Raw genomic sequence first — 57671 nt, forward strand, 5'->3', positions numbered from 1 at the left:
CAAGCGAATTGGCAAAAGTGTTATGATGCATCGAGACCTTCCTCCGGTTCTGTGTGGTTTTGCAACTAACAGAGTAACCGAGGGAGGTCCTTTTTTTAATTGTCAACCGACTTTGTTACAGCCCTGATGAACTGGCTTGGTCGGAATTCATTCTACGGTTTAATCCGACAATCAAAAAAACCATCGTCAAAACCCTGCAAAACAAAGCGCATGAAAATCCGCTGCATAAAATTACGGTCGAAGAGAGCCGTATAGATGATCTGGTGCAAGCGGTTTATCTCAAACTGGTGCAAGATAACCGGCAGGCTTTAAGAAATTTTAAGAACGACTTCGACCCATCGATTTATAGTTACCTGAGCGTTATTGCGGTGAATGTGGTGAAAGATTTTTTCCGCGAAGTCAACGCGGTCAAACGCCCTAACCTCGCGGTGTCGCTTGATGCTCTGCTGGGAGAAAACGGCGATAATGTGTTACTCGGTGAAGGCTCGCGGGTTGAAGAAAATCAATTTGCGGAAATGCTCAATGAAGAAGAGCAGGAAGCGATATTGCAATTAATCGATGAAGCGTTTCGCTTGTTGCGCAAGTGGAAAAACCGCGACCGTGATGTGTTGATGTTCAAATTGAGAATCATTCACGGTCTCAAGTTAAAAGAGATTGCCAATCTGATGAACCTTGATTTGTCGCCTGTCACCATCAGTTCAATCGTCAACCGCACTTTGAAAAAGGTGAAACCGGTTTTGCTGGCAATGTTGAAAAAGACATCAGGTGATGGCAAGTAGCCGGTTGGCAATTTCCCATTTAATGCAATATCGATTGCACAATCTGCAAAGCCGTTTCACCATCTTCGCGACTCACATCCTTGTGCGTGACCATACGCATATCTTTTGGGCTGATACCATTAGCCAACACCCCTTGGGCTTTCAGACGCGCTGAAAAATCCGCCGTATTCATACCGGTTCCGGCAATGTTAAAAACCAGTATGTTGGTTTGAACCTTTTCCGGGTCAATCAGGATGCCGGGGATTTGAGCAAGCCCGCGCGCCAGGCGTTGAGCATTTGCATGGTCTTCGGCTAACCGCCTGGTCATTTTTTCAAGGGCAATGATTCCGGCAGCGGCAATGACGCCGACTTGTCGCATTGAACCGCCGAACATTCGTCGAACTGCAAGCGCGCGGTTAATAAATTCTTTCGTCCCCGCAATCATCGAACCTACAGGCGCGCCAAGCCCTTTCGATAAACAAAACATCACCGAATCCACCGGGCGCGCGAGGTCTTTGACATCGCAACCCAGCGCCGTTGCCGCATTAAAAATTCGCGCCCCGTCGAGATGCACCGCCAAGCCTGCGGCGTGCGCTTGTTGGCAAATTTCTTCGATGCGCGCCACCGGCATCACCGCGCCGCCTGCCATGTTATGGGTGTTTTCAAGCGTGACAAGACGAGTTTGCGCGACATAATAATTTTTTGGGCGAATGGCTGCGGCAATCGATTCCCAATCGAGAATGCCGTCTTCGCCGCGCACCGCGCGCGCCAGCACCCCGCTCATCGCTGCCATCGTCGCCATTTCATAATCGAGAATGTGAGAGCGGGCTTCAACAATGACTTCTTCGCCGGGTTGAGTATGAAGTTTGATGCAGATTTGATTGCCCATCGTCCCCGACGGCACAAACAAGGCAGCATCTTTGCCAAGCATTTCGGCGGCGAGTTCCTGCAGGTGATTGACGGTTGGGTCTTCGAGATAAACATCGTCGCCGACCTCTGCGCGAAACATCGCCTCGCGCATCTCTTCGGTTGGTTTGGTTACGGTATCACTGCGTAGGTCAATGGTATTCATAAGTGTTAGGCGTTAGGGTTTAGATGTTAGCTCTCAAGTTTTTTAGCGCAATCATTTTATAGTTATACTCGACCATCGGCTTGGATTTTTATCGGTTTAACTGACACCTGAAACCGGCTTACTGTTTTCTGACGACCGGTTCGTCTTCGAGGTTGGGATAGATGCCGCGACGGGTGCGGATTTTTACATCGGGACTGGTGCCGAAAACTTTTACCGAATGAAAAGATTTGTCATCGGATTTGCGCTCAGAGGTATAAGCAATGACAAATTCCGTGCTGAGTTCCTCGATAACATGAAGCGCGACCGATACGCAGGTTTCCGCTTTCTTTTTGACATCGGCTTTTTCATAAAATTGTGGTTTGCGGTCTTCGCAGGTCAAACGCTCTTCGATATTCCACATTGCGCCGCCGGTCTCTTCGGCTAACGTTTGCATAGTAAAAGCTGCGGCTTCGAGTTGTTTCGCATAAGCATTCATCGCGTCATAACGCTTTCGCACACTCGGATCAAGCTTTTCATAAAAGGCGAACACGCCGCCGGTTTTGTCTTTGATTTCGCGAATCAATCCGCCATTCTGGCTGACCACATAAATGGTCGCTCGCGCCTGATGCAAAGCGGTGAGGGCTTCTTCAAACAACAGGTTGTCGAAGGAATCGACGCCATCGGTAATTAACACAACGCTGCGTCGCTCTTCGACCTTCGGCAAAACTTCGGTTGCCGCATAAAAAATCGCATTGTAAAAATCGGATTTGATGCCTTGTTTGAATCGGGCGTTCAACTGGTTGCCCACCGCCGTTTTGTCCTTTGTCCAATCGGAGAGCAAATCGACTTTATCCGCATAAGTGATGACCGCCGCCTGGTCATCATCGGCAAGCCCTTTGATGACATTGAGCGCAATGTTGCGGTTGATGTTGACATCTTTATGAATGTCTTTGGTGACGCTGAGGTCGCTGCTCGCATCAATGATAAACAGGACGTTGGCGGGTGAACGATGAACCGAAGTGATTTCCTGGCGTTTGCCATCTTCGGCGATAATGAAATCTTTTTTGTCGAGGCGTGCGGGCAATTTGCCGTTGCTGCCGCGCACATTAACCGGAAGCAGAATTTCTTCGATGCGCAATTTGACAACGTCCAAGTCGTCCGTATCGGTTACGGGTTTGCGTTTCGGCGCTTGATCGCGCAACCGTCCGCTTTGCCCCAGTACCAGACCGCTCAACGCAAATGCGCAACACAGCGCCATTGCAACGTTGATTTTCAATGCGCTCCTTAGCTTTCTCATAAAGACCTCATACGAAAGTCATAAAGACTTCATTTGATAAGAGCCGCCCACGCGCAGTCAACATTAAACACCGGTTTTCAATTCGTAGCAACTCTGCGTCCAGGAGTCTCGGCAACTCATCGGCGTAGCGTTCAAGAATATCTACGCCGTAATCCTTTTGAAAAGATTCAAGGTTGATGCCTTCCGCAAGCCGCAGTCCCATAAAAATCGCATCCGCCGCGCGTTCTTCGTGGCTCAGTTCGCGTCGGTCATTGATGGCGTGACCGCGCGCGACAATCGCTTCAATATAGCTCTCAGTCTTTAACCGGTTCACCCAGCGCGCTCGCCCATCATATGAGTGAGCGCCACAGCCTATGCCGTAAAACGGCGCGCCCGTCCAATATTTGACATTATGTTTAGCGCGGTAGGATTTCGGCAAGTCGGAAATCAAAGCGAAGTTGGAAATTTCATAATGCTCGTAACCGGCTTGTTGAGTTGCTTCACTAATCATTTCGTACATTTCACCCGCGAGGTCTTCATCGGGTTGTGGCACGAGTCCGCGTTTGATTTGCGCGTAAAGCTGGGTGCTCTCTTTGACTTCAAGAAGGTAAAGCGAAAGATGTTCGGGGCGCAGTTTCAATGCCTCGAGCAAATTAAAAGCCCAGTCTTGTTTGGATTGCGCGGGGAGTCCTGCAATCAAATCGAGGCTGAGGTTATTAAAACCGGCTTGGCGCAGTGCTTCGACGGTTTGCCGCACTTGCGCGGTGTTATGCGTGCGACTAAGCCCCGCGAGTTCCGTGTCGATAAATGATTGTACGCCGACGCTGGCGCGATTGATGCCGCCCCTAAGCCACCCCGCGATTTTTTGTCGCGTGAAGGTCGCGGGATTGATTTCAATGGTAATCTCTGCGTCGCTTGCGACTGCAAAAGCCTGGCGCGCCGAGTCAATGATAGATGCGAGTTGTTCGGCTTCGACTATTGAAGGCGTGCCGCCGCCGAAAAAGATGGTATCGACGGCGAGTTTATCGCCGGTGAATTCATGCGTCGCTTCGAGCCGGGATTTTTCGGCGCTCAGTTTCGCGCCCCAATAGTTGATTTCCTGATTAACGGCTTCGATGTAGCGGGCGGCAAGGTCTGCAAAAAAATCGGTCGTATTAAAATTGCAATAAGTGCATTTGCGTTCGCAAAACGGAATATGAATGTAGATGCCCGCCGTTTGATTCACGCAAAAAGTATAGCATTTGAAAGAGAGGTTTTAGGGCGCAAATATTTCTCCCAGAACTTTCAAAACTTCAGCTTGAGCGGGCTTGTCTATTCTGCCGATTTTTTTTACCAGTCTGGTTTTATCAACCGTGCGAATCTGGTCAAGCACAATTTGCCCTTGTTTACCTTGAAATTTGCAGGTTACCCGTGTTGGATAGCCTCTTCCTTTGGTAGTCATCGGAGCGACGATAACTGTGCTGATATAACGATTCATTTCATCAGGAGAAATAATCAGGCAAGGACGAGTCTTTTTGATTTCACTGCCAATGGTTGGATCGAGATTGATTAGGTGAACCTCAAAACGTTTGACTACCATTGCCATTCATCCTCATCCCAGGAAGATTGATTGATTGATTTTTCATCGAGCAATTTATCATCACCATGCTTTGCCATCGCCTGAAACGCTTCTGCCCAGCCTTGTCGCGGCTCATCTGCCGAGCGAATGATAATCTTCTTGTCCTGTACCTCTAGCTCCACTTCATCCGTTAAACCGGTTTGATGTAGATAAACTTTCGGTATGCGAATTCCCTGTGAATTGCCGATTCTAATGATATGCGTCTTCATAACTACAATGTAATTACTTTATGCTTTCAGGTCAAAATATTTAAAGAGTGCCCTATCATCTTGAAATTGCAATAAGTGCATTTGCGTTCACAAAGAGGGATATGAACGTGAAAGATGGTGATTTGATTCACCGAGAAAGGATAGGATTGGCAGATAGGTGTAAAGTTTTATTTTAAGGAATCGGCTACTGTTTTTCGCGTCCTTCACGAATCAATTCGACGATTTCTTCGGTTGAAATGTTGAGTTTTATACCAGGCACATCCAATGTTGATGGCTTCGCGGCTGCTGGCTTGAGAATAAAAATTTGTCCGTCAGCTCGTTGGATTCGCACTTCGCCTTCCTGCTCAGCTTGCTTTAACAGAAAAGTTAAATCCTGTTGTTGATCTTCATGATAGATGTGCATCGATATCAATTTACCTCCATAATATCAATTCCTGCTGCCTTCGCCGCATAACTTAACCCACCATCTAAAGTTAATAAAGGACAATTTTGCTGCATTGCACAAGCGATAACATAAGCATCATAGGCATAAATTTTTAAACGTGCCGCTACCTCCAACGCTTGTCCCAAATCAACCTCAATTAAGTTAAGCTGGATTTGTCGGTAGATGTCAATTGCTGTTTTTGCCTGTTCCAAGGTTATCCGGTCGCGTTTGAGCATTGCTGAGAACGCATTGCCGATTTCCCAGTGCAACGAGGTAGGAGCAAAAAGTTCACAGCCTTGCGTTTTCACTATCAAAGCTGGCTTTTCCGGTTCATCGGCAATGACTGCAATAATGATTGATGTATCTACAACAAGATTCATGAATGCACCGAAAGCGAGAACGTAGAAAGGCGTATGGTCAATTCGATTACAACGGAAACCCGCAAAACACAAAGAACATTGTCATATCACGCAATTATAATTGATAGACCGAAACCTGCTCTTTAATTACCCAATCACTATTTAACCCAAACCAGACCTTCTGCTGATGGAGTTTATTGTACACTGATGCGTTTAATTTGCCAGTTGACTTTGCCGCGCAAGGGGTCGTTCTTGATTGCGGTGGCGTTGGCGTCGAGCGCGATGGTTTGCAGATTCTCTTTCGGAAGCGCGAAGAGTCCCGCAACGCCCGCGTTATCGCTGCTGTAAACCCGCAACTCGATTTCATTCCATTTCATCTCGCCGGTGTTTTGCGCAACCGCCATGTGCGGAATGATGGAATGGTCTTTCACCAACACGATAATCGGAATTTGTCCCGCAGCGATGGTCTGCCAACTGCCGCCGCTATATTTCTTGCCGGTTTGATAATCAATCCAGTTGCCCGGCGGCAGATAAACTTTGCGCGAACGCGCTTCTTCAATAAGCGGGGCAACCAACAAATTACTGCCGAACATATATTCATCTTCAATGAGCCAAGCGGTCGGGTCTTCGGGGAATTCAAAAAACAATGTCCTCAACATCGGAAAGCCGCGCTCCGATGAATCCTTCGCCTGCGCATAAATATAAGGCATCAACGCATATTTCATTTCCGCGATGCGACGAAATTCATCAACGAATGCCGCGTCATATCCCCAGGGTTCACGCGGCGGCGCGCCGTGACAGCGCGTGTGCGAAGTGAGCGCCCCGAAAGCAAACCAGCGGTGATAGAGGTCACGCGGGGCGCGGTCAACGAATCCGCCCGCATCGTGGCTCCAATAAGTGAAACCCGAAAGCCCGAATGACAACCCGCTTCTTAACGTCGCAGCCATCGCCGAATTGGTATTTTCGGCGTCGCCTCCCCAATGCAGTGGGTAACGCTGGCTGCCAGCCCAGGCGCTGCGCGCCCAGATAATCGTATCGCCGGTCACTTCTTTGGTGATTTCTGCGACCGCTTGGTTATAGCGCAACGGATAGAGATTGTGCTCGTAAAAACCTGTCCGACCTGAAGCATAAAGACCTGTGAGCGGCGCGCCTTCGCCGAAATCAACTTTGATTGCGCCAACCCCCATTTTCAAAAGCCCGGCGAGCAAACCTTTGTACCACTCGACGGCTTGCGGATTGCTGAAATCCAGCACCGCGTCTTCGGCGGGCAATTGTCCGTTTTCATTTTTCACGATGTAACCTTTGGCGACCGCTTCTTTGTAGATTTCATTTTTACTGGTGAAATAAGGTAATTGCCACAGGCTGATGTGAAAGCCTTGCCCGCGTAAATCGCTAATCATTTTCGCGGGGTCGCGAAAACGCGAAGTCGAAAATTTGTAATTGCTGCGCCAGTCGGTTTCAAACCATCCGGTATCGAGATGGATGACATCGCTTGGAATGCGATACTCGCGGAGTTTGGTTGCTACGTCGCGCACTTCGTCTTCGGCTTTGTAAGTGATGCGGCTCATCCATAGACCGAATGACCAGAGCGGCGGCACCGGGCTGCGACCCGTAAGCGTCGTGTATTCGGAAAGAATGTCTTTGGGATTTCCAAGAAAAACGAACAAATCAAGCGATTCGTCGCCCGAATAAATCACATTGTGGGCGTCGAATGAATTGCCGAAATCGAAAGTAAGCGGCGCGCTCGTATGCACAAACATTCCATAGCCGTTACTGCTCAGGAAAAAGGGAACCGGCTTGTACATCAACGCAGACTGCACGCCCATCGCGTCTCTGGTGAAGAGCACAACTTTTTGCCCGCGTTTATTCAAATGTGTGAATGATTCGCCGCATCCATAAATTTTTTCATCGGATGAGAGTTCAAAAGTAGCGGCAATCGAACGACTCAAATCGCTGGCGCGGCGAATGAACGAAAACGGCGTGGTGACGGTAAAACTTTTCGGGTCGCCGAGGTTTTGTGTGCGCGTCAACATCCGTCCATTGCCGTCGTAAAATTCAATATGCCAGGGGTCTTTGATGATGCGCACGCGACCATTGGCGCTCGTATAAGTGATGCTCTTATCGTCTTCTGCAACCTTCCACGAAGTGTCTTTGGCAGGCGTTCCCGCAAACATGAGTGAAGGCGCATCAGCAATCGGGGTTTCGCGGGTGTTGATGCGAATACGCACAGCGCGTGGACTGATGAACGAAATAGAGAAGGGAAGCGCGGGGTTTTCGTCATACTCGGTGCCGGGAAATTCCGTACTGCGCGCGCGGGTGAGCGGCAAATCAATTTTTTGAAATGACAAACTGGTTTGCCGCATATACCTTGCCCATTCGATTGCGCCTTGCCCGGACGCGGCGTTGAAATTGACCAGTTTATTGCCGATGAAATAAGTCTGCTCGAATTTCTGAAAATCGCGGCTGACATCCACCGGGTCGCCAAGCACTTGCGCTTGAGTTTTTGTAGAAATGCAAATAAATAACAGAAATAAAAACGGCAGTGATTTGACTATTCGATGATGAGTGACAAAACAGTTCGACATGAGGTTCCTTAATCAATGCGGATTCTATATTCAGGCAAAAAACTTAAAGTGATGGTTGCAGAATAAAAGTTGAGCCGTTGATTTTGTGGCTCTGCCTGAGCAATGAATCCTTTACTTTCTGATAAGTGAAGATTTGTCGGAACCGTTTAAAAATTGATGACCGGATTATATTAGATTTTGTTGCGCTTGTCGCATTCAAGCGCGACGTTCGTAAATGGAAATGTGCTTCGCGCTTGTTGACGTGAATGGGTTTTGTTGCCAGTCGCTCCAGCGATGTTTAAGTTGCAAGCCCGCAAGCCTTGCCATTAAATCCATCTCCGCAGGGTATGCGTAACGAATCTCGACCGGAAAAAGCTTTACTTGATTGTTGATTAAAACAAGGTGCTGACTTTTAATGCGCTGATTGACCGCGTCGTGTTGCGAAATTTTCAGTCCCACACGGTCACTGGTTACTGCCGTCACTTTGAGTTCCTGTTCGCGTTTGAAAAACGTAAAGTTGGGGACAAACACTTCGACAACGAACACGCCGCCGTCTGTGAGATGTTCGCTTACGTTTTGAAAACAGCGCACCTGTTCTTTCTGAGTCTGTAAAGCAAAGAGCGTGTTATAGACGATAAAGATGAGTGAAAATTTTCCTTCGACTCCAACGTCTGCAAAGTTTCCCATCGTGACTGAAATCGCATCGCCGCCGGGCTTTTCTCTGAGCCGCGCAACCATCGCGGTCGAGGCGTCAATGCCGCAAACTTCGACGCCATGCCGGGCAAGCGGCAATGCGATTAAGCCTGTGCCGATACCGAGTTCAAGCGCGCGCCCGGTTCCGGCAAACTCCGCGAGCCGGTCAATCGCAGCCGGGTCGAAAGCCGCGAACCAGTCGTCGTAAACCGCCGCGCACACTTCATTGTAAATTGTATTAACATCATTGGACATCGGTTATTCCTTCACGTCGCGAATCCCATTTTTCTTGATGTATTCAACGGTTTCTCTGGCAAGTGTATCGCGTTCGGCTTCGGTGAGTTTGCGAATAAAATTCCAGTGTGTCCAGGGGCGATAGCCCGCGATGTCATCGTGGTTGCGTGTGAGATAAATATCGAATGCCTGTTTGATGTTCGCTTCGGAAACCTGTTCAGGTGTGATGGTGAGTTTCAAATTCATGGTGAGGCGTTGCCAGATGTCGCAGATGAAGGTGTCGGTGAGCGTCGGGGGAATCTCACGCTTCGACATTTTGCGATAATCATAAGTTTCGCGGTCAAGATAGAGAGATTTCGGATACGGCGGCGCTTTATATTTTTCAATGCGCGACAACACCCCGGTCGATGATTCGGGCGCAGGCTGAGCGGGAATTCTGGATTGCCCGAAGGTTGTATGAGTAGTTAATGCATAAGCGAAGAGTAGGAGGATTTTACCAATCACCTTTATGTTCATAAGCATTTTCAGGTAATCAAATAATTTGAATATCAAAATTTAATGACCGCCATCATAACATATTTTGACTGCGGCTCTAACGCATCTGTGATGACAACTGATACGCAAATCGGGTATTCTTGGAAATCGTTTTCTGACCCCCAACACTCTTTATCACAACCCAAGTCGTTTCGTGTTGAGGCGAAATTTTTATTGAGGTGAAGATGAGTTATCTGGAAAAACTGCCCGGTCAGCGCATCGTCGTCACCGGTGGCGCAGGGTTTGTCGGCTCGAATATCGTTCGCAAACTTCTGGCTAACGGCGCAACCGTTGTCGTGCTTGATGATTTTTACACCGGCAATGATATCAATCTCCCGATTGAACACCCGAATCTCGAAATCGTGCGCGGCAGCGTCGTCGATTTCGATTTGGTCAAAGATGTCGTTAAAGGCGCGCATGCCGTGATTCACGAAGCGGCGCGCAACATCATCGTTTCAACACGCAATCCGCGCGAAGATTACGAAGTCAATATCGGCGGCACGCTCAATGTCCTGCTTGCGGTGCGTGAACATAAAGTTTCGCGCATGGTCTATTCATCATCGGCTTCGGTTTATGGCAACCCGCGCTACCTGCCCATCAACGAAGATGACCCGACCAATATGCTCAGCCCTTATGCGGTGTCGAAATTCGGCGGCGAAAATTATTGCAAAGCCTTTTATGAAAGCTACGGGCTATCGACGGCGATGGTGCGTTATTCAAATGTCTACGGCACGGCGCAACGCCCCGACAATCCTTATTGCGGGGTGATTGCCAAATTTTTTGAAGCGGCAATGGCAGGCAAATCGCCACGCATACACGGCGACGGTGAACAGACACGCGATTTCACTTACGTTGATGATGCGGTTGATGCAACTCTGCTGGCGACCTTTTCACCGAAAGCCGAGGGGCAGGTTTATAATGTCGGCACCGGGCGCGAAACCTCTGTCAATCAACTGGCGCGGATGATCATTCAAATCACCGGGGCGCAGGTTGAACCGGAATATATTGACCGCCGCGATATTGATAACATTCGTCGCCGCGTCGTCAACATCGAAAAGATTCGCCGTGAACTGAGATGGACGCCGGCGTTTACCATTGAAAAAGGCTTGCGGTTGACCCATCAGTGGTTGAAAGAGAACGAACAGTGAATTCGCAAGTACAATCACACCTCGACACCTTAACGAAAAATCAAATGCGAAAACCCCGTGTGTTATGTGTGGCACCGGCATGGAATGAAGGCGAGCGCATCAAACGGGTTGTTGAAGCCGTGCCGCAGGGCGTGGTTGAAACTACAGTTGTCGTCGACGACGGCTCAAGCGATAACACCGGCAAATTTGCCAGCGAAGCCGGGGCGATAGTTTTAGGCGATGGCAAAAATCATGGCGTTGGCGCAGCGATTCGCACCGGCATCGATTATGCCATTACTAATGATTATGACATCGTGGTGATTGTTTCGGGCGGCGGCAAAACCCCGCCGGAACAGATACCGCGCTTGCTTGAACCGCTACTCGCGGGCACCGCCGAACTCGCGCAAGGTTCGCGTTACACGGATGGCGGCGAGTATTTGCGAATGCCGCTGCGGCGCAAGATCGGCACGCGCGGTTATACCTTTCTATTTTCCCTGTTTTGCGGTCGGCGGGTGACGGATGCCTCAAGCGGCTTTCGCGCCATCAAGGTATCGCTGTTTGATGACCAGCGCATCAATCTGCATCAGGATTGGTTAGACCGTTATGAACTGGAACCCTACCTGTTATTCAAAGCTTTACGCTTGCGCCATAAGGTTGTCGAAGTGCCGGTGACTATTGAATACCCGAAAGAAAATGACGGCATCGCTTATACGAAGATGCGCGCTCTGGTTGACTGGTGGAAAATCTTTCGTCCGATTTTTTTCCTGGGGTTAGGTATTAAAAAATAAAGATAACCACAGGGAAGAAGAGGGGGAGAAAGGGAGAAGGGGAGAAAGGGAGAAAGGGAGAGCGGAGAGGCAGAGACGTTTAACCCTTTGCTCAAAAAAACAAACCTTCTGCTCAATCAATATCAGAGAGGCAGCGAAGAATTTTATCTCCCCCTCTCCCTTTCCCCCCTTCTCCCTTTCTTCTTCACCACTGTGGTAAACCTATTCTTCGATGAGAAAAAGATTCAATATCGAACTTGGTGATGGCAGCGAACTCGCGCTTGGCGAGCGCACGCTGATTGTCGGGGTGTTGAACGTCACCCCCGATTCGTTTTCCGATGGCGGAAAAAATTTTGATACGTCGCGTGCCATTGAACGCGCCTTGGAGATGCAGGAAGAGGGCGCGGATATTATCGAAATCGGCGGCGAATCGACGCGTCCGAACTCCGAAAGAATTCAGCTTGTCGAAGAGTTGCAACGCCTTTTGCCGGTGCTTGAAGGATTGCGGGGGAAACTAAGCGTGCCGGTTTCAGTTGACACTTATAAAAGCGCAGTGGCGCGTGAAGCCATCGCCAGAGGCGCAAAAATAATTAATGATGTGAGCGCCTTGAGGTTTGATGAAGTCATCGCCTGTGTGGTCGCCGAGTCGGGCGCGGCGCTCGTCTTGATGCACATGCGCGGCGAACCCGCAACCATGCAAAAAATCGCGCCAAGCCGAGATATTTTCGCGGAGATTAAAAACGATATGCGGGTCGCGATTCATAAAGCTCAAACGCATGGCGTCAAACGTGAGCAGTTGATTTTTGATCCGGGCATCGGGTTTGGAAAGACGTTAGAACAGAACCTCGAAATTCTGAATGGGCTTGAAAGCTTTGCGGATTTGGATTTGCCGTTGATGATTGGCACATCGCGCAAAAGTTTTATCGGGAAATTAACCGGAAGAGTCGAACAGGAGCGCGTATTCGGAACCGCTGCGTCGGTGGCGATTGCGATTGCGCGTGGCGCGCATTTCGTTCGCGTTCACGATGTCAAAGAAATCGCCGATGTCGTAAAAATCAGCGATGCCATCATCAACGCTTAAACTGAAACCGGCACCGGTATGACGCCGACCGCTGATTGCAAGCCTTCGAGGACGCGGGTTTTCACCGCTTCAAATTCACCTTCGATGCGGCAGCCTGCGGCATTGCGATGCCCGCCGCCGCCAAAAGTTTCGGCGACTTTGGCGACATTGTTTTTGCCTTTCGAGCGCAAACTGATGCGATAGTTGCCGGGCGCGAGTTCTTTGAAGAAGGCGACCGCTTCGACTTCATCAATCGACAGGGCGTAATTGACGATGCCATCCGAATCTTCGTCGCAGGCATCGGCTTCGTACATCATTTCGTGGTCAACATAGACCCAGGCGATTTTTCCCGACTCATCGCGTTGAATCGTCGAAAGCACCAGTCCGAGTAATTTGATTTTTGCAAACGGGTAGGAATAAAAAAGCGCCTGTGAAATTTTTGCCGGTTCAGCGCCGCGCCTGACCAGTTCGGAGGCGATTTTGAGCGACCGTTCCGTGGTATTGGAAAAATGAAAACTGCCGGTGTCGGTAAGCAATGCCGTGTAGATGCATTCGGCAATCTCTTTGCTGACTTCGATGCCGAGCGCCTTCGAGAGATTATAAATCATTTCACCGACCGCGCCCGCTGTCGGGTCAATCCAGTTGATGTCGCCGAACGCTTCGGTCGTCGAATGGTGGTCAATGTTGACGATGAATTGCGCTTTTAAACCGGGAAGCCCCGGACGCAAAGCATCGCTGCATTCCATTAAAAAGACCGCATCGTAAGCGCGGGTCAAATCGGGTTGAATTAAAACTTCATCGGAGCCGGGCAGGATGGTGTACGCGGGTGGAATGCGGTCGTGCAAGACCACTTCGACATCTTTACCGAGACTGCGTAACATCCAGTAAAGCGCGAGTCCTGAACCAATGCCATCACCGTCCGGGCGAATGTGCGAGGTAATCGCAAAGCTATTTTTCTTCTCAATCAGTTCTACAACTTCACCTAGCATACAGCAACTAATAAACAAAGGCTGAGTGCGAATTGCGATGAACAATTCAGCTGGGGCGAAAAAAACAAATTTCCCTGATGATCATTCGCATTCAAAAGCGTAGTTAATTGGAACCCTGCATGGGCGAATCGGTTAATTCGCTGTTTGCAGCCGTTTCCGCTAACTCACGCGCCTTCATCTTCTCCTCTTCTTCTTGAAGTATCTGTTCGATTCTTGCAGCAGTCCGTAATGTGTCATCGTGAACGAAATGGATTTCGGGAATGCGTTTCATACGAATGGCAAAACCGAGTTGGTGACGAATAAAGCCTGCGGCATGGTTGAGCGCCGCCAGAGTTTCTTTGGCTTCTTCGTCGGTTCCTGCAACACTGACAAAAATCTTGGCGTGACTCAAATCCGGGGTCACACGCGCTTCGGTGATGGTGGCAAGCCCGATTCTGGGGTCTTCCAAATCACCATCCATAATCAAACTGATCTCTTCTCGTAGCTGTTCTGAGAGGCGTTCTTGCCTTCTACCACTCATATTGCCCTCTCATTCATTTAACCATTCAAATTTGAATTCGCAATGCTTTTACAGGGTTTGCGAACTCATCAATCTGAATTTATAACTCGGTCGCCGCGACCTCTTCCGTGGTATAGGATTCAATCACATCACCGAGTTTAATATCCTGAAATCGCTCTAAACTGATACCGCATTCAAAGCCCTGGCGAACTTCGCTGACATCGTCTTTGACGCGCCGAAGGGATTCGATTTTGCCTTCGTGAATGACCACGTTATCGCGCAGGATTCTTGCCATCGTCCGACGAATGACGCCATCGGTTACCGAACAACCGGCAATAAAGCCAATCTTCGGCACTTTGAAGACCTGACGCACTTCCGCATGACCGAGAATAACTTCGCGTTTCGTCGGGCCCAGTAACCCAAGCATGGCATTGCGCAATTCTTCTTCGACTTTGTAGATGATGGTGTGCAGACGAATATCGACGCCTTCGGCTTCCGCCAGTTCACGCGCCCGGGTTTGCGGGCGAACATTAAATCCGATAATCACCGAAGCGCGGTTCATATCTTTCGATGACGCGGCGGCAAGCGTGACGTCCGATTCGGTAATTGCGCCGACGCCCGACCGAATAATGCGAATCTGTACGCGGTCGGTCGACAGCTTGAGTAAATTATCGCGCACCGCTTCGACGGAACCTTGCACGTCGCCTTTGAGGATGACCTGCAATTCTTTGACATCGGAAGTCTTGTCCGAGAATAACTGTTCAAGGCTACGCGCCGAGGTTCGCGCGATTGCCGCTTGCCGGGCTTGCATCTGGCGTTGATTGGCGATGTGCTGAGCTTGCGTGGCATCCTGCACGACGAGGAAATGATCGCCGGCGTGCGGCACCCCTTGCAGACCTAACACTTCAACAGGGGTTGAGGGACCAGCTTCGCCAGCCGGACGACCCCGGTCGTCAAACATCGCCCGGACGCGACCAAACACTTCACCGACAATGAACGGGTCGCCGATGCGCAAAGAGCCTTGTTGAACGAGCACGGTGGCTACGGGACCACGCCCTTTATCGAGTTTGGCTTCAAGCACAGTGCCCGAAGCGACGCGGTCAGGATTGGCTTTGAGTTCGAGCAAATCCGACGACAGAATAATCATTTCCAGCAACGCGTCGAGGTTCTGTTTCTTCTTTGCGGAAACTTCGACCATAACCGTGTCGCCGCCCCAGCCTTCCCATTGCAAGCCGCGGTTGGAAAGTTCCTGTTTAACTCTGTCGGGATTGGCATCGGGTTTATCAATCTTGTTAATCGCGACAATGATTTTGGTTTCGGCAGCCTTGGCGTGGTCAATGGCTTCGAGGGTTTGCGGCATCACCCCGTCATCGGCGGCAACGACGAGAACCACCACATCGGTGACTTTCGCGCCGCGCGCGCGCATCATGGTAAACGCTTCGTGACCGGGCGTATCGAGAAAAACAATCTTGCGGGTTCTTTCCGGTTCATCCGGGTCAGGAACATCAACGGCGTAAGCGCCGATGTGCTGGGTGATCCCACCGGCTTCACCTTCGGCTACGCTGGTTTGACGAATCGCATCAAGCAGAGAGGTTTTGCCGTGGTCAACGTGTCCCATAACCGTGACCACCGGGGCGCGGTCAACCAGGGTTTCTTCGCCCGATTCAATAATTTTTTCTTCTTCGGTGTCGAGCATCAACTCTTCAAAGGGAACGAAACTGACCTCGAATCCATACTCTTTGCCGAGGTTGTGCGCGACATCCTGATTTAACGTCTGATTGATATTGGCGATGATGCGGCGTTTGAATAATTCCTGCACCACATCTTTGGGTTTCAATTCCAGTTTTTCGGCAAAATCTTTCACGGTTGCGCCTTCGACCAGTTTGACCGATTTGAATTCCGTAAATACCGGTTTGGGTTTAGCGAGTGGCGCGGTTTGGGTTTTGCGAAGATGTGACGGCAAATCTAAATGTTTGCCCTCTTCATGCCCGAACTCACCTTTCGCCGGCTTGCCTTTGCGCGAGCGTTTGCGCGGTCTGGTGTCCTGCGGCACATAAACCGATAGCGGTTTATGACCGGGTGTGGTTGGCGGCACAGGGGTTGCCGCAGTTCCATCGGCTCTTTGGGTTCTTGCCTGAACGGCTCCTGTGCCGACCCGCGAATCGGTTCGTTTATAACCGGTTCGGATAGGCGTCACCGTCGTTCTTTGTGGCGGCGGCGCTGTTGTAGAGGTGGTCGGCGCAGTCGTTGGCGGCGGTTGCATGCGCGCGCCCGGTTGCGGACGAAGTTTACGCACCTGCATTCCCTGCGGTTTGGGTTCAGGGACAGGTTTACTGGTTACGGGTTCTACAGCTGTTGTTTCGATAGGTTCGCTCTCCTCAACCGTTTCTTGTTCAATTTCGGGTTGCCGTTCAGGTTGCTCAGTCGAAATTTCTTCTTCGGGTGGTTCAATCGTTTCGCTTTCCGAGGGTTCGGTTTGCGCCACTTGTGGGCGCGCTTTAAGCTGGCGAACGGTGGGTTTCGGCGGTTCGGGTTTTGCTGCTTCCTGAGGTTTTTCTACCGGTTGAACCTCAACTTCTTGAAGAACCGCTGGCTCTTCGGATTCTCTGGTTTCGACCGCAGCTTCTTCAGCCGATTTTGCCACTTCTTTTTTAACGACTTTGACCAAACGCGGGCCAGCGGTTGGCATGGCCTTTTTCGGAAAATATTTGGCTCGAATGCGGTCTGCTACATCCGCAGGGACAGTGTTTGAAGGCACACTGACATCCACGCCTTCACGACGGGCGTCGTCAAGCACCTTTTTGTTGTCCAGCTTTAATTCTTTAGCCAGGTCGTAAATTCTAATCTTTTGCCCTGCCATATCCTCTCAAATGGTAACTACATTTTAGTAGACCGGTTTTTTCCGTTTGCTTTACTCGGAGCTTTTGTGAGTCTCCGCGTCTTCTGTATGCGTAGCGTTTTCAGTATCCGTTTCGCCTGCTGTCGCTTCGGTCGGGGTTGCAGAAATCGCCGGTTCGGCATCAGTGTCCGTCGCCGCTTCCTGAGTTGCCTCTTGGGCGGCGCTTTCTAAGCTTTCCGTCCCATCAGCAGAGGTTTCAACCGTTGGTTCAACTTCCGCTTCATCACTTTCCTCAATAGGTTGGGTGATTTCATCATCCGAATTTGCGTCCGCTTGTTGAGACGTTGCTTCACTTTCAGAAGTTGCTACGGCGCGCTCTGCCGCTTCCGCGACTTCATCACCTGCTGCAACAGTTTCTGCGCCCGCCGTTACAGGCTCTGTCGCGCCGCTTTCGGTAGCCTCATCGCTTTCGCCAGTGGGAACTTCTTCCTCATCCGTTGCCTGGGTTGCTGTGGCGGTCTCTTCAACCTCATCTGTCGCTTGCGCCTCTGCGGCAACTTCGTCAGCGTCATTTGCCGCTTTGACCTCTCTGGCATGTTTTTGCGCGAGCAAGCGATTGGCGCGTTCGATGACTTCGGTTGCCTGGTCAAAGCTGAGGTCGATGATTTCTACCAGATCGTCAACCGAAAGGTTGGCTAAGTCTTCAATCGTTTCAATGCCGCGTTCGTGCAAGCGCTCGGTGGTAATCTGGTCAAGCGCCAGACTTTCGCGAATTTCAAGCAAGTTGGCTTCGCCGCCCGACATCACCGCTTCGAGTTGTGCCGCCGCCATGCGCGCAGCCTCTTCGGCGCTGCGAATGTCGATGTGCCAGCCGACCAGTTTGGCGGCAAGTCGCACGTTTTGCCCGCGTTTGCCGATTGCCAGTGACAGTTGGTCATCGGAAACCGTAACCGTCAGGTGTTTGTCTTCAAAGCTGTTGATTTCGACTTTGGAAACTTTCGCAGGTGACAACGCATTGGCGGCGAAAATCGCCGGGTCTTCGCTCCATTCGATGATGTCTATGCGTTCGCCTCTGAGTTCACGGATGATAGCCTGCACGCGCGAGCCTTTCATACCGACACAAGCGCCCACCGGGTCAACGTCGCGTTCGGTTGACACGACGGCGATTTTGGCGCGGTCACCGGCTTCGCGAACCGCCGCTTTGATTTGCACCGTGCCGTCATAAATTTCCGGCACTTCCATTTCAAATAATCTTTTTAAAAGTTCAGGCGAGGTGCGCGAAACTTCAACCTGTGGACCTTTTGAATCTTTCGATACATTGCTGATGACCACGCGGATGCGCTCACCCTGATTGAAATTTTCGGCGCGTGATTGTTGATCTTTCGGCAACACGGCTTCGATTTTGCCGAAATCGACAATGATGCGTCCGCCCTCAAAGCGTTTGACAAAGCCGTGTACCAACTCGCCGACGCGCTCGATGTATTCGTCATAAACGTTATTGCGTTCAGCTTCGCGGACTTTTTGCACGAGAATCTGTTTGGCGGTTTGGGCGGCGATGCGTCCGAGACTTTCGGTCGGTTTAGGGAATTCCAACTGGTCGCCGACTTCTGCGCCTTCAACGCCCATCTCTTCAACATCGGCAAGCGAAATTTCCGTAGCCGGATTGGTGACCTCTTCAACCACGGTCATCAGCGCGAACAAATCCACTTCGCCGGTCTCATCGTTAAAGCGCGCGCGCAACTCTTCGCCGGTTTTGAACTGTTTACGCGCGGCGCTCATCACCGCGTCCTCGATTGCCGAGATAATGACATGTGGGTCAATATTTTTTTCTTTACTTAAAATTTCAATGGTTTGATTCAAACTTGTTGCCATCGCCTTTTACCTTCGTTTACACCTTAAAATTCATACTCAATATTGGCTTTTGCTATGTTGTCGAAGGCGATTTCAACGATTCCCGTATTATCCGAATCCAGTTTAACCACATCGCCCTCGATGCCTTGTAACTTGCCATGAAAATTTCTTTGCCCGTTGATCGGGCGAAAGGTTTTCAATTTCACCCGATTGCCTGCAAACCTTGCATAATCCGCAGGCTTATAAAGTGGTCGGTCAACCCCCGGTGAAGAGACTTCCAGAATATATTGATTGGCAATTAAGTCCTCCACATCAAGCAACGCGCCGACCTGACGGCTGACGAGTTCGCAGTCGTTATGGGTAATGCCAGCGGGTTTATCAATAAATATGCGTAGAATAAAGTTGTTCTTGGGACCCACCGTTTCCCAATGAACCAATTCTAAGCCTTCCCGGTTGGTCACCCGTTCGATGATGGCGTTGATTGCTTCTTTGTTCATCATAAAAAAAGTGGGCGCGAGCCCACTTGTCTAGCAAGTTTCTTTTCCAGCAAGCTTTTAATGATACCTGCACAAAATGGCAAACGCAAGCATCTATAAATTTTGTTGCCTGGGTCGTAGCCAGAAAAGCAATAGCGGCATTTTAGTTCGCTCAACAGAGCTTCCATAAATGCCGCTCAGGGTGGTCTCGGAAATAAAAAATCTTTAGTCGAATTTGCGGTCGCGTTTATAAAACGGCATTTCGACGATGCGCGCCGGGACGACGCGCCCACGAATCACAATGCCAATCGCGGTTCCTACGGCTGTGTGATTGATTGGCAAATACGCCATGCCGATATTTTTTTGCAGAAATGGTGCAGGGCTTCCCGATGAAACTTTGCCGACTTCCTGACCGCCAATGACAATCGCATAGCCGTCGCGCGCCGGGGCGCGGTCTTCGACTTCAAAGCCAATGAGTTTGCGCGTGAGTCCGGCGGCTTTTTGCGCTTGAAGGGCATCGCGTCCGACGAAATCACCTTTGTTCAGTTTGGTTATCCAACCCAGCCCGGCTTCAAGCGGGGTTGTCGTCTCATCCATATCATTGCCCCACAACCGGAACGCGGCTTCGAGCCGTGTCGTATTGCGCGCCGCAAGCCCGCAGGGAATTAAACCTTCCGAAGCGCCCGTAAGCAGCAAGCGATTCCAGATATGACGCGCATCCTTCGGGTCGCAGAAAATTTCAAACCCGTCTTCGCCCGTATAACCGGTGCGCGAAACCCGACATTCGATGCCGTCCACTTTTACCTTGTGCGACCAGTAATAAGGAATGCGGTCAAGCAAGCCGTCAGTAATATCCTGCAACATATCTTCGGCTTTTGGTCCCTGTAGCGCCATCAACGCATAACCATCGCTCACATCATAAGCCGTAACCTTGCCCATCGCTGCCGCGTGTTTTTTTACCCAGGCGAAATCTTTGGCAATATTCGAGGCATTGACCACCAGCATGAAATGCTCTTGATTGATGCGATATACCAGCAGGTCATCAATGATGCCGCCCTGTTCGTTCGTCAGCGCGCTATATTGCACCTGATTGTCATCAAGTTTGGCAACGTCATTGGTCGTAAGCGATTGAACAAGGGCAAAGGCGCTCTCACCGATGAGTTCAAATTCGCCCATGTGCGATACATCGAACAAGCCTGCGGCTTGGCGCACCGCCAGATGTTCCTGAATCGCCCCTGAATATTGCACAGGCATTTCCCACCCGGCGAAATCAACAATACGCCCGCCTAACGAGACGTGCGCTTCATAAAGCGGTGTGCGCTTGAGCATGGTTTAAGTTCCTCATTTAAGCAATGGTTTGACGTCATGCAAAGAATTCTCAAGAGAGAGGCAAGCTTACACACCCATTTTTCATCAGTCAAGTTTTGCGCCTGTTCGCCTTTCATTGCATCAAATTCGCCGATCATACTGGGCGATTTTTCGGCAGCGGCAGGGGGCAGAGATGGAACTGAACCGGCAAGAGGGTAGTAACTGGATGCGGATACCTGAGCCATTTGCTGCCCGCCTTTGGCAATCGCTTCTTGTCCTTGCGTGTCGCTTTTCGACATGGGAAACTTGCTCACTTGTTTATCGCATAACTTTATTTATCGTCGTCGTCAATATGCTGACACTCGCTCAATTAGCGGAAATCATTCAAGCCGAAATCATCGGCGAGGCAACCGCTATTGTGCATGGCGCGCAAGCCTTTGAAGCCGCGCAAGCCGGTGATGTCACCCTCGCCAGTGATACCAACTATCGCGCGCGATTGAATGATTCAATGGCGACCGCCATCATCATCGCGCCACCGGTTGTTGCGGCAAGCGCCAATTTACTGGTCGTGAAAAATCCGAAGCTGGCATTCGCCCGCGCCATTCAAGCCTTGCACGCCAAAGCTTACGCGGCTTCGGGCGTCAGCGCCGATTTGCTAAGAGGCGAAGGCTGTGTGTTGGGCGACGAGCTTTCAATTCACCCGCGGGTCACCCTCGGTCGCAATGTCGTTATCGGCAACCGCGTCACGCTGCATCCGGGCGTGGTCATCGGCGAGGGGTCGCGCATCGGCGATGATACGGTGATTCACGCCAACGTAGCGATTTACCCGGACACCTTGATTGGCAACCGTGTGGTCGTTCATTCGGGCACTGTCATCGGCGCGGATGGCTTTGGCTTTGTGCCGGATGAACAGGGGCGTCAGGTCAAACTTCTCCAACTCGGGCGTGTGATTATCGAAGATGATTGTGAAATCGGCGCGAATTGCGCCATTGATTGCGGAAATTTTGAAGATACGATTTTGCATCGCGGCGTGAAGTTGGATAATTTTATTCAAGTCGGACACGCAACCGAGATTGGCGAAAATACCGTGGTCGCGGCGCTCAGTGGATTTTCCGGTGGCACACGCATCGGGCGCAATTGTTTGATTGCCGGGCAGTCGGGAACCAAAGAACATGTGACCATCGGCGACCGCGCCGTCATTACTGCCAAGACCGCAGTGATAAAAGATGTGCCGCCGGGTGTCGTTGTAGGCGCGATGTTGCCTGCGCAGGAATATCACCTTTGGCTTCGTTCGCAGGCATTGTTTAGCAAACTCCCGGACATCTATGACCGGTTGAAGAAAGTTGAAAAAGCCCTCAAATCGCTTTCGCAAAAGGGCAACTGAAAAATTAATTAATCATTCAGACCTCAGAAAATTTAGCTATGGAAACTATTTTTGATATATCGCAAATTCAAGCCATCTTGCCGCATCGCTACCCTTTCCTGCTGGTTGACAAAATCGTCGAATACGAAGAACGGAAGCGAGTTGTCGGAATAAAAAATGTCACCGTCAATGAGCCGTTTTTTCAAGGACATTTCCCCGGCGCGCCGATTATGCCCGGGGTGTTGATTATCGAGGCGATGGCGCAAACCGCCGGGGTGATGATGCTCGCGGGCTTTGAAGACCGCCATAAAAAACTGGTCTTTTTCACCGGCATTCAAAACGCCAAATTCAGAAAACCCGTGGTGCCGGGCGATCAGTTAAGAATGGAACTGACGGTCTTACGGTTTGGCGGACGTCATATTAAATTGCGCGGCGAAGCCTATGTTGACGGCGTGTTAATCGCCGAAGCCGAAATCTCTTCATCACTCATTGACCGCGATTTATTGGATAAAAGCAAACAGGAAGATCACGCGGCATTCAAACCCATAAGAGAAACGACTGAGGAGTAAAGCCGAGTGAAGATTCATCCGACCGCCATCATCAGCGCGAAAGCCGAACTCGGCGCAAACGTCACTATTGGCGCGTATTCGATTATCGGTGATGACGTGAAACTGGCAGACGATGTAGAGGTCGCAAGCCATGTGGTGATTGAAGGGCCTTCGGAATTTGGTCGTGGCAACATCTTTTTCCCGTTTGTTTCGGCAGGTCAAGCGCCGCACGATTTGAAATTCAAAGGTGAAAAAAGTTTATTGCGCGTCGGCGAGCGCAATGTCTTTCGCGAATTCAGCACTATTCATCGCGGCACAGAGGTCGGCGGTGGACTCACCAGCATCGGTTCCGACAATCTGTTTATGGCGCAATCGCATGTGGCGCATGATTGTCATATCGGCAATCACGTCATCTTTGCCAACGCCGCAACCCTTGCCGGTCACGTACTGGTCGAAGATTATGCGACCATCGGCGCATTTTCCGGCGTGCATCAATTTTGTCGCGTCGGCAAATATGCTTTTATCGGCGCATCATCGGCTGTCGTCAAAGACGCGCTGCCCTATGCGCGAACGGTTGGTAATCACGCGAAATGTTACGGCGCGAATACCATCGGCTTGGAGCGCAAAGGATTTTCCAAAGACCAGATTAAAATCATTTCGCGGGCATTTCGTTTACTGCTCAACTCAAAACTCAACACCACGCAAGCCCTCGATGCCATCAAAGCGGAACTCGGCGCACACCCGGAGATTCAATACCTCGTGCAGTTCATTGAAATTTCTGAACGTGGGGTCACCAAATAAGTAGAGCGATTTGCCAACCGATTGATTGAGGTTGAAGAAGCGGTCTTTGACCGCGTCGTTGGTTGAGGCGCGGTCAAAGACCTTTCTCGACAATTGCTGAGCAAAGTCATTCGCAAACGGCTCTGAATTATGGACAGGCGCTAATCACTTTAGTCACCAGCGTAACCGGGCTGCCATTCACCAACCGAATCAATTTAATGATATTCGCGCGACCGGGATTTGCCGCATCACAAGCCAGCAACAACTTCGCGCCTTTTTTCACCTTGAGATTTGCGCCATCAATGAATTTCACCACAGCCGCCTGCTGACCATTGATTTCAATGAGGTCGCCGCGCTCGAATCCCGCGCCGCTGAGGAATAAATTTTTCCCCGACGTGGTCGCCGTATTGATTCTGATATTGGAAGTTTCGTCGGGCGTCGCTTCGCCGAAAATCGTCATCTGGAAAATCGGTGTTGCCGCAAGTCCACCGCTGGCGTTTGCGTCGAACACGAACCAGCGACCAAATAAAGTTGCGCCAATCAATGCCGGATGGTTGTCGGGAATCGCAAGAGTCACTGAAGCGAAGCCTTTGCCGTCGCCTGTGCCTTCAAGCTGAACCGCAAGGTGGGCAAATGAAGCAACGGGCGGCAAGGTCGAATTGATATTCGCCGGATTTTCATCAATCACTAAAATCGCCTGTGCGCCGCCTTTGGCATTGTAGATGCCGACTGTGAAACTTGGATTTCCGGCAAGCGGCGGCTCAAGCGCAACGACTTGCGGTGTCATGCCGCCCGAACCGCTCACCCCTGCGCCGCTGACGTGCGGAACTCGCGAAGATTCCGAATAGAGCGTTGGACGGTCAAACGGCGCGGTTTGGGCTGCGACTCTGGGGTCTGTGAGCGGGCGCTTCAAAAAAGCCACAAGGTCAGCCCTTTGTTGCGGCGAAAGATTGAGCGGGCGAATCCGGCGGTCTTTGTTGGGCGCGTTAAAATCACCGCCGCGATTATAAAATTCAACGACATCTTCGAGCGTCGCAAAACGCCCGTTATGCATATAAGGCGCGCGCAGTTCGATATTGCGCAATCCCGGCGTCCGCATTCTTCCCATGTCGTTATTGTTGCCGGTGATTTGAAAACGTCCGGTGTCTTCATTCGCCGGGCGCGCGCCTGTGTAATGAAAATTGTTATCCGTAAACAACGGTCCGCCATGACAACCGGCACAGCCCGATTGATTGAAGACATTTTGCCCGCGTTGTTCAGCGGCGCTAAGCGGCGCAATCCCCGAAACTGCCTGATCGAAAGGCGTGCGGTCTGAATAAAGGGTTCGTTCATAAGCGGCAATCGCCATCGCGATACGAATCGGCGTGACTTCGTTTGAGCCGAAGGCTTCGGCAAAAAGTTCCGCATAGCTTCGCCCGTTTATCCACGCCTGCAATGCCGCGGGGATGTTGGTCGCAAGCGCCAAAGGTCGCGATGCCGCAACCCGCGCTGCCACATCATTCCAGTTGCGTCCCGCGTGTCCCATTTCGGAAGCGTTGACCGGCGGTTGCAACACCTGGCTTTCAAGCGCGGCGTTGTTAGTGAGGGCAACTGTGTTACTAATCGGGTCTGTGCAAACCTGTGTGGCGCGACCATCCCAGAAAAGGGAATTCGCATAACCCGCATCAATGTGACTGACCGAGCGGCGCGCGGTGACCTGCTCTTTGAACCCGAAGGTTGATGAAAAACGATACGTGCCATCGGCAGAGTTGGCGGGAACGCCCGGTGAACCGATGATGTCATCAGGGGTTCCGAAAACATTGTCACTGCCGGGATGGGTGGCGCGCGCGGAGTCGAGCAAACTGCGCGGGTCAACGCCGCCTTTGTTCGGGATATGACAGGTGCCGCAAGCGACGGTGCGCGTCGAAGCGAGTTGTTCCTCCCAGAACAGGGCTTTGCCGAGATAGGCTTTGCTTGCGGTAACCGAATTGCCGAACGGTTCGGGTGGTGGATTCAGGGCTTGCCCGCCGCCTGTTCCATTGGCGCGTGTGCCCTGGTCAGCGAGGCTTAAACCGCCCGCCGCGCCACTGCCTTCGGCGCGCACCCAATAAAAATAGGTTTGACCGGTGAGCGCCGTGGTGTCGAAAAATGTCGCGGTTGCGGTAGTGCCTAAATCGACGGCGGTGGTCGGGTCGTTTACGGTGTTGCGAAATATGCGATAGCTTGTGGCATGGTGAATCGCATCCCAGGAAATGCCGATTTTATTGGCATACACCGCATCAGAAGCCGACACGCCGGTTGGCGCGGATAGGCTCGTGCTTTGACTATGGACTGTTGGTAACGGAAGGAATTGACCAAGGCAAACCACACTTATAGTGAGGAGAAGAAAAATTTTTAACTGTCTCATGAAAATTTCCTCTGCTGAACTTTGATCTTTCTTTAAAGGAATCTGCGGTCAAAGGGATTCGGGAGACCGCCAATCCTTTGACCCCTTTGCTACGATAAATTTTGTTTGAAACCAATGGGACAGGTACTGCTGTTGAGAAAAAAGAGAGGCCTGTTGTTTGGTAATCGACTCTGGCGCTGAAACCAAAGCTCAGGATAACGATTCAGTCCGCACTCTTTAATCTCACCGTTACTGCTGAACTGCTTTACACACGCTTTTTTATTTGTCTTCGCATATCTTTGCGAATCTTTGCATTTCTTTACATTCGTGATGTCCGCGAAGGAGTGAAATAGTTCCCGAAAATTTTTATGCAGATGAATTCATCAACTCACAGCTTTCTCAACAGTCTATCACTGGTTAAAATGAGTCAGACCCCAGTGAGTTGATTGGAAGAGCTTCCATTGGGGTAGGTCAGAAGTTAATATCACTGAGTATCGGCGTTTTGAGAGGAGGCATTGAATAATGGCAACAGTTGTTCTGCTTGGCTTTTCAACAACCGGAAAGTCAACGATCTTGAAAGACTTCGCGTCGAGGTATAGTAGCTACAATCTCGAAACAATCGACACAGATAGACGAATCCCTATCCCTGATTATGCTAAGACAGAGGAAGATGCTCATATCTACACTGTCTTTAACCAGCTAGTGAAGGGACAGGATCGAAGTAAAGCACTCAGATACATAGAAAAACGAGAACGAGAAATTCTTAATTCTCTTCAGCCAGGGAAGAATCCGCAGATTGTTGCTGCTGGACCTGCCTTAGCTTCAAGAGAGCCTGAATGGACGAAGTTTACAAAACGTGTAAACCCTGTTTGTTTCTACCTGGAAAAGACCGCCGAGGAAGTTTATGAAGGTTTGCTTAATCGGCGAAATGACAAAAAGAAATTTCCCAAAAAAGTTCGAGAGCGGGCAGATTTTGGCTCTTGGGATGAGGATGTCATAACCGAATACGAGAATGGCAAATGGGTTGAGATACCCAAAGTTAGAGCGATAGCGAACATCACAAGACATATGAAGCCACTTATCCAAATCTATGAGGCGCATTCGTCAGGCAGAAAATACAAGTCTCTTGACCTTCAACGCAACTCTGCTGTCAAAGACGAGTTTTACGCCAAAATAAGAGATGCGCTTGGTATTCCCGAATAGCTCTGCCAGAAGAATGTCCGTGGCGCAAACGGGTCTAACAAACGGTTCGACCAGAGTTGCCGAAGCGGATTTCACATGCTTTCTTCTAGTGCTCGATAGCTGCCCGGTCAATCCCAATGTTGGGTAGACTCTCCGAGGATGTGATAGATTTAGCTCTGAGAGGGAATGGTTATGTCAACACAGCCTAAAACAAAATACACCCCGGAAGAGTATCTGGCATTAGAGCGCCAATCGGCTGCGAAAAGTGAATATTTCGCCGGCGAAATATTCTTAATGGCTGGAGCCAGTGAAAGACATAACCTGATTGTCGCTAACCTCATTGCCGAATGGCGCAACCAACTAAAAAATCGTCCTTGCAAAGTCTACCCCAGTGATATGCGCGTCAAGATTAGCGATTCCGGACTCTATACCTATCCTGATGTAAGTATCGTTTGCGGCGAAGCAGAATTTGAAGACGACCGGAAGGATACTTTGATTAATCCGACCTTGATTGTTGAGGTGCTTTCGGAATCCAGCGAAGCTTATGATCGTGGGAAAAAATTTGAGCATTATCGCCGCATCTCTTCACTTTCGCATTACCTGTTGGTTGCTCAGGATAAGCCTGAAGTTGAATTGTTTGTCAGGCAAGTTGACGGGAAATGGTTATTTTCAGCTTATAGCGGTTTTCAAAGTAAAGTAATGCTCGATTCAATCCACTGCGAATTGTTGTTGCAGGAAGTTTACGATAAGGTCACTTTCTAAACCTCCAACAAGAATTGTGTCATAGTAACTTGACGTGGAGTTGACCGCGCTGCGAACTCTTGAGAAAAAAATGGCAGGCGAGGCGCGGTTGCTGTCGAACGAAGCGGTGAGCGCGCTACAGGTTTTTAGTAGCCGGATGTTTCGCGTTGATTTGCATCATTCGTCATACACAAAGAAAATTTTAACTGAATATGAAATATGGACTCATAGCTGGTAACGGAAGATTTCCGACAATGGTGCTCGAAGGGGCGCGCGAACAGGGCATTGAAATCGTGGTTGCGGCGATTAAAGAAGAGACCGCCGCCGAAGTTGAACAGATGGCGGCGCGTGTCGAATGGATGAGCGTCGGACAACTCGGCAAACTGTTGAACTTTTTCAAAAAAGAGAATGTGACTCATGCCATCATGGCAGGGCAGGTCAAACATCATCAGATCTTTCGTTTGAATGCGTTGCCGGATTTGCGCATGGTGAAGCTGCTGGCGCGACTTGCGACCAAAAACACCGATAACCTGCTTGGCGCGGTTGCCAGTGAACTGGCAGGTGAAGGCATCACGCTGGTGGATTCAACCACCTTTCTTGATAAATACCTTGCCATTGAAGGCGCGATGACCAAACGCGCGCCGAGCAAAGATGAACTCGCGGACATTGAATTTGGTCTTGCTATTGCCCGCGAAATTGCCCGCCTCGACATCGGACAAACCATTGCCGTGAAAGACCGCGCCGTGGTTGCCGTTGAAGCGATGGAAGGAACCGATGCGGTGATTTTGCGCGCCGGAGAAATCACCCGCGGGCGACCCTTTGTGGTGGTCAAAGTTGCCAAACCGAATCAGGATATGCGATTTGATGTTCCGGTCATCGGCATTCCGACGATTGAAACGCTGAAGCGCGCAGGCGCAACGGCTATCCATGTCTCTGCGAAAAAAACCTTGCTTTTTGATAAGCCCGAACTCTTAAATCTGGCTGAAAAATACCGCATTTCGGTGTATAGTTCGGCGAATTAACCGCCCGCCTTCAATCAAACTCTCCACAGTTATAATCTCGTATGGTACACTGCCAAGCGTAAAAAAGAGTGACGGCAATGATAAGAAACATCCCTGTAGATTTCGATCCTGAAAGCGCAATCATAGACGCTGAATTGCTGGTTAAATATCGAATGATCAATCGCGCCATCGAGACCCTTGAACGGGCGATTGATGGCGCGCCGCGCCATGTTGGACTGCGAGAAAAACTCCGGCAGATTTTAATTGAAGCCGGACGCCGCGACCTGGCTGCCCAACAATGTCTGGCGCTCGCCAGTCTGCACATTTCCGCAGGTGATATTGAAAAAGCCAATGAACGATTGCTCGAAGCCAAACGCCTTGACCCAAGGGTTTCCGTAACCGGGCAACTGCGCGAAAATCGCCGCCCCGAAGCCACGCCCGCTCAACCCTTACACCCGGCGGCACCGCAACCTGCGCCGGTCGTTGAAAAACCCGAACCCAAAGTCAACAAAGTGTTGATGGGTAGCCTGTCCGATGTCAGTCTGTTTGACATTATTCAGATTCTTGAAAACAGCAAACTCACGGGCGAAATGTACATTGATTCGACCGCTGCCAAAGGTGAGATTTATTTCAAAGAAGGTTTGATTATCGGCGCAAAATGCGAAGCCGAGACCGGCAATGCCGGTCTTAGCAAAATGGCTGATGCGGTTGACGGCACTTTTGATTTTCAAAAATCCAGCACCCAGCATGACGTGACCATTCACGCCACCAGTAATACCGGACTGATACTTGATTTATTAAGAGCCAAAGATGAAGACAATTTTGCGAGCGGCAATTCCGACTGGTTGACGTAGAGTGGATTGCCAACCATTCACTGACCTTGAGCAAGCGGTCTAATCTGCGATTCTCCAACGACACGGTCATAGACTGAGGATAATCAATCGCCAACAGCGTTAGAGCGGTTGGCGATTGAGTTTACTCAGCCGCTGTTGAGGAAGTGGTCTTTGACCGCGTATGACGGGAAACGCGGTCAAAGACCACTCCCTCAACGTGAGTAAATCGTTTTGCAAACTGCTATAGGACGCCAATAACTTCAAAATAAAAAAGCGAGAGCCGCATCTGACTCTCGCTTTTTTATTTTGAAGTTGATTCAGCAAAAAAACTTATTGTGGTTTTGCCGGATTTGCCGCCGGGGGGGCTGCGCCCGCTACGGGGTTGGCTTTGTTATATTCCTTGACGAAATCCTGGGTGATGTCGAGGCGCTGATCGTACCAGACCAGGTGACCGGAATTATAGGCATTTGCCAGATCAACCAGAATGGTGATGCCTCTTTTCGCGGCGTATTCACGGGCAAATCTATCAAGTTTTTCTGAAATCGGTTTGAGTGCCAGATCGCGCGCCCGCGTGCCATCGGCTTCCAAATCTTCGGCTTTGCGCTGGTAATCGCGTTTGAGGCTGGCAATCTGTTCGGTAAGTTCAGCTTTTTTGGCAGGCGTGAGGGCATCGCCCTGGGTTTGCAAAGTGTTTTCGCGCGTTTGAATTTGTTGAGCGAGGAGTTCGGCTTCTCTGACCCGCGGCTCGAATTGTTTGTTCAAGGCTTCACGTTTGGCGCGAAATTCGTCAATGGCATCCTGTAGCATGCCTGTATTGATGAGCGCAAGCTTGCCTTTCAGACCGCCGGGAACCCCTGGGGTTTGCGGCGCGGTTGCCGGTGGTTGTTGCGCTTCGGCGAGGCTTGCGAATATCAGAAGCGAAAAAGTTAATAGGAGAAATTTACTGATTTTCATACACTCGAGTTCCTTTCCGCTTAATTATTCGCAGGTGGTTTGGTCGCCGCCGGTTTAGGAGTTGCCGGTTTAGGAGCTGCCGGTTGTCCGCTTGCCGGTGTGGGGTTGGCTTTGTTGTACTCGGCGATGAAATCGTCGGTAATGTCAGCTTTCGGTTCCCAATAAGCCAGTGTGCCGCTTTGCGCCGCGCCCGCCAGATTGATAATCATGACGATGCTGTTTTTGGTTGCATAATTGTTGAGGAATTGAAACAGTTTGTCGCGCACCGGCTTGGTTGCGGTTTCGACCTCTTTTTCGACATCCTGTTGCAGGTCTTCTTTTTCGCGCGTGTATTGACGCTTGCCGGTTTCAAATTGATCACTTTTTTCTCGTAATTTATCTGCGGTCAATACCTGTTTCTGTGCTTCAATCTCTTTGCCCAATTGCTCAAGCTGTTTTCCCAAAGCATCGAGTTTCTGATAACGGTCTTTAAATTTTGTATCGACTTGTTCGTATTTTAATCGTAGCTCTCCGATTTCCGCCGGGAATTTCGTGGTATTGAGTACCACGATTTTGCCATCGGGAATCGTCGTTTGCGCGGATGCGCTGATTGTTATTGCTGCCAAAGCGATTACTGCAACGACAGCCAATTTTAATTTCACCATAACTGCTCCTATTCAGATTTGAATTGAATGACTGGACTGGGTACTCCAGCAAAGCGTCTCGAAATTTTGATTATAACTACACGAAGAACCATTTGTCATTGAGCAATTGTGTTTTGCCTGTTGCTGAACAATCGTTCGATGACAAATGGTTCAAATTAAAAGGTTCTTCCGATGGAAAAGCGCACCACCCGTTTTTCTTCAAGGAAGAAACTATTATTGATATCGGCATTGGGATTCCAGGCGAATATCAAACGGAAAGGCACATTGATGACCGGAACCTGAACGCGCAATTCGCCGCCAAGCGAGTAGCGATAGTTGTCAAATATGCCACCTTGGGTATCCGATAAAACGATATTGGTGACATCCTGTCGGTCGCCGCGAATGTTAGCGAACTTGAATCCCGGCGGTAAACTGTTGCCCAGTTCGGGAACCCCTGCTTTACGCAATTCTCTTTGTGAAGCAATCAACCCTCTGGGGTTCAGGGTCACCGGAATCCCATCGTTTAGAATCGCCGGAACGAATTCACTGGTGAGCGACTGGTCATCCAGTTTGCGCAGATTAAATGCCGAACCAATATCAAAAAACGGCGCAAAAGAGATGGGACCAATAATCGGTATGCGATATTCCAAATTGAACAACAATTCGGTATCGCCGCCCATAAAGAATGGGAAAATCGTTTGTGCCGAAGATTGTTGATTGGTTACCAGGAACTGTTCGAGAACGCTTGGCGCGATACTATTGGCGGTTGCCTGATTCGGTCTTCGCACCTTCATCCGATTGCCGGATAAATCGGTAGCAAAAATATTCTGGGTGCTGAAGGTGCCGACAATCGGCGCGGTCGGTGAAATCGAGCGAATGTTATAACCGCGAATGTCTTGTTCGCCGCCGAGGAAGAATCTGGTGTAGAGCGGCGTGCCGCCAACGAAGGAAACCGAATTGGAGTTGAAGCGTTCACCGAAGGCGCTGATATGTCCAAACAAAAAGCGCAACCCTAATGTTCGGGTTTTGCTCGGTTCCAGATTGCGTTCTTTACCGGCAAAGAAGGGGCGGAAGAAGCGGTATTCAACCGTCGGTTCGATAAGGTTGACATCGCCGCCCAGAAAACTGCCGGAAAGCGATGCCCCGATGGTTAATGATGAACCGTTGCTGGGGTCAATCGAAGCATTGACCGTGTTATAGGAAATCGTCGGCGTAAGGGTTGATTGTCTGACCCCTTTTTGCCGGAAACTGACCGGGAAATCATTGCTCGTGTCTTCGTCAGTGAGCGCCGGCGGGTCAACAATATCGGTGTTGCGATACGCATATGAAAGTCCCAACCGGATGAACCTGCCGAGACGGAAACGCGGCGTAAAAAGTTGCAGCGGCGCGCTTGAGGAAACCGAAAAGCCTTTGGTCTTTTGGGTGAATAAAAATTCGCCGCCGAAATTACCGAATAGGCGCGGGTCGGCAATCGTTTGATTAAAGCCCTGTCCGAAGAATTGATAATCCTGATAGAAGAGATTGAATCCGATGCTGATCGGACGCCCGCGCAGGTAAGGCTCGGTGAAGCCGATGGAATAAATTTTTTGCCGGTTACCGGCGGCAATCTGGAACGACAGCGATTCGCCGTAACCAAGCAGGTTGTTGGTCGAATAATCAATGCCGATAAACGAACCACCGATGCCGGAAACGCCGCCGTTGAAACTGATTTGCTGACGCCCCTTTTCCTGAACCTTGATGGTCAAATCAACCTTGCCCTCTTTTTCGTTGGTGTTGACGGTGGTGTCTTCTTCTTTGACCTGTTCAAAATAACCCAGTTGATTCAATCTGAGGGTGCTGTAATCGAATAGCTCTTTATTGTAACGTTCACCTTCGTTAAGCAGGATTTCACGACGCAACACGTTGTCGCGGGTAAAGGTGTTGCCGATAAATTCGATTCTTCCGATGGTGTATTGCTTGCCTTCGTCCATAATGAAGGTCAAATCGGCAGTGCCCTTCGTCGGGTCGTTCGGGTCATCTTTGAAATCCGGCACGAAATCCGAATTGAATTGAATATAACCGCGCGTGCCGTACAGTTTCTTGAGATTTTCCAATCCCTTGCTCACGACCGTGTAGCCTTTGACCACATCGCCCGATTTAATATTTAAAACCGATTTAATCTGCTCTTCGGTGAACTCTTTGTTGTCTTCGATTTTGATTTGCCCGGCGCGATACTGTCGCCCTTCGTTGACCGGAATGATAATTTTCAACCCTTGCCCTTTATGTCCGAAAATCGGCACCCAACTGCCGACTTTGCCCACCGGTTCAACGCGCGGTTCGCCAAAACGGGTTTGCAGATAACCGTTATCGGCATAGGTCAAAACCCGCAAACGGTCGAGGTCAACTTGCAGTTTCTCTTTGTGATAAATGTCTTTGGAAGAGAAGGTGGTGAGCAAGCCGACTTCTTTGACGAATTTCATGCGCGAACGCAGATGGTCATCGGAAAAGACATTGTTGCCTTCAAACTCAATCTGCGCGACGCGAAAGCGCGGACCTTCATCGATGCGGAAAGTTAAACCGACGGCGGTTTGCGAAATCTCTTCGGTGACGGTATCGACTTTGGCTTCGGGACGCCCTTCGTTGGCTAGCAACTCTTTGATGACGGCGGCAGCGCGTTTGGCTTTCACAGGGTCATATTGCGATTCTTTGGAAAGCCCGATCTGGCGTTTGCGAAACTCTTCAAGGACGGTCGATTGTTGAATGGATTTCAAACCGACATATTTGATTTCCAGAAGCAAGGGTCGTTCACGAACTTCAAAGGTGACGATTTTGCCGCCGCGGGTGCCGTCTTCGGCAAACACCTTGACATCATCAAAATAGCCCTGTGCATAAATCGTACGCACATCGCGATCAAGTTGTGCAGGATTGTAATTATCGCCTTCACGTGTACCAATCCATATGCGGATAGTGGATTCGGGAATGCGACGATTGCGCGTAATGTTGACTTGTTCAACTAAAACTTCCTGAGTTTGTGCCTGCGCGGTTGGAAAAAGGAGTTTGATTTTTCCTGAAAAGGGAAGCACACCCGCTAATAAAGTTAGCCCGATGATCAATAGAAGTATTCGCTTGCTCATAATAAATAAAACTGCACTCCGAAAAAACTCTGTTCTTTGGGTCAATTTCAAACCGGATGATAATTATTTGCCCGAAATTGGAACATCCCATCAAAACGAAAGATCGTAATTGGGTAATCGCTCTCCAGAATTTACGACCGAGCACGTCCAATAATTTTTGATGGATAAGCTATTTCGCTCAAAAATAGAACGCTGGTTTGACCGAACATTGTAACAAAAATGACAGATACCGCAAATTTGTTAAAGCATACGGCAAAAATAGAAAGGGCGATGCGCAACGGTCGGTTAATTCAACTTTTTATGGCGATAATGAATGACTCGCACATTTTCCAGGGTGACCAATCCTTCCTGCACCATTTCATCTATGGCTGGCAACAACGCGGCAATCTTTTCTGCGCTATCAACGATTTCAACAATCACCGGTAAATCTTCCGAGAGGCGCAAAATTTTTGCCGTATGAATCCGACTGTTAGCGCCGTAACCCATCAGGCCTCTGAACATCGTTGCCCCTGCGATGCCCATCTCCCGCGATTTGAAAATAATGGCTTCGTAAAGCGGTTTGCCCTGCCAGGAATCCGATTCACCTATGAAGATACGCAATAGTTGCCCCTCTTCAGAAATTTTCATAACCCTTCTCCTTAAAAAAAACGTTTGTCAAACGCTTGAATTTTAACTTAAAAAATTTGCGCGATACGCACACCCGCCCAAACCGCTGCTAATCCGAGAAGCAGACTGCCTACGGCGTTCAGGATGGCAAACCATTGCTCGCCATCGCGCATCAGCGTGTAGGTTTCAAAGGCAAAACTGGAAAACGTTGTATAGCCGCCCAAGACTCCCGTCAGGATGGCAACGCGAATGGTTGGCGATATCAAAACGCGCGCTTCAAAAAGTTCAGCCAGCAAGCCAATGATGAAACTTCCCGAAACATTAATGATTAAGTTGGCATAAGGAAAAACCGGCTTCTCAATGAGAGAATAGACAAAGGTTGATAAGAAATACCGACAACCTGTCCCAAAGGCTCCCCCCAGTAACACCGCAAGCGTTTTATTCACAGTTGCTTTTACCCTCCTCTGAAATTGTTTTGTCTCTTTTACAAGAAGCGGTGAAATTTCACCACTTGATTTACAAGCCTACTGTCTTTCGTCCATTTATGTAGCAGGCTTTCAACAAGCATTTGGTGACCGGCTTATGCTCTCCAAAAGTCGAAGGAGGCGGTCAACGTCGCAACGAATTTGCGATGCCTCATTCGGTTGATTGCCGGTTAATCGTTCAACGGTTCCAAGCAAATCATCAATTCGCCTTTCGGCTTCAAACTTCAACTGAGACAGACAGTCATTGAGGTTTTCCGTCCATTGAAAAACCAGTCGCGATAAATTTTTTTCAACCAGAAACGGCAACTTTCCGATAAAGTGCTGTCTCACGACCGGGGTTACAAAAAACATCGGCAGGATTGTCGAAAATATTTCCCAGTCATGGTCGAATACTCGTCCGATATGAATGTCCGGGTTGAGTGGCGGATGGATTGCCATTGCCATTTCCTGAGTGTGCAGATGAACCCCGTAAAGCTTGAAAACCCGCTCGGCAAACCGGTTGCGGAAATCCTGTAAGACGCGGATGATTTGTTTCCTGACCGTTTCAATGAGCAAAATAAATTGGTGGTGTTGCTGATTTGAAATAGCGCGAATCTCTTGGGCGAGGCGTCGGTTTAACCACTCCTCAAAAGCCTTGCGGGAAGCGGCGAGACTTTTCGTCCATTGGGGAAACTCCGTTTTCAATTCAGCCAGCAGTTGGGTTGCTAACCTTGCCTGATAGTCGTGCAATATTTTTTTTACCGTCGTTCGTGTATGGTTTTGCGCGTGTTCGATGATTAACTGCATTGCCGCTTTGGTATCTTTCACAAAATCTTTTTCACTCAGAAGTTGTTGGCTCAATGCGGTGCGCTCTGCTTCACGCATCTCGGCAGATTTCAAAGCCAGAGCGAGATAGTTTTGACCTTCGCGCAGCAGGGTGACGATTTTTCGATGAATGATTTCCTCTCTGTTGTGGTGAAATTCAGTAGCAACAGATTTGAGTAGTTCCGCTTCCAGTTGACGTTTGAAATCCTCGTAGCCCGGTCGAATAGAGAAAGGAAATATTGCCGGTGCATAGCCCAGCAGACTCCGGCTTTGTTCGCGGATGAAGGCAACCACTTCGCGATATTCGATTTCACTCAGTAAATCGGCTTTGGTTAGCAGGATGGCAACCTTTGGAGTGTATTGCGCCAAACGTTTTATCAGTTCGAGGTCAGACTGTGAAAGCGGCGTTTCAATACTCATGGCGATTAACGCAATGGCAACATTGGGCAGCCAGTTCAAAGCGGCTTGGGTGTTGTGGGTTAAAGCGCTATCTAAACCCGGCGTATCAATGAAGCGCACCCCGTTGAATTTTTGCAGCGCCGGTGATTGAATCGTCACCTGCGCCGCCTGCTTCTGATTGTGCGGGTTCTCGCGTTCGTTGATAAACTGGCTGATCAGGTCAAGCGCAATCTCGGTCGTTTCTCCATTAAGAAAAGTCACAAACGCTTTTTCTGGTTCACCGTAACCGATTTCTGTAATCAGCGCGGTCACCGGAACCGCGCCGACCGGAAGAAAAGGAATATCCAGAAGGTTATTCAAGAAACTGCTCTTTCCGGCTTTGAACCGGCCGACCACCGCAACATTGATTTCATTTTCCTTGACCGCTTTTTGGCAGACGTTGATAAGTAGCGCGAGAGTTGTGATTTGATAGCGTTCTGCGATTTCCGAAACGACATTGATTGCGTCATTGAATGGTGAATTCATGATTCATAAATGTCAGAGAGGAAATCGAGGAAAAAGAAAACTCCTACTTTGCCTCTCTTCAACCGTAAGCTAAGTAGGAGTCATTGACTGCTATGGGCAGTGATTAAGGGTGGACTCCACCACCACGCAGGTAACGATAAAAAGTTTACGCGCTATTCGACCAGCGCCGGTTCGGTGAATTCTTCCAACTCCAGTGAGCGGTGTTTGAGTTCATCACCGTCGAGAAAAACTTCAATCGCCGAGACTTCACCGAAATGTCCGGCAATCAGGGCTTCCGAAAGCGGGTCTTCAATATATTTTTGCAAAGCCCGACGCAGCGGTCGCGCGCCATAAGCCCGGTCGGCGCAGGTCCTGGCAACAATCCAGCGGCGCACATCGTCGGTCAATTGCACCTGCAATTTGCGACGAATCAAAGTGCGATTCATCTGCGCGACCAGCAATCCGACAATCTCATATAAATCATCCTCGGTTAATGGTTCAAAGACGATGATTTCATCCAGGCGATTGATGAATTCGGGATTGAAAGTTTGTTTGACCGCCTGCATCACGCCCTCTTCAATCGTGGTTTGTTGCGCCTGCGCGGAAGATTGAAAACCCATATGCCCGCGTTTTTGAATGAAGCGCGCGCCGATGTTCGAGGTCATAATTAAAATGACATTCTTGCAGTCCACCACGTTGCCGAGCGAATCGGTCAACACCCCATCTTCCAAAACCTGCAACAAGATGTTGAATAAATCCGGGTGGGCTTTTTCAACTTCATCCAGCAACAACACGCAATAGGGATTGCGTTTGATTTTTTCGGTCATCTGTCCGCCTTCGTCGTGACCGATATAACCGGGCGGGCTGCCAATCAATTTCGCGACCGAATGCTTTTCCATGAACTCGGACATATCGAAGCGAATCATGGCGCGTTCCGAACCGAATAAAAATTCGGCAAGCGACCGCGCCACTTCGGTTTTGCCGACGCCGGTTGGACCTAAAAACATGAAGGAGCCGACCGGGCGATTGGGATTTTTAAGTCCGGCGCGATTGCGGCGAATCGCCCGCGCCAGCGCCGAAATCGCCCGCGCCTGACTGACAATGCGTTTGTGCAATTCGTCTTCGATGCGCAACAGTTTCGTGGTCTCTTCTTCTTTCAAAGAAGTGATGGGAATGCCCGTCCAACGCGAAATCACTTCTTCGACATCTTCGCGTTGCACAATGGGCACGCTCTGAATCGAGATATTGTAAACCTCTTGCAGATTGCGCAGGTTTTCGCGTTCGGCGAGTTCTTTGGCTTTGAAAATTTTCGCGCGTTCGTAATCGTGGTCAGCCTGTGCGCGTTCGGAATTGATTTGATAACGGCGCAATTCTTTTTGACTCTTGACCACTTCGGGCGGCAGATTGGCGGCGCGAAGTTTTACGCGCGCCCCGGCTTCATCAAGAATATCGATGGCTTTATCGGGCAGAAAGCGGTCGGTGATATAACGTTGCGATTGATAGACCGCCGCTTCGATGGCTTCCTGCGCATAACGCACCTGATGAAACGCTTCGTAACGTTCCTGTATGCCTTGCAAAACTCGCAAGGTATCTTCTTCGCTCGGCGGATGAACTTTGACGGATTGAAAGCGGCGTTCAAGCGAACGGTCTTTTTCAATGGTCTTGCGATATTCGGCAGGCGTGGTTGAACCGATGACCTGCATTTCGCCGCGTGACAGAGCGGGCTTTAAAATGTTTGCCGCATCAAGCGAACCTTCGGCGCTTCCGGCTCCGACAATCGTGTGCAATTCATCAATGAAGATGATGTACTGCGGATTTTCCGAAAGCTCTTTCATAATATTTTTCAAACGCTCTTCAAACTGCCCGCGATATTTGGTTCCCGCGACCACCAATGACAGGTCGAGCGCCAGCAAGCGTTTTTCGCGCAGGAAAGGCGGCACTTCGCCATCAACAATGCGTTGCGCGAGTCCTTCGACGATGGCGGTTTTGCCAACCCCGGGTTCGCCAATCAGCACAGGATTATTTTTGGTGCGACGACAGAGAATTTGAATCAGGCGTTCGAGTTCCGCATCGCGACCGACGAGCGGGTCGAGTTGGTCATTGAGCGCGGCTTCGGTTAAATCGCGGCTGAATTCATGCAGGTGTTGGGTTTCGCGTTTTTGATTGCTGCTGCGTTCGGATTGTTGCGAGCGCATTAAATCTTCGCGGATTTGATGCAGCCGCAGTCCGCGTTCATAGAGGATTTCTGCGGCGTGAGATTTTTCTTCGCGGATGATGCCGAGCAAGAGATGCTCTGTGCCGATATGGCGATTTTGCGCGCGGTCGCTCTCTTCGGCGGCAAATTTGAGCACGCGCTTGGCGGCGTCCGACAGTGGCAAATCAATCGAACCGGGAAGCTTGTCGCGCAACACCGTGTGACCTTCAATCTGTTTGCGAATGGCTTCAACGGTGGTTTGCGGGGAACGGAAAAATTTCTGCGCCAGTTGTTTATCTTCGCGAAGCAATCCAAGCAAAATGTGTTCGGCTTCAATATGACTTGCGCCGAATTGGCTTGCTTCATAACGCGCGAAAAAAATTACGCGACGGGCTTTCTCGGTGTATCTCTCGAACATATTGGCTTCCGCTGTAAAAAGTGCTGAGGACTGAGGACTGAGGACTGAGAAGAAACGATGAAGTCAAAACGATGAAGGATGAACCGGAAGGACTAAATTAAAATCTTTCAGTTCATCGTTCGGTGTTCCGACTTCATCCTCTCTAATACTCAGTCCTCAGTCCTCAGCACTCAGTCCTAACTGAGTTTTCCATCCTCAAGGTGAAGCACGCGGTCGCAGATTGCCGCGAGTTTTTCATTATGGGTTACGATTACCGATGTCAAATTCTGCGCTTGATGAATCTCCTTGAGTAACTGGTGAATGTTTTCACTGGTTTTGCTGTCGAGGTCGCCAGTCGGCTCATCAGCCAGCAACAAACTGGGACGCGAAACCAAGGCTCTTGCCAGCGCCACACGCGCCTGTTCACCGCCCGATAATTCGCCCGGACGGTGTGTGGCGCGATTTGCCAACCCAACGTCGGCGAGCAGGGATGCGGCACGATTGCGGGCTTCACTTGCAGATGTGCGCGCAATCAATAGCGGCATCATGACATTTTCAAGAGCTGAAAACTCCGGCAACAAATAGTGAAATTGAAAAATGAACCCGATTTTCTTATTCCGAAACCTCGTTAAGTCTAGCTCAGCAATTTTTGAGATGTCAAATTCGCCGATTTTTACCGCGCCGGCGCTTGGCTTATCCAGCCCGCCAAGCAAATGCAGCAAGGTGGATTTGCCCGCTCCCGACGGGCCGACGATTGCCACCATTTCGCCTTCGGCAATCGTTAAATTCAAATCCTTAAACACCGTGACGCGATTTTCGCCCGTCGCATAAATCTTGCTTAAATGCTCTACTTTAATAAAAGTCTGGAGTCTGGAGTCTGGAGTCTGGAGTCCCTTTGATTCAGGCATTGACGTGCTCCTTCATTGACTCAATTTGAAAATCGGAATTACTCAGTCGAATTTGAAAACTTCTTTGCCGTCCGCCAAACCTGAATTTGCAATTGAGTGCGTCAGCAATAGCACCCGCGTTATGACTGTAGACTCTCGACTCTCGACTCCCGACTTTATTTTCATTCATACCGCAAGCCCTCCACCGGATTGATGCGCGCGGCATTGAGTGACGGATAGACGGTTGATAGAAAGCTGATGAAGATGGTGACGACCGCAACGATTAATACATCCGAGGTGTGAACATGAAACGGCAGATAATCCAAAGCGTATGCGCCGGGCGGCAGCTTGACGAATTTTCGCGCATTGGCGAAATAGCAAAAGCCCGCGCCGACAATCACGCCGAAAATTAAACCGACGAAACCAATCATCAAGCCTTGCAACATAAACAACCACATCACGCTGCGATTGGTTGCGCCCATCGATTTTAAAATCGCAATGTCGCGCTGTTTTTCCATCACAATCATGATGAGCACGGTGATGATGTTTAATGCCGCGATGCCAATGACAATCAACAGAGCGATTCCTGAAAGCAGTTTCTCATAACTGAGCGCCGTGTAAATCGGCGCATTGAGTTCCTGCCAATCCTGTACGGCATAGGCATCGCCGACCGCCGCCAGCACTTCGCGACCGATGGCTTTGACATTATCGACATCATCGACTTTGATTTGAATCAACTGCACGACATCTTCGGAACCCGAAAGGCGCTTTGCGGCATCGAGCGAAATATACGCCCACGTCGCATCATAATCGGCAAGCCCGGATGCAAAGATGCCTGTGACTTTGAAATCGCGATAACGCGGCGACAGTCCCATTGGCGTCAAATGACCTTGCGGTGAAATGAGGGTCACGATGTCGCCCAGTTTCAGCCCGATGTTTGTCGCCAAATCCTGCCCGATGATGAGGTGGTCAATGGTCACATTGGATTCGCTATCGGTTTCAAATTGCGTAAGCGAGGTGACCTCGCCGGCTTTGATGAATTGAAACACTTCGCTGGATTCAAGTGGCGCGGAGGTATCGACGCCTTTTAAAAACGCGCCGTCGGTATCTTGTTTGCCTTGCATTAAAACTTTCTGGTAGAGCGTTGGCGAAGCATTACGGATATGCGGCAAGGCGCGCAGTTTTTCAAGCAAGGCAGGATAATCGTTGATGGTTTCGCCGCTTTTGGGAAGCAGATTGAGATGCGCGGTGCCTGAGAGAATCTTTTCCTGAAACTCTTCGCGAAAGCCGGTCATCATTGCCAGGACGACGATTAACGCGGCAACCCCTGCGGCAACCGCTGCAATAGCGATAAAGGTGATGACGGAAATCATCACCTGTTTGCGTTTGGCTCTCAAGTACCGCAGGGCGATAAACAATTCGTAAGGCACGAGGGGAATCGTAAAGAACCATTCGTTCGGGTGTCAAATTCGCAGGAAAACTTTGCTTACCACCCCAAATTATGCTACCGAACGCATAACTCAAGTATACAGATGCACGACCCGATTAAACTTGCTTCCAACAGATTTGGTAGGTTTTAACTTTTTAAGAGAATTAATGTGAATCATTTAAAGGTATAAGGAAAGTCAACTTCAGATTCTGATTGACTTTAGATAGTTAGTGATGTTTAGATTGCCCTTGCTTCACTATCAATTGGGCTGCTGGAGATATGCCATGGCAGACGAACAAGATAACAAAGATCAGCAGGTTGAGTTTGTCTTTGAATATGATCCCAATTATCGCCTAGTACCAGCAAATGGGGCTTGGGGAGGTATTACTCCAAGAGGAGACATTAGGATTGATTTTTTTGTTGAGAGTCAAGCCATTCCTCATCGTGTGGTAAATAAGATAGACATAAAAGCTAATGCAATAGGAGAGGAAATTAAAAGAGTTCCAGAAAAACATTTTGTCCGCCAAATTCAAGTAAGTATACTGATGAACCCTAGCGCGTTTGAGTCGCTCGGAGAATGGATACAGGACAGACTTGAACAACTTAAAGAATTATCTAAAGGTGATTCTGGGTCAAATGCTCCTGTTTCTCAGGAACAAAATAGAGCCGAGAGGTGACTGATGCTTAATTTCAATATACCAGATAATGCACCTACAATTTATACAGGAACTCGTTTTAAACTCCAGCCTAACTATAAACGATGGGAAGAGACTGTCGGTATTGCTGATGCTAATCGTCGCTTTAATACAATTGAACAACCATTGCCTTCAACCGAAAGCGTATTTCAAAAACAAAAGAGGTTGTTTGAGTACATTCCAGCAGCAGCACTTATTCAGTATCGCGGTCAGTTTGTCGCAGCATGCAATGGGGTGATTGTGGATTCAGACAGTAATCTCCCAGCATTAAGTCGAAGATTTGTTGAAACCTATGGTCATGTGCCTGTTTATATTACAAAAGTTGGTGAAAAAATAAGAGTTCATATTCCTACACCGTTCTTGAGATGATTGAATGCCTGGCCCATTCCCTTACTCGATAATACCTCCTTATGATTGTCCGGCACCGGTTTGTAGTGTTCAAATTTCCTATAGCAATCTTTCAACAAATTGCGATGCAATTATCGACTCTGGCGCAGATATGACTTGCATACCGGAACGCATAGTAAAAGATATGGCTTTATTACAAATAATGGAATTTGAAGTCGGAGGAGCAAATGATGGTACTCCTCAGACACGACCTGGATATGTCATTGATTTTGAATTTTTGGGATTTACGTTTCCTGCTCTTATAGTTGTATCAATACAAGGGTTGACCGATCATGTTTTAATCGGCAGGGATATTCTTAATCATCATATCGTGACGCTAGATGCCAATTTAGGGTTTACAGTCCTATGAAGGATGCCGTCTATGGGCACAAATTCAACTTTTTCGTATGAAAGCAAAGCTTTCTTCACCCCACTTTAGTTCGATTTTCATGGGAGAATTCAAAAGATGACGCGACGGTTTTTCATATTCTTGCTGGTCTTTGTCGCGGTTGGTATCGCAATGATTACGATGCTGACCGGAAATCAAAATGTTTCAAAAGCGCAGGCGCAATATACCTTGACCATCACCCCCATAGGACCCAATCAAACCACGATAGATAATATAAAAACCGGTTTGATGAATAACGCGGCGGTCAAACAAGGGTTAAAAGGGCAGAGCCGGATTTTATCTTTTGAACTTCTTGATAGAATCGAAAACGGCGATTCGCTGCCGCCGGATCGCTGGCGCGCTTATATCTACTCGTATGGCAACAAACGCGCCTTTTTAACCGAAGGCAATTTCACCGACAGTAACATTACGGTTACAACGGTCAGCGGGCAGTTGGATTTCACTTCAGCGGAAGAGTTTGATGATGCGACATCGGTGGTGAGCAGTGACCCGAAATTCAGCGGCGCTTTTCGTGCCGGCAGTGTGAGAGCCTATCCGCCGATGCCGCCGACTTCCGCAGACCCGCAAGGCAAAGGCGATAGAATCGTCAATGTCGGCATTCTCGGCGGCAGCATCAATCAAATCGTCGGCGTCGATATGAACACGCGCAAATTGGTTTATTACAAAAACAATGCTCCGACAACGGCAATTGCAACGCCCAGTAGTTGCGGCATTCCCGGAGCCGGACAAGCGACAACCGCAAGAGGCACCGCCGGACAATTTGAAGTCGTGGTGACCGATGGCACGACGGAAATCTGGCGCATGGTGGTCATCAGACCCTCGGCTTCGTCGGGGACAAGGGCTTCGGGTGTTGAACTGCGCAATGTGGATTATCGCAGCAAACGTATGCTTGGTCGCGCACACGTACCGATTCTCAATGTCTTGTATGACGGCAACCGTTGCGGGCCCTATCGCGACTGGCAATGGCAGGAAGGTATGTTTACTGCAAATGGCACGGATGTCGCCACAGGGGTTCGCCAATGCACCTCGGTTCCGCAATCGTTTTTACAGACCAACAACGATACGGGAAATTTTCGCGGCGCAGCCTTTTATGTTGAACCGGCTACCGGTGAGTTGACCATCATGAGTGAAATGGAAGCCGGTTGGTATCGCTACATCAGTGAGTGGCATTTATTCAATAACGGCACCCTGCAACCGCGATTCGGGTTTGGCGGCGTGTTCAATAGTTGTATTTGCAATACGCACAATCACCATGCCTATTTCAGATTGGATTTCGATATTGCCGGGACCTCGCCGAATGTCGTATCGGGGCCGGCATTGCGTAGCTGGCCGAATCCGATTGCCACCGAACTGAAAATCATTCGTCAAGGGACGATTGATGACCGGTTGTTGATTAAAAATCCCGCGACCGGTGATACGGTGATGCTGACACCTGCGCTTACCGACGGCATTGCCGATTCTTATGCGGTGGGCGATATGTGGGTGCTGCGCGGCAAAGGCACCAGTGAATTGGACGACGGTTATAATTCGACCGGCGGGTCAGGAACCTTTGCCCAGTTGGATAATTTCGTCAACAGTGAATCGGTTTCCGGGCAAGATATTGTCGTCTGGTATCGCGGCGGTTTCCGCCATATCTTCAATGACGGTGACGCCGCGCCACATTATGTCGGTCCTGAAATTTCCGTTGTGCAGTGGTAGGTTGTTATAAAATTGCAGGCGATAAAAAAGCGTTGGCGAGATTCTCACCAACGCTTTTTTATTTTGGTAGCAAGTTGAAAATCTGCCTGTGAAAGAGCGGTCAAAGACTGCTTATTCAACCTCAGTAAGCTCATTTGCAAATCGTCATAAGGGTTAGGTTCCCGCCTGTTTAACGGTCACGCTCTTTCCGGCAACGGTTAAGGTGGTTTGCCGCGTCGTCGAGCCGGGATTTGCGGAAACCGAAATCGTCACAGTGCCAGTGCCGGTGCCACTTGAACCGGAAGTAATCGTCACCCAGGTGACCGGGCTTGAAGCAGTCCAGTTGCAACTGGAACCGGTCGTCACTGTGATGGTTCGCGCGCCGCCCGGTTTGGTGAAGGCAAAATAGGTTGACGAAACCTGATAGGTGCAACTCGCTGCGCCGCTTTGGGTCACCGTGAAAGTTTGCCCCTGAACAGTGATCGTTCCTTGTCGTTCAGTGGTGCCCGGATTTACCGCAACGGTGTAATTGACCGCGCCGCTGCCGGTGCCGCTTGAACCGGAGGTAATGGTGAGCCAACTGTCATTGCTTACTGCCGTCCAGTTGCATCCTGCGGTTGTAGTCACAGAGAAATTACCTGCACCGCCGCTTGCCGTGTAGGTCGCAGTGGTCGGTGACAAGGTGTATGTACAACCGCCACTCGCGCCATCCTGATTTACCGTAAAGGTTCGTCCGGCGATGGTCAGGGTTCCGCTGCGCGAAGGATTCCCGGCATTCGATGCAACCGTGTAATTGACCGCGCCGCTTCCCGAACCGCTCGCCCCGGAAGTGATCGTAATCCATGCGGCATTGCTCACCGCTGTCCAGTTGCAGCCTGTGGTCGTGGTGACGGTGACGCTGCCGGAGCCGCCAGTCACCGGGTAGGTTTGCGAGGTCGGCGAAATCGTGTAATTGCAAACCGGCGTGCCGCCTGCCTGCGTGATGCGATGGATTTTTTTACCGACGACAATGACGGTCGAGCGCGCGTTGGTCGTTGGATTGGCGGCAACACTGTATTTTACGGCACCATTCCCTGTGCCATTCGCTCCTGAGATGATGGTTACCCAACCGTCCATACTGGTTGCGGGTCTTGAGCACCCGCTTGGAGCCGAAACCGTGATGCTGCTGGTTACACCTGATGCGCCATATGAAGCGCTTGCAGGAGAGAGTCCGGTCACACAGGTTGTGCCGTATTGGGTGACGTTGAATGTTTGACCGCCAATGGTCATCGTCCCGACCCGGTCTGTGGTTCCCGAATTGCGCGCCACTGAAAAACTCACTGTGCCATTGCCGTTGCCGCTCGCGCCTGAAGAAATGGTTATCCACGAGGTGTTACTCACAGCCGTCCACGCGCAACCGCTCGGAGCCGTTACCATCACACTGTTTGTGCCGCCGTTTGAATCAAAGAAATCGGCGAGACTACTTAACCCATAGGTGCAAATCAATTCAGCCTGAGTGACGGTGAAAGTTTGCCCGGCGATGGTGATAGTGCCTTGTCTTTGACTGCCCGTACTATTGACAGCAACCGAATAATTCACCGTGCCGTTACCGCTGCCGTTTGCGCCCGAGGTCACAGTAATCCACGAATCATTACTGACGGCTGTCCATATGCAATCTATGCCTGCTGTCACATTGACGCTGCCGGAGCCGCCTGACCCTGTGAAGTTTTGACTGCCTGGGGCAATCGCATACGAACAGGAATTGTTCACATTCAACAAGCCGTTGGCGGTGACGGTTTGCCCGTCGGGATTGGTGATGGTGATATTTTTTGCGCCGCTGCTTGCGGTCATAGTGTTGAGATTGAGAACCACTGTAGTCGGGTTTTGGTAAGTCACGCTGTTGACCACGACGCCGCCATTGACGCTTGCGGTTAAACGACAGCCAAAGCCATTGCCGGGATCGAAAAATGCCGAACCGTTTATTGAATTGGCGTTGATGGTGACATTGATCGAAGTGCCTTGTCCGATAAGCGACGGGCTGGCGCTTGCCGGGGTCGCCGGTGGCGGCGCTAGCAATTTGACCACGCGCAATCCGTATGAATTGGTCGCATCGCAAAATTCCTGCACCGTCCACATGGTCATATCATCGCAGGGGTCGAGACTGGTGTAAGAATAATCGCCCCAGCGTCGAAATCCTATTGCCCCGGTATCGCCCGCCGGGTTGTAGGCTGTCGTTGAACTTGTGAGCGCCGCAGGCGTTTGCAAAGTGCCGGGCGTGTCGCTTGCCAGACGTCCTGCGGTTGCGGCGTTGATGAATTCATTGGTTCCGGCAATGCTTGTCGCCATCGCCATATGTCCCTGCCCGGAAACCATCACCGAAGGCATCCAGTAATTCCTATCATCAACCGTGTTGGTTGCCGAAGACGCAAACAAAGTTCCGCTCTGCACGACGCCTGGCGTTGCGGTATTTAAATTTTGAATTTCATACCAGCGCGAACCGTTGCGCGTGCGTGTGCCGCCGCCCGACGCGATGCCGTTGTTATCGACGCCAAGGTTGTGCGAAGTCCATAATCTGCCATTGCGAATGTGCGCAGCAATCAATCGGTCATCGGTGGCATCGAGTTGTCCGTTCGCGCCGCCGGCGTTGCCTTGATGGCGAACCGTGAGCGGCAAGGCGGTTGTCAAAATGGTGATGGAAATATTTGCCGAAAGCACAGGGGTGGTGTCGGCATTGGTAACGCGGCGCGCAATGAGCGAACCGAAACCGGCATTATCAACGCCAATGAAATAGCCTTCGGTTGCCGCCGGGTCATAATTATCGACGCCCTGCGGCGCAAAGGGTCCTGTGCCGGTTGCCCCGCCGGTTAAATTGCGAAACGCCGTGACCACAATCGGGCCGCCGCCGGTCACAGAACTTTTACGCACCACAAAAGCCGCGCTGCTATTAAACGTCAGCGGTGTGCCACAAAACTGATTGACGCCGATGTATAGCCCGTTGGCATCAATGCCAAGCGTCGGGTAATCCGATTGGCAATTGGCATCTCCGGCAGGAGTGACGAGATTTTGCTGAAATGCAAAGAATGTCCAGATGGTCGCGCCATTAATCGTGGCGTTGTTGCTGACGGCAATCAAGATGCTGTTTGGCGTCACCGCTGCGGTGCTTGCGGTGACGAACCAGCGATTGGATAAACGGTCAAAACGCACACGCGGATAGTTGGTTGATGCGGTGCCGCGCACCGAATTGAAAAAAGTATTGAGCGTGGTATTGAGCGTGCCAATGACGCCGGTTTTGTCGAACACCCGTATGCGCCCGTTGACCGCTAAAAGAAATTGCGTCGGTCCCGCAGCGCCCATCGTATCGGGCGGAAAGGCGTTGGTATCGGTCAAGGTCGCCGCTGTAAAACTGGTCGAAGGCGTTTGCGGCGCGCGCGGTTCCAGCGCAGGCGTATTCGGGTCGCGGTCTGGAAACGCAGCGATGGCAAGCGATTCAGGATTTTGCGGCAAATTTTTTCTGTCGGTTATTGGTCTTGCAAATTCGTAGGCTGGTGGCGCAGGGTCTTTGCCCGCCAGTTGGCTGTCGAGTTCCATGATTTCGGCGGTGGTTTTCGCAATACCCACAGCGCCTGTCCACGGCGTGCCGATGAGTTGCCCGCTATCAGTCTGGCGATTTGACGAAAGCGCAGACTTTTTGATGGCAGAAGTTTTTGCTTTCGAGACAGGCGATAATACAACCGCGCGACGGGTCAGATGTTGCGCCAGTAAGTTACCCGGAATTGAAAGCATAAAGAGCAGTGAGAGGGTCAATGCGCCGATTTGGCGAAAGGGTAGGATTTGACGAACGCGAAACCTGAATTTGAACATTATTCCTCCAAACCGAATATCTAAGAGCACACAAGATGCCGATTAAAACCGCAAAATTTTATGTTGGTGAACTCGCTGTTGAATTGAATCCCGTAAAGATGCCCTCGGCTTATGAGTTCGGGCGTTCTTAATTTTTAGCGACTCCGTATGCTATGTCACCACTAAATTCCTGTCAATTTGCAGGGGGAATTCTTCAAAGTGAGACTGGCTTTGGCGTCAGGTCTTGCGGCGCGAATATCGCTTCAATGAATCAGCCAAGGAAACTGCGAAATCCGAGTCTCACTTTTAATCGCGCCCCATGCAAAGCCGCAAAGGTGTGTGCTATAAGAGTGGGGATGGTGAGCAAAGTTGTCACTCGTGATGAATTGGTAAAAGCGCGCGAAGGGTTGCGAAACGCCGGACGAAAAGTGGTTTTTACCAACGGTTGTTTTGACCTGCTGCATCCCGGTCACATCCGCTATTTGCAACAAGCGCGCGCGCTCGGCGATGCGCTGATTGTGGCGCTCAATAGCGATGCATCAGTTAAAAAATTGAAAGGCGACAGCCGCCCGATTCTTAAACAGGATGAACGCGCCGAGGTGATGGCGGCGCTTGCCTGTGTCGATTTGGTGACCATCTTCGATGAAGAAACGCCGCGCGAACTCATCGCCCAGGTGTTGCCCGATATTCTGGTGAAAGGCGGCGATTGGGCAATTGATACGATTGTCGGTCGCGAAGAGGTCGAAGCCGCCGGCGGCGAAACCCGTTCGCTAGCTTTCATCGAAGGCGTTTCAACCAGCGACATCATCAAACGGATTTTAGCGAGTGAGAAAACCAATACAGGTTAGGCGCAAAACGAGTAACGCTATGACCAAAGTAAATCTTGAAAATGATCCAGAAGAAATATGTCACAGGTTGGTGCTCGATCAATATTGGAGCGATGTGATTGAGGCATTGGGAGCGTCAATAGAACTTGCTCATCTCTATGGGCCAGATCGCTGGGGAATACGGCTGGCACCTGACAGCATTATGCTGAAAGTTGGGCGGCATGAAATCCTTCAACTGGGTGACTGGGATCTACCGTTCCATCTCATTATTGATCAAGATTCTGTCCCCGCGCATTTACGAAAACGTTCTGAACTTTGGTTCTCTGAGGACAAGGATTGTTATGGGAATTGCAACGCGAATGGATACTATCCATCCAACCCAGGATCAGAAGCCTGCAATATGACATTCGAGGGTCTCAAAAATGTGTATCAGGAGTTGTATAGCTCTCATGCTGAAATCGTCGCCCGTGCAGCCCGAAAATCTAAACACCCATCCACCAGAACCACACATTCAGTAAGGCTTGTCGAGTTTCTTGCTAAAGAACTGGGGAAGCCGTTGCCCCAACCAACATACTCCAACATATCAGACCATAATCAACCATTACTAATATCAGAGGAAATCACGAACGACGTAGAGTACATAGAAGGGGCAGCGCGGCAAATATTTGTCAATGCTTACGAGCGAAACCCTGTCGCTCGTGCTCTTTGTATTCAACATTATGGCTGCTTGTGTGCAGTATGCGGAATGAATTTTGGGGAAACCTACGGCGAAATAGGTGCTGGCTTCATTCACGTTCATCATCTCGTTGAAATTTCCTCAATTAGGGAAGAATATAAAATTGACCCTGTGAATGATCTTCGACCTGTTTGCCCAAATTGTCATGCGATGCTACATCGTAAGAAACCGGCATTCAAAATTGAGGAATTAAAAAGCATTCTCGTTAATCAAAAAGGCGGTTAACAACTGGTTCGACCGGAGCGCGCGAAGCAGAGTTCTTATGGTTCCTTTGAGTATGGCTTGCGCGCCGCGTCAATTCCGCGTTAAGCAGAAAATTTTACCCACCACATCAGCGCGCAGGTGAACCAAAAAATTACCGCGACAATTTTTCTCTTCACACTTTTGTGTGTCCAGATAAAAGCGCCAATCATAAATATCCACACCAATAAAAATTCCCAGAGCAAAAGATTAAAGCCTTTTGCCGTAAATAACCCGCTAGCCGAAAGCGGCGCGACCGGAATTGGGCGAATGGGGAAAAAGTAACGTGTGTTATCAAACGGCGCAAAAAACGCCACCCCCAAGCCGCCCGTGGTCAGCGCATCGAAAAAGCCATGTGAAGCCGTGACCAGCGAAAATAAACCGGCGAGAAAAACGAAACGGCGTTTGCCATGCCATTTCATTTGCAAAAAAAGAAAGGCCACGGCGCATCCCATCACTACTGCGAAAAACAGGGAATGAGTAAAGCCGCGATGCCCGAACCCATCGCCATATGCAATCCAGCGCATCAACAAAGCATCGGCGTCGGGAAGCGCGGCAAGCAAACCACCAGCAAGCATGATGCGTTTATCGGTTTGCTCAATGGCTAATTTGGTTGCGCCCAAAGCAAAGGCGCTATGCGTGAAAATCGTTGGCATATGACCTCAATCCGAATCCGTTGTACCGCAAGCTGTCTAGCCTGCGGCAATCTTGGTCGAAGCCCCCTTGAAATTTCGAGGACGGACTTGTCTAAATCGGCGCAGACTCGACAGTCTGCGCTAGCGTTTTTCTTAACTTCATGCCATTGCCCTAAAGGGGCGCAGGAGACGCGATTCACCTTGCTGGTTGACCTGTGGCTGCGCCACTGGCCCCTTCGGGGCATTTGTTCAAATAGCGACTTGAGTTAAGTAGCGCCTGTTGCTGCATACCCAGCTTAAATCTTCATCAGTGTTGATTAACTCAATACGCTTACGTCGCAAATCGATGCGATGTTTTGATGCTGTACACTTAAACCCGGCGCAAATTAAAATTGACGCTCTCGGTTCGCGGATATACGATTAAGCAGCCTCGAAAAAGCTTCAGTCCGAATAAATGTTATGGAAAATCCTCGCTCGGTCTCAAAAAAAGCGCGAGAGTCACAAACCCAGACGCCATCCAATGAGGTCGCGTCAAACTTGCTTGACCGCCGCATTTTTGAAACCCTTGCGCGCATCGCGCAGGGCGACCTCGGTTTTCCCATCAACGGCTTTCATAAAGACCTCACCGGCGAAGGCAGAGAGTTACTCTTAAACCTCGACGGCTTGGCGCGCAAACTGCGCTACATCGTCAGCCGCCTGCAACGCGCTTCGGATTCCATTGAAACGGTCGTCGGTGAAGTGTTGCGCGGCACCCAGACTTTATCCGCCAGCGTCATTGACGAAGCCAAATCCGTCGAAGAGACCTCCAGCTCGATTTCGGAAATCAATTCGTCCATGCATTCGGTAGGCGATAATTTGCAATCGCTTTCCAACCTCACGCAAACCACTTCAAATTCCATCATTCAGATGGCGGCGTCGATTGACCACGTGTCGCAAAGCGCCGAGGGACTCGCGCAATTTGTCGAAGAGACCACAGCGGCAATCGAACAGATGGCTTCAAGCATTCGCAAAGTAGCCGAATCCACTGAAACCCTTGCCGAATCCGCCGAAACCACGGCGCGTTCAATGGAAGCGATTGACAATTCAACCCGCAGCATCGATGAATCGGTCAAAGAGACCACGGTGCTTGCCGCAGAGGTCGCGCAATCGGCAGACGCCGGCAGTCAACTGGTCGCCGACACCGCGACCAGCGTTTTGAAAATTAAAGAAGCCATCGATGCCGCCACCGAAACCATTTCGCGACTCGGCAAACGCTCGGAACAAATCGGCGAAGTCACCCACGTCATTGATGAAATCGCCGACCGCACCCATCTGCTGGCGTTGAACGCTTCGATTCTTGCCGCGCAAGCCGGAGCGCAGGGACGCGGCTTTCGCATCGTCGCCGATGAAATCAAGGAACTCAGCGAACGCACGGCGGCTTCGACGCGCGAAATCGAAGAGATGATTAAAGCGGTGCGCGAAGACGTCATTGAAACCGTTGAACGGGTCGCCGCCGGTAGTCAACGCGCTGACGAAGGCGTCGAGCTTGCCAAACGCGCTTCGGATTTTCTCAATGAAATCCGCGAAAAAACCACGACCTCATCCGACCGCATACGCCACATCGCAGACGCCACCGCCGTGCAGGCTTCCGAAAGCCATACTGTATTTGAAGCCGCCGATTCGGTGCGCCAACAGGCGCGCGATATTCAACGCGCCGCCAACGAACAGGCGCAGACCGCCAAACAAATCGGCGAACGCGCCCTGCATATGAGCAACCTCACCAAACAGGTGCAGCGGGCGACCGGCGATCAGGCGAAAGTTTCGCGTTACATCGCGTCGGCAATGGAAGAATTGAGCCTGGTGGTTGAACAGATTCGCCTGGCTTCCGATGAACAATCCACCGAAGTCGAACAGGTGCTGCGCGCCATTGAAACCATTAAAGAAGTGGTTGACCGCAATCAGGCTTCGATTTCCGGTATCAACGGCGCGGTTGATTTGTTGGTGCGCGAAGCCGAACTTTTAAACCGTGAAGTTGAGGCGTTCACCTTGCCGGAATCGGAACACGGCGGGCATTTGCGCTTTGCATTGAGAACTTCGCAACTCACCCTCGACCCGGCAACCGTCTCTTCGATTTCGCGCAACGAAGTCATCTCGAATATTTTTGAAGGCTTGGTGCAATTCGGCGAACGCGCAGAGATTCGCCCGGCGATTGCCGAACGCTGGGAGATTTCGCCCGATGGTCGCACTTACACCTTCGCTTTGCGTGAAACCGCGAAGTTTCATAATGGTCGCAAGGTTCGCGCCGAAGATGTGAAATATTCCTTTGAACGGCAGATGCGCCAAAACGAAGATGCCGCCGGTTGGGTGTTTCGCCCGCTGGTTGGCGCGGAAGAGTTTATGTCCGGCGAAAGTGATTCGGTCGCCGGGATTCGCGTGATCAATGAGCGCGTTTTACAACTTGAACTGGTGCAACCCGTGGCATTTTTTCTTTCGACTTTGTGCGTCGATTATGCCTACATTGTGCCGCGTGAAGAGATCGAAAAACCGTCATTCGATTTTGAATCAAAACCCATCGGCTCGGGTCCTTTCCGTTTGCTTGAACCGGTCAACGGCAACAAAGAGGCGCAACTCGAACGCTTCAGCAATTATTGGAATGCGGAATTGCCTTATGTTGACCGCTTGACCATTCAATTCGGGTTAAGCGCCGAAGAAATTTTTGATGCGTTTATCAAAGGCGACCTTGATTACGTCAGCGATTTGCCGCTTACCTACCTGGATGAATTTCGCCAACGGGTCGGTGAAATTCACCTGCTTGAAGCGTTGCAATTGCAAACCCGTATGCTGGTGTTTGATTGCGAGCGTCCGCCATTTGATGACCCGCGCATCCGTCAAGCCATCAATTACGCCATCAATCGCGAGCAGTTTATTCAAGAGGTTTATGCGGGAATGGCGGAACCGGCAGTGGGACCGATTCCGCCAGGGCTTCTCGGTTACGACCCAACTCAGCAGATTTATCAATACGACCGCGAACGCGCGCTTGCATTGCTGAAAGAGGCAGGCTACGACGGCGGATTCGATACCGAAATCTGTTGGTCGGATTCGGTGAGTCCCACGGTTGAATGTTTGAAAGACGATCTGGCGGCAGTCGGCATTCGCGCTGAGTTTCGCTACATTGGACTAACGGAATTGCAACGCACGCTGAGAATGCGCGCCACGCCGATTGTCGGACGCGATTGGTATGCCGATTATCCCGACCCGGATAATTTCACCTATGTGCTGTTCAATTCGCGCAACCGGAATTTATTCATCGGCACTTATGCCAACGAAGATGTTGACCGCTTGACCGATGAAGCGCGCGCGGTGATGAATCGTGAAGGGCGCGAGTCGCTTTACAAAGAGGTGACCAGGCTTCTGCTTGAAGACGCGCCGTGTGTATTTTTGGCGCATCGCCGCAGTTTCGTCGCCCATCGCGCAGACCTCGAAGGCGTCGCGCTGCATCTGCTTTCGCCATTCGTGACGCCCAAAGATTTGTGGTTTGCGAAAACCGGCGGAAAATAAAATCCTATTTAACAATTCGTCTACGACGTTCTCAAAAGCAGGGGAGTGAAGCGATGTGGAATGATTTGCTGAAACGCCAAAACCAAACTGTCTTTTGGTTTACCGTTGTTGTATTTGCCTGGGTTTTTACAAATGCTTTAACGACCAATGCGCAGGATGATTTTAAAAACACCGAACTTCGCAAGAATAACGAAAAAGCCGCCGACCTTTTAAAGAATGCCAAAAATGAAGCAAGTAAAGAACGCTTTGATGCGGCGCTCGATTATGCCACGCGGGCGCTCGGCTATTTAGAGAATAAAGAACCGGCATATTTTGAACGCGGCAAAATTTACACTGCGAAAAAAGATTTTGAAAGTGCCGTCAAGGATTTCAACGAATGCATCAAGATAGAGGCAAACCGAGCGATTTACTATAACGCCAGAGCCGTCGCCTTCTGGGGATTGAAACGCTACGATGAAGCGATAGCTGACCTCACAGAAGTCATTCGCTTGAGTCCGCAATCGGTCGCTGCCTATGAAGCGCGAGCCAATGCCTACTATCAAATCAAACTTTATGATGAAGTGGTGATTGATATGACCGAAGCCATCGGACTTGAACGCAAGCCCGGTCATTATCGTTTGCGAGCCTCGGCGTTTCGGGAAATGAAAGATTATGACAACGCCATACAGGATTTCACTCACGCCATCGAAATGAATCCGAAAAGCGCCGAAATCTATGTTGAAAGAGGCAACACCTATTTATTGATGGCGAATTTCGATGATGCTTTGCGCGATGCGAAATCCGCTTTGCAACAAGACCCGAAATCCGATGAAGCAAAAAAATTAGAGACCGAAGCCGCCAAAAAGAGCGCCGAAAAACCGCCTCAGTAGAAGCGGCTTATCAATCTTTAAGCCATTGCATTTAGACGAGGGCTGACAACATCACCAGGACACGAAGGACGCAAAGATTTATCAGCATGCTTTGCGGGTCATCTCTTAAAGAATCGCCATGCCGGAATCCTCAGCCGAAGATGTAGCAACCCACACGCCGAAAATCGCTTTGCAGGTGTTGACCTGTCAGGCGTGTGGCGCGGCGGTTCCCTTAACGGCTGGCGAAACGGTTGCCTGTCCTTATTGTCAGGCGACGGTGGTTATTCCTTCAGCCTATCGCGCGCTGCGTGAAGTTGAAGATGAAGCGGCTGCCAAACGCACCAAGGCGCAACAACTTTTTAAGGTTTTGGGAAACCCGCCCGGCAGATTTTTGCGACTGTGGGCGGGCGCTTCTTTGGGACTCGGCTATCTTTTTCTTTTGCCATTGGTTTTTGTTTTTGCAGGCATCGCCATCAGCAAAGGCACGGATGCCATCAGTTCAACGATTCACGCCAATCTCGCCGACGTTTTAACCAACGCGCAATATTTCTCAGTAATCGGCGCGTTGATGTTTACGACGCTCGGATTGCCGATAGTCCTCGGCGTTTATGGTCGCCGTCGCACCGATTCGCGACAGCGCATTCAGGCGGCGCTTGCGGCTTTGCCTCCCAAAAGAGCCGGTGCGCCAATGGGTTGTCGCAAATGCGCCGCGCCGCTTCCCATAAAAGACGATGCCCTCGGTGAGACCTGTTATTACTGCGGCACGGATAATCTTGTACATCTGCCCGAATCGTGGATCAGCAAAGCGCGCGGCAAAATCACCTCGCTTGGCGCGACCATCGAAGAGGCTGCTGAACAGGATGCCTTGATGCGTTCACGCGAACGTCGCAGTTTGCGAAATCAGTTGCTGGCGCTCGGATTGATATTTCCCGTGATGTTCGGATTCGGCAAAGCCCTTGATAGCGATAAAGAACGAATGCCGCCCAGGTGGCAGACCGCAATCAAAGGAGATCGCAGGTTGATTTATGCGTCAAAAAGTTCGCTCGGCAGTCACGTTCAAGCACTGCATCCGCCGCATCCGATTTCACAGTTGCCGTTAAATATTGTGTTCGACAAAGAGGAATGTCTGGAAACAGGCGGGTGTCTGAGAAGTTATTACGTGGCGCTTCGCGATAACGAGAAGCTTTTAATTTCAGGCGAGAAATTTCCACAACGGGCAAGGGCATTAGGATTTAATTACTACACCCAAACCAACTCGCTTTTCGACGATTGGAGCCGATTAGGCGAGCACCGAATTTTATATGCTGATCAAACCCTTGAATTTCGCGCGCCGCGAAGCGCCTGGTATCAGGTTGAATTGATTTGCTCCGATTGCACATTCGATAATAAATCCCGATTCGTGCTGCGCGTGAACATCGAAGCCGCCAGGTGAGACTATCCCGCCCTTAGCGAGTAAGGTTATTAAGTTAAGCGGCAGTAGCCCGACCGTGAGGGAGGCTGGCAGATACACTAAGCCCGCGCTGACGCTTGGGCTACTGCTTTTTGCGTAAATGTTCCTGCAAGAATTTCCAAGCCTTCACATTCTCTCAGTGAAATCCCGTGAACCAGATTTACCGCTCATAAAATCCGTGAATGCCAGCGTCAGTTAAAAAACATCGAAAGACTGAAGCCGGAGGCGCATTCCGCTCAGCCCGAATATAAAACCAAACCGACGCCGACATTCCTTTAGAGGAGGCTACATCCATGAAAAAAGCTGCTTTCCGGCTGCTGCCAGCCGTCGTCTGCCTGTTTGCCTTTTTCACCTTTTCATTTCTTGCCGCGCCTGCGCCGCCCGTTGTCGATGAAGCGGCGATGCAGGCTGAATTAAAACGCGATGCCTTGCTCATCATCGTGCCGGTTAAACACGCAGCAAACTTGACCGCCGCAACTTTCACCATCGAATTAATCGATTCGGATAATGAAAAACTCGCAGAAGTTTCGCAATCGGTTACGCTTCGACGCGGTGAAAATTTGCTGC

50 protein-coding genes (1 of these 50 running past the window's edge) are annotated in these 57671 nt (G+C 50.2%); 21 read left to right on the plus strand and 29 right to left on the minus strand.

Annotated elements, in window-relative coordinates:
* The first annotated feature begins 149 nt into the window (after positions 1 to 149).
* Positions 150 to 779 carry a sigma-70 family RNA polymerase sigma factor gene (locus tag AB1757_11655; protein MEW6127683.1) on the plus strand — a complete coding sequence of 210 codons (630 nt, stop codon included), beginning with the start codon at positions 150 to 152 and terminating at the stop codon, positions 777 to 779.
* Positions 780 to 798: 19 nt separating this feature from the next.
* On the opposite strand, the gene AB1757_11660 is transcribed toward AB1757_11655, so the two are convergent.
* The 10 genes from AB1757_11660 to AB1757_11705 form a co-directional block, all read right to left on the minus strand.
* The gene (locus tag AB1757_11660) at positions 799 to 1830 is read right to left on the minus strand and encodes a GntG family PLP-dependent aldolase (GenBank protein MEW6127684.1); all 1032 of its coding nucleotides are present in this window, start codon (positions 1828 to 1830) and stop codon (positions 799 to 801) included.
* A 118-nt stretch (positions 1831 to 1948) separates the two neighbouring features.
* Positions 1949 to 3106, minus strand: a complete 1158-nt coding sequence (locus AB1757_11665; GenBank protein MEW6127685.1) for a VWA domain-containing protein — start codon at positions 3104 to 3106, stop codon at positions 1949 to 1951.
* 7 nt (positions 3107 to 3113) lie between these two features.
* Positions 3114 to 4310 carry a radical SAM family heme chaperone HemW gene (gene hemW / locus AB1757_11670; protein MEW6127686.1) on the minus strand — a complete coding sequence of 399 codons (1197 nt, stop codon included), beginning with the start codon at positions 4308 to 4310 and terminating at the stop codon, positions 3114 to 3116.
* Between the two features lie 30 nt (positions 4311 to 4340).
* On the minus strand, positions 4341 to 4670 hold the full coding sequence (locus AB1757_11675) for a type II toxin-antitoxin system PemK/MazF family toxin (protein ID MEW6127687.1): 330 nt from the start codon (positions 4668 to 4670) through the stop codon (positions 4341 to 4343).
* Positions 4658 to 4912: an AbrB/MazE/SpoVT family DNA-binding domain-containing protein gene (locus AB1757_11680; GenBank protein MEW6127688.1), complete on the minus strand. Its 255-nt coding sequence runs from the start codon at positions 4910 to 4912 to the stop codon at positions 4658 to 4660. Before AB1757_11680 ends, AB1757_11675 begins: the two co-directional genes overlap by 13 nt.
* 184 nt (positions 4913 to 5096) lie before the next feature.
* Positions 5097 to 5315, minus strand: a complete 219-nt coding sequence (locus tag AB1757_11685) for a type II toxin-antitoxin system Phd/YefM family antitoxin (GenBank protein MEW6127689.1) — start codon at positions 5313 to 5315, stop codon at positions 5097 to 5099.
* 5 nt (positions 5316 to 5320) lie between these two features.
* Positions 5321 to 5716, minus strand: a complete 396-nt coding sequence (locus AB1757_11690; GenBank protein ID MEW6127690.1) for a type II toxin-antitoxin system VapC family toxin — start codon at positions 5714 to 5716, stop codon at positions 5321 to 5323.
* A 173-nt stretch (positions 5717 to 5889) separates the two neighbouring features.
* On the minus strand, positions 5890 to 8280 hold the full coding sequence (locus tag AB1757_11695; protein ID MEW6127691.1) for a TIM-barrel domain-containing protein: 2391 nt from the start codon (positions 8278 to 8280) through the stop codon (positions 5890 to 5892).
* 195 nt (positions 8281 to 8475) lie between these two features.
* A complete protein-coding gene (locus tag AB1757_11700) occupies positions 8476 to 9207 on the minus strand; it encodes a class I SAM-dependent methyltransferase (GenBank protein MEW6127692.1) in 732 nt (243 codons plus the stop codon).
* 3 nt (positions 9208 to 9210) lie between these two features.
* Positions 9211 to 9702 (minus strand): hypothetical protein, encoded by a 492-nt coding sequence (locus AB1757_11705; GenBank protein MEW6127693.1) that lies wholly within the window; start codon positions 9700 to 9702, stop codon positions 9211 to 9213.
* 203 nt (positions 9703 to 9905) lie between these two features.
* On the opposite strand from AB1757_11705, the gene AB1757_11710 reads away from it, so the two are divergent.
* The 3 genes from AB1757_11710 (at position 9906) to folP (ending at position 12695) form a co-directional block, all read left to right on the plus strand.
* The gene (locus AB1757_11710; protein ID MEW6127694.1) at positions 9906 to 10868 is read left to right on the plus strand and encodes an NAD-dependent epimerase/dehydratase family protein; all 963 of its coding nucleotides are present in this window, start codon (positions 9906 to 9908) and stop codon (positions 10866 to 10868) included.
* Positions 10865 to 11635, plus strand: coding sequence for a glycosyltransferase family 2 protein (locus tag AB1757_11715; GenBank protein MEW6127695.1), 771 nt, complete (start codon positions 10865 to 10867; stop codon positions 11633 to 11635). The genes AB1757_11710 and AB1757_11715 overlap by 4 nt, the downstream gene beginning before the upstream one ends.
* Positions 11636 to 11846: 211 nt before the next feature.
* Complete coding sequence (gene folP, locus AB1757_11720; protein MEW6127696.1) at positions 11847 to 12695, plus strand: dihydropteroate synthase; 849 nt, start codon at positions 11847 to 11849, stop codon at positions 12693 to 12695.
* Here folP and AB1757_11725 read toward each other — a convergent pair.
* The 7 genes from AB1757_11725 to AB1757_11755 form a co-directional block, all read right to left on the minus strand.
* Positions 12692 to 13663 carry a bifunctional oligoribonuclease/PAP phosphatase NrnA gene (locus tag AB1757_11725; GenBank protein ID MEW6127697.1) on the minus strand — a complete coding sequence of 324 codons (972 nt, stop codon included), beginning with the start codon at positions 13661 to 13663 and terminating at the stop codon, positions 12692 to 12694. The two genes, folP and AB1757_11725, sit on opposite strands and share 4 nt — an antisense overlap.
* A gap of 103 nt (positions 13664 to 13766) precedes the next feature.
* On the minus strand, positions 13767 to 14183 hold the full coding sequence (rbfA, locus tag AB1757_11730) for a 30S ribosome-binding factor RbfA (GenBank protein MEW6127698.1): 417 nt from the start codon (positions 14181 to 14183) through the stop codon (positions 13767 to 13769).
* 79 nt (positions 14184 to 14262) lie between these two features.
* Positions 14263 to 17022, minus strand: a complete 2760-nt coding sequence (gene infB / locus AB1757_11735) for a translation initiation factor IF-2 (GenBank protein ID MEW6127699.1) — start codon at positions 17020 to 17022, stop codon at positions 14263 to 14265.
* 51 nt (positions 17023 to 17073) lie between these two features.
* Complete coding sequence (nusA, locus tag AB1757_11740) at positions 17074 to 18873, minus strand: transcription termination factor NusA (GenBank protein ID MEW6127700.1); 1800 nt, start codon at positions 18871 to 18873, stop codon at positions 17074 to 17076.
* A gap of 23 nt (positions 18874 to 18896) precedes the next feature.
* On the minus strand, positions 18897 to 19352 hold the full coding sequence (rimP, locus tag AB1757_11745) for a ribosome maturation factor RimP (GenBank protein MEW6127701.1): 456 nt from the start codon (positions 19350 to 19352) through the stop codon (positions 18897 to 18899).
* Positions 19353 to 19553: 201 nt separating this feature from the next.
* Complete coding sequence (gene gcvT, locus AB1757_11750) at positions 19554 to 20657, minus strand: glycine cleavage system aminomethyltransferase GcvT (GenBank protein ID MEW6127702.1); 1104 nt, start codon at positions 20655 to 20657, stop codon at positions 19554 to 19556.
* Positions 20615 to 20935: a hypothetical protein gene (locus AB1757_11755; GenBank protein ID MEW6127703.1), complete on the minus strand. Its 321-nt coding sequence runs from the start codon at positions 20933 to 20935 to the stop codon at positions 20615 to 20617. The genes gcvT and AB1757_11755 overlap by 43 nt, the downstream gene beginning before the upstream one ends.
* Before the next feature lie 53 nt (positions 20936 to 20988).
* On the opposite strand from AB1757_11755, the gene lpxD reads away from it, so the two are divergent.
* From lpxD to lpxA, 3 genes are read left to right on the plus strand one after another with little or no spacing between them, the layout of a single operon-like run.
* A complete protein-coding gene (lpxD, locus tag AB1757_11760) occupies positions 20989 to 22020 on the plus strand; it encodes a UDP-3-O-(3-hydroxymyristoyl)glucosamine N-acyltransferase (GenBank protein ID MEW6127704.1) in 1032 nt (343 codons plus the stop codon).
* A 38-nt stretch (positions 22021 to 22058) separates the two neighbouring features.
* Positions 22059 to 22568, plus strand: coding sequence for a 3-hydroxyacyl-ACP dehydratase FabZ (gene fabZ, locus AB1757_11765; GenBank protein MEW6127705.1), 510 nt, complete (start codon positions 22059 to 22061; stop codon positions 22566 to 22568).
* A 6-nt stretch (positions 22569 to 22574) separates the two neighbouring features.
* Complete coding sequence (lpxA, locus tag AB1757_11770) at positions 22575 to 23348, plus strand: acyl-ACP--UDP-N-acetylglucosamine O-acyltransferase (protein MEW6127706.1); 774 nt, start codon at positions 22575 to 22577, stop codon at positions 23346 to 23348.
* 127 nt (positions 23349 to 23475) lie between these two features.
* On the opposite strand, the gene AB1757_11775 is transcribed toward lpxA, so the two are convergent.
* A complete protein-coding gene (locus tag AB1757_11775) occupies positions 23476 to 25713 on the minus strand; it encodes a cytochrome c peroxidase (GenBank protein ID MEW6127707.1) in 2238 nt (745 codons plus the stop codon).
* Between the two features lie 501 nt (positions 25714 to 26214).
* Here AB1757_11775 and AB1757_11780 point away from each other — a divergent pair.
* The 4 genes from AB1757_11780 to AB1757_11795 all read left to right on the plus strand — a co-directional run bounded on the left by AB1757_11780 (position 26215) and on the right by AB1757_11795 (position 29470).
* Positions 26215 to 26895, plus strand: coding sequence for a hypothetical protein (locus AB1757_11780; protein MEW6127708.1), 681 nt, complete (start codon positions 26215 to 26217; stop codon positions 26893 to 26895).
* Between the two features lie 171 nt (positions 26896 to 27066).
* Complete coding sequence (locus tag AB1757_11785; protein ID MEW6127709.1) at positions 27067 to 27636, plus strand: Uma2 family endonuclease; 570 nt, start codon at positions 27067 to 27069, stop codon at positions 27634 to 27636.
* A gap of 191 nt (positions 27637 to 27827) precedes the next feature.
* The gene (gene lpxI / locus AB1757_11790; GenBank protein MEW6127710.1) at positions 27828 to 28637 is read left to right on the plus strand and encodes a UDP-2,3-diacylglucosamine diphosphatase LpxI; all 810 of its coding nucleotides are present in this window, start codon (positions 27828 to 27830) and stop codon (positions 28635 to 28637) included.
* A 77-nt stretch (positions 28638 to 28714) separates the two neighbouring features.
* A complete protein-coding gene (locus AB1757_11795; GenBank protein MEW6127711.1) occupies positions 28715 to 29470 on the plus strand; it encodes a DUF4388 domain-containing protein in 756 nt (251 codons plus the stop codon).
* A gap of 309 nt (positions 29471 to 29779) precedes the next feature.
* Here AB1757_11795 and AB1757_11800 read toward each other — a convergent pair whose 3' ends face one another.
* From AB1757_11800 to AB1757_11840, 9 genes are all read right to left on the minus strand, one after another.
* Positions 29780 to 30403, minus strand: coding sequence for an OmpH family outer membrane protein (locus tag AB1757_11800; GenBank protein MEW6127712.1), 624 nt, complete (start codon positions 30401 to 30403; stop codon positions 29780 to 29782).
* 20 nt (positions 30404 to 30423) lie between these two features.
* On the minus strand, positions 30424 to 31047 hold the full coding sequence (locus AB1757_11805) for an OmpH family outer membrane protein (GenBank protein MEW6127713.1): 624 nt from the start codon (positions 31045 to 31047) through the stop codon (positions 30424 to 30426).
* Positions 31048 to 31202: 155 nt separating this feature from the next.
* Entirely contained in the window at positions 31203 to 34139 is a 2937-nt protein-coding gene (gene bamA, locus AB1757_11810; GenBank protein ID MEW6127714.1) for an outer membrane protein assembly factor BamA, read from the minus strand.
* Between the two features lie 285 nt (positions 34140 to 34424).
* Positions 34425 to 34766, minus strand: coding sequence for a DUF190 domain-containing protein (locus tag AB1757_11815; protein ID MEW6127715.1), 342 nt, complete (start codon positions 34764 to 34766; stop codon positions 34425 to 34427).
* A 47-nt stretch (positions 34767 to 34813) separates the two neighbouring features.
* Positions 34814 to 35191 (minus strand): fluoride efflux transporter CrcB, encoded by a 378-nt coding sequence (crcB, locus tag AB1757_11820; GenBank protein ID MEW6127716.1) that lies wholly within the window; start codon positions 35189 to 35191, stop codon positions 34814 to 34816.
* A 111-nt stretch (positions 35192 to 35302) separates the two neighbouring features.
* Positions 35303 to 36958: a dynamin family protein gene (locus tag AB1757_11825; protein ID MEW6127717.1), complete on the minus strand. Its 1656-nt coding sequence runs from the start codon at positions 36956 to 36958 to the stop codon at positions 35303 to 35305.
* Between the two features lie 152 nt (positions 36959 to 37110).
* Complete coding sequence (locus AB1757_11830) at positions 37111 to 39549, minus strand: ATP-dependent Clp protease ATP-binding subunit (GenBank protein ID MEW6127718.1); 2439 nt, start codon at positions 39547 to 39549, stop codon at positions 37111 to 37113.
* Between the two features lie 176 nt (positions 39550 to 39725).
* Complete coding sequence (locus AB1757_11835; GenBank protein ID MEW6127719.1) at positions 39726 to 40436, minus strand: ABC transporter ATP-binding protein; 711 nt, start codon at positions 40434 to 40436, stop codon at positions 39726 to 39728.
* A 161-nt stretch (positions 40437 to 40597) separates the two neighbouring features.
* Positions 40598 to 41845, minus strand: a complete 1248-nt coding sequence (locus AB1757_11840; GenBank protein ID MEW6127720.1) for an ABC transporter permease — start codon at positions 41843 to 41845, stop codon at positions 40598 to 40600.
* 283 nt (positions 41846 to 42128) lie between these two features.
* Here AB1757_11840 and AB1757_11845 point away from each other — a divergent pair, with 283 nt between their 5' ends.
* From AB1757_11845 to AB1757_11860, 4 genes are all read left to right on the plus strand, one after another.
* Positions 42129 to 42521 carry a hypothetical protein gene (locus AB1757_11845; protein MEW6127721.1) on the plus strand — a complete coding sequence of 131 codons (393 nt, stop codon included), beginning with the start codon at positions 42129 to 42131 and terminating at the stop codon, positions 42519 to 42521.
* Between the two features lie 3 nt (positions 42522 to 42524).
* Entirely contained in the window at positions 42525 to 42908 is a 384-nt protein-coding gene (locus tag AB1757_11850) for a hypothetical protein (protein ID MEW6127722.1), read from the plus strand.
* A 4-nt stretch (positions 42909 to 42912) separates the two neighbouring features.
* The gene (locus tag AB1757_11855; protein MEW6127723.1) at positions 42913 to 43296 is read left to right on the plus strand and encodes a retroviral-like aspartic protease family protein; all 384 of its coding nucleotides are present in this window, start codon (positions 42913 to 42915) and stop codon (positions 43294 to 43296) included.
* 96 nt (positions 43297 to 43392) lie between these two features.
* Positions 43393 to 45033 carry a hypothetical protein gene (locus AB1757_11860; protein MEW6127724.1) on the plus strand — a complete coding sequence of 547 codons (1641 nt, stop codon included), beginning with the start codon at positions 43393 to 43395 and terminating at the stop codon, positions 45031 to 45033.
* A 153-nt stretch (positions 45034 to 45186) separates the two neighbouring features.
* Here AB1757_11860 and AB1757_11865 read toward each other — a convergent pair whose 3' ends face one another.
* Positions 45187 to 48852: a BACON domain-containing carbohydrate-binding protein gene (locus AB1757_11865; GenBank protein MEW6127725.1), complete on the minus strand. Its 3666-nt coding sequence runs from the start codon at positions 48850 to 48852 to the stop codon at positions 45187 to 45189.
* A gap of 335 nt (positions 48853 to 49187) precedes the next feature.
* Here AB1757_11865 and rfaE2 point away from each other — a divergent pair, with 335 nt between their 5' ends.
* Positions 49188 to 49679, plus strand: coding sequence for a D-glycero-beta-D-manno-heptose 1-phosphate adenylyltransferase (rfaE2, locus tag AB1757_11870; protein MEW6127726.1), 492 nt, complete (start codon positions 49188 to 49190; stop codon positions 49677 to 49679).
* 19 nt (positions 49680 to 49698) lie between these two features.
* The gene (locus AB1757_11875) at positions 49699 to 50619 is read left to right on the plus strand and encodes an HNH endonuclease (GenBank protein MEW6127727.1); all 921 of its coding nucleotides are present in this window, start codon (positions 49699 to 49701) and stop codon (positions 50617 to 50619) included.
* Positions 50620 to 50699: 80 nt separating this feature from the next.
* On the opposite strand, the gene AB1757_11880 is transcribed toward AB1757_11875, so the two are convergent.
* Complete coding sequence (locus AB1757_11880) at positions 50700 to 51290, minus strand: metal-dependent hydrolase (GenBank protein ID MEW6127728.1); 591 nt, start codon at positions 51288 to 51290, stop codon at positions 50700 to 50702.
* A gap of 438 nt (positions 51291 to 51728) precedes the next feature.
* On the opposite strand from AB1757_11880, the gene AB1757_11885 reads away from it, so the two are divergent.
* The 4 genes from AB1757_11885 to AB1757_11900 all read left to right on the plus strand — a co-directional run.
* Positions 51729 to 54806 carry an ABC transporter substrate-binding protein gene (locus AB1757_11885; protein ID MEW6127729.1) on the plus strand — a complete coding sequence of 1026 codons (3078 nt, stop codon included), beginning with the start codon at positions 51729 to 51731 and terminating at the stop codon, positions 54804 to 54806.
* A gap of 53 nt (positions 54807 to 54859) precedes the next feature.
* On the plus strand, positions 54860 to 55675 hold the full coding sequence (locus AB1757_11890) for a tetratricopeptide repeat protein (protein MEW6127730.1): 816 nt from the start codon (positions 54860 to 54862) through the stop codon (positions 55673 to 55675).
* 118 nt (positions 55676 to 55793) lie between these two features.
* Complete coding sequence (locus AB1757_11895; GenBank protein ID MEW6127731.1) at positions 55794 to 57086, plus strand: hypothetical protein; 1293 nt, start codon at positions 55794 to 55796, stop codon at positions 57084 to 57086.
* A 311-nt stretch (positions 57087 to 57397) separates the two neighbouring features.
* Positions 57398 to 57671, plus strand: the beginning of a protein-coding gene (locus tag AB1757_11900) for a carboxypeptidase regulatory-like domain-containing protein (protein ID MEW6127732.1). 5756 nt of this gene lie beyond the right edge of the window; 274 of the gene's 6030 nt are visible here — the first part of the coding sequence; it begins with the start codon at positions 57398 to 57400; the stop codon falls past the right edge of the window.

It is taken from the genome of Acidobacteriota bacterium, from assembly GCA_040754075.1.
Taxonomy (GTDB): Bacteria; Acidobacteriota; Blastocatellia; order UBA7656; family UBA7656; genus JBFMDH01.

Excerpts from the sequence above, each read along its gene's own strand:
- AB1757_11660 (MEW6127684.1), bottom strand. The coding sequence starts at position 1,830 with ATGAATACCATTGACCTACGCAGTGATACCGTAACCAAACCAACCGAA.
- AB1757_11665 (MEW6127685.1), bottom strand. The coding sequence starts at position 3,106 with ATGAGAAAGCTAAGGAGCGCATTGAAAATCAACGTTGCAATGGCGCTG.
- AB1757_11675 (MEW6127687.1), bottom strand. The coding sequence starts at position 4,670 with ATGGCAATGGTAGTCAAACGTTTTGAGGTTCACCTAATCAATCTCGAT.
- AB1757_11680 (MEW6127688.1), bottom strand. The coding sequence starts at position 4,912 with ATGAAGACGCATATCATTAGAATCGGCAATTCACAGGGAATTCGCATA.
- AB1757_11685 (MEW6127689.1), bottom strand. The coding sequence starts at position 5,315 with ATGCACATCTATCATGAAGATCAACAACAGGATTTAACTTTTCTGTTA.
- AB1757_11690 (MEW6127690.1), bottom strand. The coding sequence starts at position 5,716 with ATGAATCTTGTTGTAGATACATCAATCATTATTGCAGTCATTGCCGAT.
- AB1757_11695 (MEW6127691.1), bottom strand. The coding sequence starts at position 8,280 with ATGTCGAACTGTTTTGTCACTCATCATCGAATAGTCAAATCACTGCCG.
- AB1757_11700 (MEW6127692.1), bottom strand. The coding sequence starts at position 9,207 with ATGTCCAATGATGTTAATACAATTTACAATGAAGTGTGCGCGGCGGTT.
- AB1757_11705 (MEW6127693.1), bottom strand. The coding sequence starts at position 9,702 with ATGAACATAAAGGTGATTGGTAAAATCCTCCTACTCTTCGCTTATGCA.
- AB1757_11710 (MEW6127694.1), top strand. The coding sequence starts at position 9,906 with ATGAGTTATCTGGAAAAACTGCCCGGTCAGCGCATCGTCGTCACCGGT.
- folP (MEW6127696.1), top strand. The coding sequence starts at position 11,847 with ATGAGAAAAAGATTCAATATCGAACTTGGTGATGGCAGCGAACTCGCG.
- AB1757_11725 (MEW6127697.1), bottom strand. The coding sequence starts at position 13,663 with ATGCTAGGTGAAGTTGTAGAACTGATTGAGAAGAAAAATAGCTTTGCG.
- rbfA (MEW6127698.1), bottom strand. The coding sequence starts at position 14,183 with ATGAGTGGTAGAAGGCAAGAACGCCTCTCAGAACAGCTACGAGAAGAG.
- infB (MEW6127699.1), bottom strand. The coding sequence starts at position 17,022 with ATGGCAGGGCAAAAGATTAGAATTTACGACCTGGCTAAAGAATTAAAG.
- nusA (MEW6127700.1), bottom strand. The coding sequence starts at position 18,873 with ATGGCAACAAGTTTGAATCAAACCATTGAAATTTTAAGTAAAGAAAAA.
- rimP (MEW6127701.1), bottom strand. The coding sequence starts at position 19,352 with ATGATGAACAAAGAAGCAATCAACGCCATCATCGAACGGGTGACCAAC.
- gcvT (MEW6127702.1), bottom strand. The coding sequence starts at position 20,657 with ATGCTCAAGCGCACACCGCTTTATGAAGCGCACGTCTCGTTAGGCGGG.
- AB1757_11755 (MEW6127703.1), bottom strand. The coding sequence starts at position 20,935 with ATGTCGAAAAGCGACACGCAAGGACAAGAAGCGATTGCCAAAGGCGGG.
- lpxD (MEW6127704.1), top strand. The coding sequence starts at position 20,989 with ATGCTGACACTCGCTCAATTAGCGGAAATCATTCAAGCCGAAATCATC.
- fabZ (MEW6127705.1), top strand. The coding sequence starts at position 22,059 with ATGGAAACTATTTTTGATATATCGCAAATTCAAGCCATCTTGCCGCAT.
- AB1757_11775 (MEW6127707.1), bottom strand. The coding sequence starts at position 25,713 with ATGAGACAGTTAAAAATTTTTCTTCTCCTCACTATAAGTGTGGTTTGC.
- AB1757_11780 (MEW6127708.1), top strand. The coding sequence starts at position 26,215 with ATGGCAACAGTTGTTCTGCTTGGCTTTTCAACAACCGGAAAGTCAACG.
- AB1757_11785 (MEW6127709.1), top strand. The coding sequence starts at position 27,067 with ATGTCAACACAGCCTAAAACAAAATACACCCCGGAAGAGTATCTGGCA.
- lpxI (MEW6127710.1), top strand. The coding sequence starts at position 27,828 with ATGAAATATGGACTCATAGCTGGTAACGGAAGATTTCCGACAATGGTG.
- AB1757_11795 (MEW6127711.1), top strand. The coding sequence starts at position 28,715 with ATGATAAGAAACATCCCTGTAGATTTCGATCCTGAAAGCGCAATCATA.
- AB1757_11800 (MEW6127712.1), bottom strand. The coding sequence starts at position 30,403 with ATGAAAATCAGTAAATTTCTCCTATTAACTTTTTCGCTTCTGATATTC.
- AB1757_11805 (MEW6127713.1), bottom strand. The coding sequence starts at position 31,047 with ATGGTGAAATTAAAATTGGCTGTCGTTGCAGTAATCGCTTTGGCAGCA.
- bamA (MEW6127714.1), bottom strand. The coding sequence starts at position 34,139 with ATGAGCAAGCGAATACTTCTATTGATCATCGGGCTAACTTTATTAGCG.
- AB1757_11815 (MEW6127715.1), bottom strand. The coding sequence starts at position 34,766 with ATGAAAATTTCTGAAGAGGGGCAACTATTGCGTATCTTCATAGGTGAA.
- AB1757_11825 (MEW6127717.1), bottom strand. The coding sequence starts at position 36,958 with ATGAATTCACCATTCAATGACGCAATCAATGTCGTTTCGGAAATCGCA.
- AB1757_11830 (MEW6127718.1), bottom strand. The coding sequence starts at position 39,549 with ATGTTCGAGAGATACACCGAGAAAGCCCGTCGCGTAATTTTTTTCGCG.
- AB1757_11835 (MEW6127719.1), bottom strand. The coding sequence starts at position 40,436 with ATGCCTGAATCAAAGGGACTCCAGACTCCAGACTCCAGACTCCAGACT.
- AB1757_11845 (MEW6127721.1), top strand. The coding sequence starts at position 42,129 with ATGGCAGACGAACAAGATAACAAAGATCAGCAGGTTGAGTTTGTCTTT.
- AB1757_11850 (MEW6127722.1), top strand. The coding sequence starts at position 42,525 with ATGCTTAATTTCAATATACCAGATAATGCACCTACAATTTATACAGGA.
- AB1757_11855 (MEW6127723.1), top strand. The coding sequence starts at position 42,913 with ATGCCTGGCCCATTCCCTTACTCGATAATACCTCCTTATGATTGTCCG.
- AB1757_11860 (MEW6127724.1), top strand. The coding sequence starts at position 43,393 with ATGACGCGACGGTTTTTCATATTCTTGCTGGTCTTTGTCGCGGTTGGT.
- AB1757_11865 (MEW6127725.1), bottom strand. The coding sequence starts at position 48,852 with ATGTTCAAATTCAGGTTTCGCGTTCGTCAAATCCTACCCTTTCGCCAA.
- rfaE2 (MEW6127726.1), top strand. The coding sequence starts at position 49,188 with ATGGTGAGCAAAGTTGTCACTCGTGATGAATTGGTAAAAGCGCGCGAA.
- AB1757_11875 (MEW6127727.1), top strand. The coding sequence starts at position 49,699 with ATGACCAAAGTAAATCTTGAAAATGATCCAGAAGAAATATGTCACAGG.
- AB1757_11880 (MEW6127728.1), bottom strand. The coding sequence starts at position 51,290 with ATGCCAACGATTTTCACGCATAGCGCCTTTGCTTTGGGCGCAACCAAA.
- AB1757_11885 (MEW6127729.1), top strand. The coding sequence starts at position 51,729 with ATGGAAAATCCTCGCTCGGTCTCAAAAAAAGCGCGAGAGTCACAAACC.
- AB1757_11890 (MEW6127730.1), top strand. The coding sequence starts at position 54,860 with ATGTGGAATGATTTGCTGAAACGCCAAAACCAAACTGTCTTTTGGTTT.
- AB1757_11895 (MEW6127731.1), top strand. The coding sequence starts at position 55,794 with ATGCCGGAATCCTCAGCCGAAGATGTAGCAACCCACACGCCGAAAATC.